Origin of the sequence: Leclercia sp. UBA2479 (genome assembly GCF_002341985.1) — a bacterium.
GTDB classification, from domain to species: domain Bacteria; phylum Pseudomonadota; class Gammaproteobacteria; order Enterobacterales; family Enterobacteriaceae; genus Enterobacter; species Enterobacter pneumoniae.
Genome location: NZ_DDPB01000010.1, coordinates 114,830 through 172,500, shown reverse-complemented (window position 1 = coordinate 172,500; position 57,671 = coordinate 114,830). Strand labels below are relative to the sequence as shown.

Here is a 57,671-nt window from a genome sequence, read left to right as displayed (position 1 = left end):
CCGCCGAAGCAGTGCACGCTCTCCACCCAGCCGCTCTCAATCGCCGGGATCAGCGTTGGGTGCGGGTTCAGAGTCCAGTGCTTACAGATTTTGCCTTTCAGGCCGAGCTGTTCGCCGTAGGTCGGCAGCAGCAGCTCAATCGCTGCGGTGTTAAAGCCGATCCCGTGGTTGAGGGACTGCACCTGATGTTCCGCGTAGATGCCCTTAATCGCCATCATCGCCATCAGGATGTGTTCCTGTTTGATCAGGCGCGGGTCGCGGGTGAACAGCGGTTCAATAAAGAACGGCTTGTCGGCCACTACCACGTAGTCGATCCAGGAGCCTGGAATATCCACGCGCGGCAGATCGCATTCGTCGTCCACCAGCTCGTTCACCTGTGCGATGACGATCCCGTCGTGGAACGCGGCGGCTTCAACCAGCGCCGGGGTATCTTCAGTGCTCGCCCCGGTATAGAGGTTACCTTTACGGTCCGCTTTAAAACCGGCAATCAGGGCCACGTTGGGCGAGAGGTCGACGTAGAGGCGGGAATAGAGTTCGATATAGGTGTGAATCGCGCCGATTTCGAGCTGGCCATCTTCCAGCAGCTGCGAAATACGCAGGCTCTGGGTACCCGAGAAAGAGAAGTCCAGCTTGCGGGCGATGCCTTTCTCGAAGATATCCAGATGCTCGCTGCGCCCGACGCTTGGCATGATCATATGCAGGTCATGCACAATCTGCGGGTTCACTTCAGCGAGTGAGCGGGAAAGAAAATCTGCCTGCTTCTGGTTGTTGCCTTCCAGAACGACTTTGTCGCCTGGTGCGATCAGTTTTTCCAGCATGGCGACAAAATCGCCAGTCGGCAGTACCTTGCCCTGAACCGGTACGGATGCCAGACGACGCGCTTTTTCCGTGCGTCTGGTGTTCCATTGCCGGGTAGGTGTTTGCCCAGATAACATTATTAACCTCCTGATTCAGCACATCATTCTGATTTGCTTAACGTTGAGTAAAGTGTGCGCGCTGGTGAGAAAGGCATCAATTAAGCGTAGAGCGCAATCATTAGCCTGAGAGTAATAATCAACGTTAGGAAATGTGATCGGGATCAGTTCATGTTTCGGAAATACGGGCTAAACGGGGTACAATTCGGAAGGTATAGTAAATTTCAGACAAGAATCATCATCATCCTTATGACTCAAATTATTCCATCAGACTTCGACATTGCGACCGAAGAGAGCGCAGAATTTGTGCCCATGCGCGGCGTGGCGAATCGCCATCTGCAAACCATGCTGCCGCGCCTTATTCGCCGCAAAGTGCGCTTCACGCCGCATTGGCAGCGTCTCGACCTGCCCGATGATGATTTTGTCGATTTAGCCTGGAGTGAAGAGCCGCTCAGTGCGCAACATAAACCCCGGCTGGTGGTGTTCCACGGCCTGGAGGGGAGCCTGCACAGCCCTTATGCTCACGGTCTGATTGAGGCGGCGAAAGCGCGCGGCTGGCTTGGCGTGGTGATGCATTTTCGTGGATGTAGCGGCGAGCCAAATCGGCAAAAGCGCATCTATCACTCCGGGGAAACGGAAGACGGTACCTGGTTCCTGCGCTGGCTGGCCGAAACGCTCGGCCCGGCCCCTACCGCTGCGGTGGGGTATTCACTCGGGGGAAACATGCTCGCCTGCCTGCTGGCGAAAGAGGGTGAAAGCGTTCCGCTGGATGCCGCCGCCATCGTCTCGGCGCCGTTTATGCTGGAGCAGTGCAGTTACCATATGGAAAAAGGCTTTTCGCGCGTTTATCAGCGCTATCTGCTGAACCTGCTGAAAGCCAATGCAGCGCGAAAGCTGAAGGCTTATCCCGACACGCTGCCGGTGAGCCTGCGCCAGTTGAAGAAAGTGCGCCGTATTCGCGAGTTCGACGATCTGATCACCGCGAAAATCCACGGATTTGCCGATGCGATCGACTATTACCGCCAGTGCAGCGCCATGCCCGTACTGAGTAAGATCACCAAGCCAACGCTGATTATTCATGCTAAAGACGATCCCTTTATGGATCATCACTCCATCCCGGCGCAGGAATTTTTGCCCGCTAACGTCCATTATCAACTGACCGAGCACGGCGGCCACGTCGGCTTTGTTGGCGGCACGTTGCGTCGTCCACAGATGTGGCTGGAAACCCGTATTCCGGACTGGCTGACAACATACCTGGAACCGAAACTATGATCATTCCCTGGCAAGATCTGGCTCCCGAAACGCTGGATAATCTGATTGAAAGCTTTGTGTTACGTGAAGGCACAGATTATGGTGAACAAGAACGCACGCTCGAACAGAAAGTGGCCGATGTTAAGCGTCAGCTGCAAAACGGCGAGGTACTGATCGTATGGTCCGAGCTACATGAAACCGTCAACGTCATGCCCCGCAATCAATTTCGCGGTTAATCGCTTCATCTTTCTACTCAGGGAGTTGCTATGTCCGCCAGACATCCGGTTATTGCCGTCACAGGATCGAGTGGTGCAGGCACCACCACTACCAGCCTCGCCTTTCGTAAAATCTTCTCTCAGCTTCATTTAAGCGCCGCAGAGGTCGAGGGTGACAGCTTTCACCGCTACACCCGTCCTGAGATGGACATGGCCATTCGTAAAGCGCGCGATCTGGGTAAGCACATCAGCTATTTCGGCCCGGAAGCGAACGATTTCGGCCTGCTGGAGCAAACCTTTCTCGAGTATGGCCTGAGCGGTAAAGGACAGTCACGCAAATACCTGCACACCTATGACGAAGCGGTGCCCTGGAATCAGGTGCCGGGCACCTTCACCCCCTGGCAGCCGCTGCCGGAGCCGACGGATGTGCTGTTTTACGAAGGGCTGCACGGCGGCGTGGTCACGCCACAGCACGACGTGGCGCGCCATGTTGACCTGCTGGTGGGCGTGGTGCCTATCGTTAACCTCGAGTGGATTCAGAAACTGACCCGTGATACCAGCGAGCGTGGACATTCGCGTGAGGCGGTGATGGACTCCGTGGTGCGCTCGATGGAAGACTATATCAATTTCCTGACGCCGCAGTTCTCGCGCACCCACATCAATTTCCAGCGCGTCCCTACGGTGGACACCTCTAACCCCTTTGCGGCTAAAGCTATCCCCTCTCTGGATGAGAGCTTTGTGGTGATCCATTTCCGCAACCTGGAGGATATCGATTATCCCTGGCTGCTGGCGATGCTGCAGGGCTCATTTATTTCGCATATGAATACGCTGGTCGTGCCGGGCGGGAAGATGGGGCTGGCGATGGAGCTGATTATGACGCCGCTGGTGCAAAGATTGATGGAAGGGAAGAAGATCGCATAAGCCTGGTCCCTCTCCCTGTGGGAGAGGGTTAGGGTGAGGGCATCAACACGCACGATGCCCGATAAATTACGCCTCGATCACCTCATACGAATGCGTAATATTCACCGCTTTCTCCAGCATCAACGCCACGGAGCAATACTTCTCTGCTGACAGATCCACGGCGCGGGAGACCGCCGCGTCTTTCAGTTCTTTACCCGTGACAATGAAGTGCAGGTTGATATGCGTGAACAGGCGCGGCGCCTCTTCACGGCGTTCCGAGGTCAGTTTCACTTCGCAGTTTGTCACCTCATGGCGGCCTTTTTGCAGGATAGAAACCACATCAATTGCGCTGCAACCGCCGGCGGCCATCAGCACCATCTCCATCGGGCTTGGCGCCTTATCTCCGGAGTTGCCGTCCATCAAAATCTGGTGCCCGGAAGCCGACTCGCCCAGGAACGTTAAGCCCTCAACCCATTTCACACGCGCTTGCATTGTAGTTAACTCCGAAGTTGCAATTTTCCTGACAGATTACGCGCCAGTAACAATTCTGGCAACGGAAGGCGACCTGTATCAAGCTGAAGCGAGACACCAGGAGACAGGCGGCTAAAGCTATGCTAAAACAGTCTGGATGCTACAGTAATACATTGACATTACGCATGTATGCAGAGGACATCACACATTACAGGCTGCTGAATATTGTGACAGCCCGATTCCCAGGAATGGGGAAGAATTCGATTGCAACCCCAGAGTGAAGGCGTCCATCCCGGCTCTGGAGACAGCTTATAACAGAGGATAACAGCGCATGGTGCTTGGCAAACCGCAAACAGACCCGACTCTCGAATGGTTCTTGTCTCATTGCCACATTCATAAGTACCCATCGAAGAGCACGCTGATTCACCAGGGTGAAAAAGCGGAAACGTTGTATTACATCGTTAAAGGCTCCGTGGCCGTGTTGATCAAAGATGAAGAAGGGAAAGAGATGATCCTTTCTTATCTGAACCAGGGCGACTTTATTGGCGAACTGGGCCTGTTTGAAGAAGGTCAGGAACGTAGCGCCTGGGTACGGGCAAAAACCGCGTGTGAAGTGGCTGAGATCTCCTACAAGAAGTTCCGCCAGCTGATCCAGGTGAACCCGGACATTCTGATGCGCCTCTCTTCGCAGATGGCACGCCGCCTGCAGGTGACTTCTGAGAAAGTGGGTAACCTCGCCTTCCTGGACGTGACCGGCCGTATCGCTCAGACGCTGCTGAATCTGGCAAAACAACCTGACGCGATGACCCACCCGGATGGTATGCAGATCAAAATCACCCGTCAGGAGATTGGTCAGATTGTGGGTTGTTCCCGCGAAACCGTTGGCCGTATTCTGAAAATGCTGGAAGATCAGAACCTGATCTCCGCCCACGGCAAAACGATCGTGGTTTACGGGACGCGTTAATTCCGAAAGAACGGCGTGCCATCGCAAGATGTCACGCCGTTTTTGTCTCTGGCATCTATGTGGCGCAGGCTGATTTATCACCCGGAAGTTAACTACGCACTCCGACAAACGCTGGTGCTGTGTCTTCCTGTGGCCGTCGGTCTGATTCTCGGCCACCTGCAACAGGGTCTGCTCTTCTCTCTCGTGCCTGCCTGCTGCAACATCGCAGGGCTGGATACTCCCCATAAACGCTTTTTCAAACGCCTGATCGTTGGCGGCTCGCTCTTTGCCGGCTGTAGCCTCGCCGTCCAGTTACTGCTGGCCCGCGACATCCCCCTGCCCCTGATCCTCACCCTGCTGGCAATGACGTTAGGGGTGACGGCAGAGATCAGCTCTTTGCATGCCAGGCTGCTACCCGCCTCGCTGATTGCCGCCATCTTTACCCTGAGCCTGGCGGGCAATATGCCGGTGTGGGAGCCGTTGCTGATCTATACGCTGGGCACGCTCTGGTATGGGCTGTTTAACTGGTTCTGGTTCTGGATGTGGCGCGAACAGCCGCTGCGGGAATCGCTGAGCTTGTTGTACCGCCAGCTTGCCGACTACTGCGAAGCGAAATATACCCTGCTCACCCAGCATACCGACCCGGAAAAATCCCTGCCGCCGCTGCTGGCCCGCCAGCAGAAGGTGGTGGATCTTATCAGCCAGTGTTATCAGCAGTTACACATGCTGGCAGCTAACAGAAATCACGAATACAAACGTCTGTTGCGAACCTTCCAGGTCGGGCTCGACTTGCAGGAGCATATCTCCGTCAGCCTGCATCACCCGGAAGAGGTGCAAAAGCTGGTGGAACGCAGCCACGCCGAAGCCGTGATCAGATGGAATGCCCAGACCGTCGCTGCACGCCTGCGTGTGCTCTCGGATAATATCCTCTATCACCGCTACCCCACCCGCTTCAGCATGGACAAGCAGCTGGGGGCGCTGGAGAAAATCGCCCGGCAGCACCCGGAAAACCCGGTTGGGCAGTTCTGTGCCTGGCACTTTAGCCGCATCGCCCGCGTGCTACGTACCCAGCGTCCGCTCTACTCGCGCGACCTGATGGCCGATAAGCAAAAACGTCTGCCGCTCTTCCCGGCGCTGAAAAGTTATCTGTCGCTCAAGTCTTCCGCGCTGCGCAATGCCGCACGCATCAGCGTCATGCTCAGCATCGCCAGCCTGATGGGGATGGCCCTCCATTTACCGAAGCCCTACTGGATCCTTATGACCGTCCTGCTGGTTACGCAAAACGGCTACGGGGCGACGCGGGTACGCATATTCCACCGGGCAGGCGGTACCCTGGCAGGGCTGATTATCGCGGGTGCCACGCTGCACTTCCACGTGCCGGAGGGCTTTACGTTACTGAGCATGCTGCTGATTACGCTGGTGAGCTACCTGATCATCCGTAAAAATTACGGCTGGGCGACGGTCGGCTTTACGGTGACCGCGGTATACACGCTGCAGCTCCTCACGCTGAACGGCGATCAGTTTATCATCGCCCGTCTCGCAGACACGCTGATAGGCTGTTTAATCGCTTTTGGCGGCATGGTGTGGCTGTGGCCGCAGTGGCAAAGCGGGTTGCTACGACAGAACGCCCACGATGCGCTGGAAGCCGACCAGGAGGCTATTCGCCTGATCCTGAGCAGTGATCCTCAGCCAACACCGCTTGCCTGGCAGCGCATGAAGGTGAACCAGGCGCACAACGCCCTGTTCAACTCGCTGAATCAGGCGATGCAGGAGCCGGGGTTCAATTCACACTACCTGGCCGACATGAAGCTGTGGGTCACGCACAGCCAGTTCATCGTAGAACATATCAATGCCATGACGACGCTGGCGCGGGAACACACCATGCTGACGCCGGATCTGGCCGAGCGCTATCTGCAGTCTTGTGAAATTGCGCTGCAGCGTTGTCAGCAGCGGCTGGATTATGACGCGCCGGGAGAGAGTGGCGACGCCAATATTCTGGAAGCGCCGGAGACGCTGACCCACGGGCCGATGAGCACCCTGGAGCAGCATCTACAACGCATATTGGGGCATTTGAGTACCATGCACACCATTTCGTCGGTGGCATGGCGTCAACGTCCGCATCACGGTGTCTGGTTAACCCGTATCTTGAAGCGGACGCCGTACTGATCAGGCCTGGACCACGCGCTTCACCGCGGCGGCAAAACGGCTCAATCCCTCGTCAATATCGTTATCTTCCACCACCAGCGAAGGGGCAAAGCGCATCACGTCCGGGCCCGCATTGAGGACCATCACCCCTTCCTGCGCCGCAGCGTGCAGGAAATCACGCGCCCGCCCTTTAAACTGCGGCTTAAGCTCAGCACCGACCAGCAGCCCCATCCCACGGATTTCGCTGAAAACGTCATACTGCTCGTCGATCTGCTGCAGCTGTTTTACAAAGCGTTCACGCTTCGCGTTCACGCCGCTAAGCACTTCGGGCGTATTAATAATATCAAAGGCCGCGCCCGCAATAGCGCAGGCAAGCGGATTACCGCCGTAAGTAGAGCCGTGAGACCCCACGTGGAATGCGGAGGCGATATCCTGCGTGGTGAGCACCGCGCTGATCGGGAAGCCGCCGCCCAGCGCTTTAGCGCTGGTGAGAATATCTGGCGTCACGCCGTAATGTTGATAGGCGAAAAGCTCGCCGGTTCGGCCCATGCCGCTCTGTACTTCGTCAAAGACCAGCAGCGCCTGATGCTGGTCGCACAGATCGCGCAGCCCCTGCAGAAACGCCGGCGTCGCCGCCGTCACGCCGCCTTCGCCCTGAATCGGCTCCACCACTACGGCGCAGGTATGATCGTCCATCACCGCCTTCACCGCATGCAGATCATTGAAGGGAACATGGATGATGTCAGCCGGTTTCGGGCCAAATCCATCGGAATACTTCGGCTGGCCGCCAACGGAAACCGTGAATAACGACCGCCCGTGAAAGGCATTATGAAAAGCGATGATTTTGGTTTTGTAGGGGCTATGGCGGGTAGAGGCATAGTAACGGGCCAGTTTAAAGGCAGTTTCGTTGGCTTCGGTCCCCGAGTTCATAAACAACACACGTTCGGCAAAGGTCGCATCAATGATCTTACGTCCCAGGCGCAGGGCGGGTTCATTGGTGAAGACGTTGCTGGTGTGCCACAGGGTCTCGCCCTGAGTTTTCAGCGCCTCTACCAGCGCCGGGTGGCAGTGGCCTAACGCGGTAACCGCAATCCCGCCGGCGAAATCAACGTACTCTTTCCCCTCCTGATCCCAGACGCGGCTCCCTTTCCCCTTAACCGGGATAAATTCAGCCGGTGCATAAACTGGCAGAATGACGTCGTCGAATGTCGCGCGTGTAATTGCAGATTGTTCAGTTGCCATGTAACCCCACCCTTTTTTAAGCAAAAACAGGAAGTGAAAATATAATCACGAAATATGCTTAAAAAATCACTTTGTGGCAACTAAAAATCAACGATGAAGGAAATTAGCCAGCAGTTGGTGCCCCTGTTCGCTAAGAATGCTCTCCGGATGGAACTGGACGCCTTCCAGATCCCACTCACGATGGCGGATACCCATGATCTCCTGCGTCTCACTCCAGGCGGTGACCTCAAAGCAGGCGGGAAGCGTAGCAGGATCAATTAACAGCGAGTGATAGCGGGTCACGGTGAGCGGGTTGTTTAGCCCCTGGAAAACGCCGGTCCCGCTATGGGTGATGGGGCTGGTTTTACCATGCATGACCCTTGCTGCACGGACAATGCTCGCGCCAAATACCTGAGCAATGGCCTGATGGCCGAGGCAGACGCCGAGCAGCGGTATGTTACCGGCATAATGGCGGATGACCTCAAGCGAGATCCCTGACTCATTAGGCGTGCAGGGGCCAGGCGAGATAACGATTTTTTGTGGATCCAGAGCAGCGATATCCGCCAGCGTTAGCGCATCGTTTCGTCGTACTTCCACCTTGGCCCCCAGCTCGCAAAAATACTGGTACAGGTTCCAGGTGAACGAATCGTAATTATCAATCAGTAAAATCATGGCGGCTCCGGGTCAACAATCGCCGCCCTATTTTACTCAGATTCTCCCGCTTCGCTCACCACTTTGCCAAAGATGGTCTGCAACGCGCTGAGATCGCCCATCGCCCCGCTCTGATTGGCCTGCGCCCAGGCCTCGGGATCAATATCGCGCCAGTTGAGCTGGTAACCCGCATGGATAGCCAGTTGTTCAAAGAAGATGCGCTGCGCAATACCATTGCCGATACGGAATGGATGCAGGACGTTAATTTCACAATAATAATGGCTGAGGCGGGCGACAAACTCCTCTGGGTTCAATCCCACCAGGTACGCTTCATCCTCCAGATCCTGCATCAGGGCATTGCCCTCTTTTTCGATATAGGCGAAGTGACAAAAGCGGGTGTCCCCCTGGTAAATATCGATTTCGCGAATCTCACCCGCCCAGTCAAACACATCCTGGTAAAGATGGCGATGAATGGCGCACAGATGTGGCAAGCCGCGCGCAGAGGGCCCCAGGGGCAAAGTTGCAGCGCGCAGAGCCGTCAGTTCATAGGCCGCCTGCGCAAGGCGTTCGGCCTGGCGAATTCCCAGCCGGTTACGCATCACATTCAAACCGGGATAGAGATAAGGGTCGCGACCGTCGCCGTATTTATCGCTCATAGTGCCTCCTGAGTTCCTCAAGGCGCACCTGCGCTTCTTCCGCATTAAGCGTAACCAGTGGACTGTCGACCCCCTCAAGGAGGCGGCTGGCCCGGAAATTGGCATTTCGTAGCTGCTCCCAGAGACGGGATTTTTGCTTATCGGTGAGCTTTTTCACTTATGTCCTCCCTGCTTGTGTCCGTGTTTGCCACAAGTATAAGCAGCAAATAGCGGTTCCGCAGGGAGGAAAACGCATCGCGGACGTAGAATGCCCGCGTGAAGGGCGATTAAGGCAGGACTTTCGCGGAGAGGATAACTATCGGTTTTGACGGAACATTTTGGTATGGGCCCACGTCGTGAGTCTGCACCTGAGAAATCTTATCCGCCACGTCCATTCCTTTCACAATTTTACCAAACACTGCATAGCCAAAATCACGCTGTCCGTGATCGAGGAAAGCATTGTCAGCCACATTGAGGAAGAACTGGCTGGTTGCGCTGTCTTTATCAGCGGTACGCGCCATAGAGATGGTACCGCGCTTGTTCAGCAGTCCGTTATCCGCTTCGTTTTTGATTGGCGGGTTAGGCTTCTTCTGCTGCATCTGCTCGGTGAAACCGCCGCCCTGGATCATAAAGCCCGGGATCACACGGTGGAAGGTGGTGTTGTTATAGAAGCCACTGTTTACGTAATCGAGGAAGTTTTTTACCGATACAGGGGCTTTCTGGCTATTCAATTCCAGCTCAATGTTGCCGGCGGAAGTGGTCAACAGAACGTGAGGGTCTCCTTTCGCTGCCAGCGCAGCAGGAGAAACGGCAGAAAGAGCAAACACAGCTGCAACAGCCGCCAGTGTTGATTTGAGCATGAGAATTCCTTAACAAAGCGCAGTATAAAAAGCGAATGGCTTGATTCTAAAGAGCAGTATGAGCCGAGACCAGCCTTTTACCTAATTTTACGAAAATGAAACAATTATTACCGCGCAAACGATTGGTTATCTCGCCGATTAATGTGATCTGGATCACATATAAAACTGCAACGATCTTCAAATTTCTCTTAAAAGATATGAATGGATCACTTTAATGTCTAAAATCTGCCCGCCCTCAGCGCCCTTTCCGGCGCTTCTCTTTTTTGAACAGGCCAGACATGACTAACAGCAATCGCATCAAGCTCACATGGATCAGCTTCTTCTCCTACGCCCTGACCGGCGCGTTGGTGATCGTCACCGGGATGGTGATGGGAAATATCGCAGACTACTTCCAGCTGCCCGTTTCCAGCATGAGTAACACCTTCACCTTCCTTAACGCGGGGATCTTGATCTCCATCTTCCTGAACGCCTGGCTGATGGAAATTGTCCCGCTGAAAACACAGCTGCGCTTTGGCTTCGTGCTGATGGTTGCCGCCGTGGCGGGCCTGATGCTCAGCCACAGCATCGCGCTCTTCTCTGCCGCCATGTTCGTACTGGGTCTGGTGAGCGGGATCACCATGTCCATCGGTACCTTCCTGATTACTCACATGTATGAAGGCCGTCAGCGCGGCGCTCGCCTGCTCTTTACCGACTCCTTCTTTAGCATGGCCGGCATGATATTCCCGATGGTGGCTGCCGTGTTGCTGGCACGTAGCATTGAGTGGTACTGGGTATACGCCTGCATCGGGCTGGTGTACGTAGCGATCTTTATTCTGACCTTCGGCTGCGACTTCCCGGTGCTGGGCAAAAAAGCGCAGACGACCTCAGAGCCGGTGGTGAAAGAGAAATGGGGCATCGGCGTACTGTTTCTCTCTATCGCCGCCCTGTGCTACATCCTGGGGCAACTGGGCTTTATCTCCTGGGTACCGGAATATGCGAAAGGTCTCGGCATGAGTCTGAATGACGCAGGTAAACTGGTGAGCGATTTCTGGATGTCTTACATGTTCGGTATGTGGGCGTTTAGCTTCATCCTGCGCTTCTTCGACCTGCAGCGCATTCTGACCGTACTGGCGGGGCTGGCAACCGTGCTGATGTATCTGTTCATCAACGGTTCACCGGAGCATATGCCATGGTTTATTCTGACCCTGGGCTTCTTCTCCAGCGCGATTTATACCTCCATCATTACGCTGGGATCGCTGCAGACCAAAGTGGCCTCGCCGAAGCTGGTGAACTTCGTTCTGACCTGCGGCACCATCGGCACCATGCTGACCTTTGTGGTTACCGGCCCGATCGTGGCGCACAGCGGCCCGCTGGCCGCCCTGCATACCGCTAACGGTCTGTACGCCGTGGTGTTTGTTATGTGTCTGGTACTGGGCTTTGTGACCCGCCACCGCCAGCACAACATGGCGGCAGCGTCGCACTAAACCTTATGCCCCTTTGCGCTCTGCGAAGGGGCTGTTTTTCGTAAAGAATACCTCCTCCCCACCGTTATCCATCTGAATCCAGGTCTGCGCCAGCTGCGTGGTGGCAATCACCCGCCCGTGACGAATTGACCAGCGTACCGGCACCTGACAGCGCACCGCTTCAAAACCGCTCTCCGCGGGCAAAATAATCAGGTTCGCCGGATTTCCCGTCTCGATGCCGTAATCACTCAGTCCGAAGGTGCGGGCGCTGTTGTGAGTGATCAGGTTCAGCCCACTGTCGATCTGCGAATAACCCATCATCTGGCACACATGTAGCCCCATATGCAGCACCTGCAGCATATTGCCGGTGCCGAGTGGGTACCAGGGATCAAAGACGTCATCATGGCCGAAGCAGACGTTAATCCCCGCCTCCTGCAGCTCTTTAACCCGGGTAATGCCCCGACGCTTAGGGTAGTCGTCAAAGCGACCCTGCAGGTGGATATTCACGAGCGGGTTAGCCACAAAGTTAATCCCCGACATCTTCAGCAGCCGGAACAGCCGCGAGGTGTAAGCGCCATTGTAGGAGTGCATAGCGGTAGTGTGGCTGGCGGTCACGCGCGGGCCAATGCCTGCCTCATAGGCCAGGGTTGCCACTGTCTCGACAAACCGTGACTGTTCGTCGTCGATTTCATCGCAGTGAATGTCCAGCGGACGGTCATATTTCTTCGCCAGCGCGAAGGCGATGTGCAGCGACTCCACGCCATATTCGCGGGTGAACTCAAAATGCGGGATTGCGCCGACCACATCCGCCCCCAGCTTTAACGCCTCTTCCAGCAGCGCCGCGCCGTTCGGGTAAGAGAGGATCCCCTCCTGCGGAAATGCCACGATTTGCAGCGTCACCCACGGCGCCACCTCCTGCTTCACCTCCAGCATGGCCTTCAGGGCGGTAAGCGTCGGGTCGGAGACATCCACGTGGGTACGTACAAACTGGATGCCGTTGGCAATTTGCCATTTCAGCGTCTTCCAGGCGCGTGCTTTCACATCGTCGTGGCTCAGCTGCGCCTTGCGCTCCGCCCAACGTTCAATGCCCTCGAACAGGGTGCCGGACTGGTTCCAGTTCGGCTCACCTGCGGTCTGGGTGGTATCGAGATGAATATGCGGCTCAATAAACGGCGGGATCGCCAGGCCGCCGCGGCCATTAAGCACTTCATAACTTTCAGCGTGGGCATCGCCCATTGGCGTAATCTCGCCAAAATGACCGTTCTCCACGGCAAGTTGCCAAAGCCCTTCACGGCCAGGTAAACGGACATTCTGGATAAGCCAAAGCGGAGCTGTACTCATGATGTTCTCCTGAAAAACGCGGCTGAAATTTAGAGGTAGCCGGATCGGCATAATAACCCTGTAATTTGTACACAAATTCAACAAAGACGAAAAGCTCGATATTTCCGCAACTTAGAAAATCCCTGACAAATCAGGCATCTACCCACTAAGGAGTAGTTGAAGGCGTATTTGATTTACATCAATAAGTGGCTTTGCTGAATCGTTAAGGTAGGCAGTAATAGAAAAGAAATCGAGGCAAAAATGAGCAAAGTCAGACTCGCTATCATCGGTAACGGCATGGTCGGCCACCGCTTTATTGAGGATCTTCTCGATAAAGCCGAGGCTGACCAGTTCGACATTACCGTGTTCTGTGAAGAACCCCGTAAGGCGTACGACCGCGTGCACCTCTCCTCCTACTTCTCTCACCACACTGCCGAAGAGCTCTCTCTGGTGCGTGACGGCTTTTACGAGAAGCATGGCGTGAAGGTGCTGGTGGGCGAGCGCGCTATCACCATTAACCGTCAGGAAAAAGTGATTCATTCCAGTGCGGGACGCACGGTTTTTTACGACAAGCTGATCATGGCGACTGGCTCCTATCCATGGATCCCGCCCATTAAAGGCTCAGAAACCCAGGATTGCTTCGTTTATCGCACCATTGAAGATCTGAACGCCATCGAGTCCTGCGCCCGCCGTAGCAAACGCGGCGCGGTCGTCGGCGGCGGTCTGCTCGGTCTGGAAGCGGCCGGTGCGCTGAAGAACTTAGGCGTTGAAACTCACGTCATCGAATTTGCCCCGATGCTGATGGCAGAACAGCTCGACCACATGGGTGGCGATCAGCTGAAACGCAAAATCGAAAGTATGGGTGTGAAGGTACACACCAGCAAGAATACCAAAGAGATCGTGCAGGAAGGCACCGAGGCGCGTAAAACGATGCGCTTCGCCGACGGCAGCGAGCTGGAAGTCGACTTTATCGTCTTCTCTACCGGTATTCGTCCTCGCGACAAACTGGCGACCCAGTGCGGCCTGGCCGTGGCCCAGCGCGGCGGGATCATGATTAACGACACCTGTCAGACCTCCGATCCGGATATCTACGCCATCGGTGAGTGTGCCAGTTGGGAGAACCACGTCTACGGTCTGGTCGCCCCTGGTTACAAAATGGCGCAGGTCGTGGCAGACCATATCCTGGGTAATGAAAATGCCTTCGCGGGCGCCGACATGAGCGCCAAGCTGAAACTGCTGGGCGTGGACGTGGGCGGCATCGGTGATGCGCATGGTCGCACCCCGAACTCTCGCAGCTACGTTTACCTCGACGAAAGCAAAGAGGTCTATAAACGCCTTATCGTTAGCCCGGATAACAAAACCCTGCTCGGCGCGGTGCTGGTGGGCGACACCAGCGACTACGGTAACCTGCTGCAACTGGTTCTGAACGGGATTGAGCTGCCGGAGAATCCGGACGCCCTGATCCTCCCGGCTCACGCCTCCAGCGGTAAGCCCTCCATTGGGGTAGATAAACTGCCGGATAGCGCGCAGATCTGCTCCTGCTTCGACGTCACCAAAGGCATGCTGGTTGCGGCCATCAACAAAGGCTGTCACACCGTTGCGGCGCTGAAAGCCGAAACCAAAGCCGGTACCGGCTGCGGGGGTTGTATCCCGCTGGTAACTCAAGTGCTGAACGCCGAGCTGGCCAAACAGGGCATCGAAGTGAATAACAACCTGTGCGAGCATTTCGCTTACTCTCGCCAGGAGCTGTATCACCTGATTCGTGTTGAAGGCATCAAATCCTTCGACGAATTACTGGAAAAACACGGCCAGGGTTATGGCTGTGAAGTGTGTAAACCGACAGTGGGCTCACTGCTGGCCTCGTGCTGGAACGACTACATCCTTAAACCGCAGCATACGCCGCTGCAGGATACCAACGACAACTTCCTGGCCAACATCCAGAAAGATGGTACCTACTCGGTGATCCCACGCTCTGCCGGTGGCGAAATCACGCCGGAAGGGCTGGTCGCGGTTGGTCGCATTGCACGCGAGTTTAACCTCTATACCAAAATCACCGGTTCTCAGCGTATCGGCCTGTTTGGTGCGCAGAAAGATGACCTGCCGGAAATCTGGCGTCAGCTGATTGAAGCCGGTTTCGAAACCGGTCACGCGTATGCTAAAGCGCTGCGTATGGCGAAAACCTGCGTAGGCAGCACCTGGTGCCGCTACGGCGTGGGCGATAGCGTGGGCTTTGGCGTAGAGCTGGAAAACCGCTACAAAGGCATCCGTACGCCACACAAAATGAAGTTTGGCGTCTCCGGCTGTACCCGTGAATGTGCGGAAGCGCAGGGTAAAGACGTGGGTATCATTGCTACCGAGAAGGGCTGGAACCTGTACGTCTGCGGTAACGGCGGGATGAAACCACGCCATGCGGATCTGCTGGCGGCGGACATTGATCGCGAAACGCTGATCAAATACCTCGACCGCTTCATGATGTTCTACATCCGCACTGCGGACAAACTGACCCGTACCGCCCCGTGGTTAGATAATCTGGAAGGCGGTATCGACTACCTGAAGTCGGTCATTATTGACGACAAACTGGGTCTGAACGCACACCTGGAAGAAGAGATGGCCCGCCTGCGCGACGCGGTGATTTGCGAGTGGACAGAAACCGTGAACACCCCGGCCGCTCAGGTTCGCTTCAAACACTTCATCAACAGCACCCAGCGCGACCCGAACGTGCAAGTGGTGCCTGAGCGCGAGCAGCACCGTCCTGCAACACCGTATGAACGCATTCCCGTCACTCTGGTGGAGGAAAACGTATGAGCCAGTGGGTAAACATCTGCAGCATTGACGCTATTCTGCCTGCAACCGGCGTATGTGCGCTTTTAGGTAACGAGCAGGTCGCCATTTTTCGTCCACGCCACGATGAACAGGTTTTTGCCATCAGCAATATCGACCCGTTCTTCGAGTCCAGCGTGCTCTCCCGCGGCCTGATTGCTGAACACCAGGGTGAACTGTGGGTTGCCAGTCCGCTGAAAAAACAGCGTTTCCGTCTGAGCGACGGGCTCTGTATGGAAGACGAAGGCCACTCCGTGAAGCACTATGACGTCCGGGTGAAGGATGGGCAGGTGCAACTGCGCGGTTAACACTTATTGGGAGGCGCAACGCCTCCCTTTTTTTAAATTTTTCTTTTTATTTTCAGGATAATCAAACCATGTTCACAGACACTATTAACAAGTGTGCGGCTAACGCTGCGCGCATCGCGCGGCTCAGCACGAATAATCCCCTCGGTTTTTGGGTCAGCTCAGCGATGGCGGGTGCCTACGTTGGTCTGGGCATCATTTTGATCTTCACCCTCGGCAATCTGCTGGAGCCCTCTGTCCGTCCGCTGGTGATGGGCGCAACCTTTGGTATCGCATTAACCCTGGTCATCATCGCCGGATCGGAGCTCTTCACGGGCCATACCATGTTCCTGACGCTGGGCGTTAAAGCGGGCACCATTACCCAGGGCCAGATGTGGGCCATCCTGCCGCAAACCTGGATGGGTAACCTGCTGGGCTCGGTCTTCGTCGCGCTGCTGTATAGCTGGGGTGGCGGAAGCCTGCTGCCTGTGGATACCAGCATCGTTCACTCCGTAGCGCTGGCGAAGACGACTCAGCCAGCTATGGCTCTGTTCTTCAAGGGCGCGCTCTGTAACTGGCTGGTATGTCTGGCAATATGGATGGCAATCCGTACCGAAGGCGCGGCCAGGTTTATCGCTATCTGGTGGTGCCTGCTGGCGTTCATCGCCTCCGGCTACGAGCACTCCGTGGCAAACATGACCCTCTTCGCCCTCTCCTGGTTTGGACACCATAGCGAAGCTTTCACCCTTTCGGGTATCGGCCATAACCTGTTGTGGGTAACCCTGGGCAATACCCTTTCGGGTGCAGTATTTATGGGCTTAGGTTACTGGTATGCTACCCCTAAAGCGGAGCGTCCGACTCCGGCCAACATCGCAACAGCACCGGCGAAAGCCCATTCTTAAGAGGTAATGTCGTGGATCACCTGCCAATATTTTGTCAATTACGCAACCGCGACTGCCTGCTGGTGGGCGGTGGTGATGTCGCCGAACGCAAAGCACGTCTGCTGTTAGAGGCAGGTGCACGACTAACCGTCAACGCTCTCGCGTTCGCGCCACAGTTTGAGGTCTGGGCGAAGGAAGGGATGCTCACCCTTGCGCCTGGCGAGTTTGACGAATCCCTGCTTGATACCTGCTGGCTGACCATCGCAGCCACGGACAATGATGACGTGAACCAGCGCGTCAGCGATGCCTGCGAAGTTCGCCGCATCTTCTGCAACGTGGTGGATGCGCCGAAAGAGGCGAGCTTTATCATGCCCTCCATCATCGACCGTTCGCCGCTGATGATTGCGGTGTCATCCGGGGGACGTTCGCCCGTTCTGGCTCGCCTGTTACGGGAAAAGCTGGAGGCCCTGCTGCCCCAGCACCTCGGGCAGATTGCACATTACGCCGGGCAACTTCGCTCCCGCGTGAAGCAAACCTTCCAGACCGTTGGGGAGCGCCGCCGCTTCTGGGAAAAATTCTTTGTTAACGACAGGCTGGCGCAGTCGCTGGCGAATCAGGATCAGAAGGCCATTGAAGAGACGACAGCGCAACTGCTGAGCGAGCCGCTGGATCATCGCGGTGAAGTGGTGCTGGTTGGCGCAGGCCCGGGTGATGCAGGCTTGCTGACATTGAAGGCGCTGCAGCAGATCCAGCAGGCAGATATCGTGGTTTACGATCGCCTCGTATCGGACGACATCATGAATCTGGTGCGACGCGATGCGGATCGCGTGTTCGTGGGCAAACGCGCGGGTTACCACTGCGTACCGCAGGAGGAGATTAATCAGATCCTGCTGCGCGAGGCGCAGAAAGGCAAACGCGTGGTGCGTCTCAAGGGGGGCGATCCCTTTATCTTTGGCCGCGGTGGCGAAGAGCTGGAAACCCTCTGCGAAGCGGGCATTCCCTTCTCCGTGGTGCCCGGTATTACGGCAGCTTCTGGCTGTTCGGCTTACTCCGGTATTCCGCTGACCCACCGTGATTACGCCCAGAGCGTACGTCTGGTAACGGGGCACCTGAAAACCGGCAGCGAACTGGACTGGCACAACCTGGCTGCTGAAAAACAGACGCTGGTGTTCTATATGGGGCTGAACCAGGCCGCCACGATTCAGGCGAAACTGCTGGAGCAGGGTATGGATGCAGAGATGCCCGTCGCGCTGGTGGAAAACGGCACCGCCGTTACGCAGCGGGTAGTGAACGGCGTTCTGACGCAGCTGGGTGAACTGGCACAACAGGTTGAAAGCCCGGCGTTGATTGTGGTTGGCCGGGTGGTGGAACTTCGCAACAAGCTCAACTGGTTCTCAAATCACTAACGGACAAGCATAAAAAAACCGGGGCCATCCCCGGTTTTTTTCACTGAGACTTCGCTGTATTTACGGTTTTGCCACAAAGCCAATCGCTTCGTAGACCGCTTTCAGGGTTTCAGACGCACGGGCACTGGCTTTTTCCGCCCCGTCTTTCATCACCTTCTGCAGGAAAGCTTCGTCGTTACGGAAACGGTGATAACGCTCCTGCAGGTCAATCAGCATACCGGACACTGCATCAGCAACTTCGCCTTTCAGGTGGCCATACATCTTACCTTCGAAGTGCTGCTCCAGCTCCGGAATGCTCTGGCCGGTCACGCCGGAGAGGATATCCAGCAGGTTAGAGACACCCGCTTTGTTCTGCACGTCGTAACGTACCACTGGCGGCTCATCAGAGTCGGTCACGGCGCGTTTCAGTTTTTTCACCACCGCTTTCGGATCTTCGAGCAGGCCGATAACGTTGTTGCGGTTATCGTCCGACTTGGACATCTTTTTGGTCGGCTCCAGCAGAGACATTACGCGCGCGCCGGATTTCGGAATGAACGGCTCCGGAACTTTGAAGATCTCGCCGTAGATGGCGTTAAAGCGCTGGGCGATATCGCGGCTCAGCTCCAGGTGCTGTTTCTGGTCTTCGCCAACCGGAACCTGATTGGTCTGATACAGCAGAATATCTGCAGCCATCAGCACCGGGTAATCGAACAGACCGGCGTTAATGTTTTCGGCATAGCGGGAAGATTTATCTTTGAACTGAGTCATACGGCTCAGCTCACCGAAATAGGTGTAGCAGTTCAACGCCCAACCCAACTGCGCATGCTCCGGCACGTGAGACTGAACGAAAATGGTGCTTTTCTCAGGATCGATACCGCAGGCCAGATAGAGGGCAAGCGTATCCAGCGTGGCTTTACGCAGCTGCTGTGGATCCTGACGCACGGTGATCGCGTGCTGGTCAACGATGCAGTAAATGCAGTGATAGTCATCCTGCATGTTTACCCACTGACGCAGCGCACCCATGTAGTTGCCAATGGTCAGTTCACCTGAGGGCTGTGCGCCACTAAAAACGATGGGCTTAGTCATTTTTCAATTCCTGATTTTCACTGTGCGGGAGCCCGAGTGCGGGCAGTAAATCTTTAAAGTGGTCGAAGACGTAATCCGGCTCACTGAGAGTAATGGCTTCACCGTAGTTGTAGCCATAGGTCAGGCCAACGGAGGGGCTCCCCGCGGCTTTCGCAGCCAGAATATCATTGCGGGAATCGCCCACAAAGAGCAGCGCTTCCGGCGATAAGGATAATTTTCCCGCCACCAACAACAGCGGCTCCGGGTGTGGTTTTTTGTTCTGTACGTCGTCGCCGCCAACAATCACTGAGAAATAGTGGGCGATATTCAGCGCTTCCAGCAGTGGGGCAACAAAGGGGGTCGGCTTATTGGTCACCAGCCCCAGCGGCAAGCCTTTGGCATGCAGCGCACTCAGCGTGGCCTCAACGTCCGGGAACAGGAAGCTGCCCTCTTCAACCGTCTCTTCATAGAAACGGTCAAACAGTTTGCGCAGGATACGTACCTGCTCTTCCTGAGGGATATCCGCATGGTCAACGCCCGGTTTGCCCTGTGCGGCGCGCTGAATGGCGCGCTCCTGGCGCGCCCAGCTTAATGCGCGCTCCATTAGCACATCGGCACCGTTGCCGATCCAGGTAATGACCCGCTCTTCGCCCGCAACGGGCAGCTCCAGTGCGTATAACGCCTGGTCGACTGCGCTGGTTAAACCCGGTGCGCTGTCCACCAGCGTACCGTCGAGGTCAAAGGCTACACCCCGAATTGCCTGCAATTTATTCATGACTTACCTTTGCCAGTTCGCTGCGCATTTCATCAATCACTTTGCGGTAGTCCGGCTGATCGAAGATGGCAGAACCGGCGACAAACATATCCGCACCTGCCGCTGCGATTTCACCAATATTATTGACCTTCACTCCCCCGTCCACTTCAAGACGAATGTCGTAGCCGGATTCGTCGATACGGCGGCGGACTTCACGCAGCTTATCCAGCGTTTGAGGAATAAAGGATTGACCACCAAAGCCCGGGTTGACGGACATCAGCAGAATGACATCCAGCTTATCCATCACGTAATCCAGGTAGCTCAGCGGCGTGGCCGGGTTGAACACCAGTCCGGCTTTACAACCGTGCTCTTTAATCAGTTGCAAGGTGCGGTCTACGTGCTCGGAGGCTTCCGGATGGAAAGTAATGATGCTGGCACCTGCGGCGGCAAAATCCGGCACGATGCGATCAACCGGCTTGACCATCAGATGTACGTCAATCGGCGCGGTGATACCGTAACTGCGCAGCGCCTTCAGCACCATCGGGCCGATGGTAAGATTCGGCACATAGTGGTTATCCATCACGTCGAAATGAACCACATCCGCGCCGGCAGCCAGCGCCTTCGCGGTATCTTCACCCAGGCGGGCGAAATCGGCCGACAGAATTGAGGGAGCAATCAAATACTGTTTCATCCGCATCTCCTTGAAAAGTTTATAGCGGCGGGCGAAACGGCTCAGGGTCGATAGAGAGCCAGCAGTTCGTCCACCTTTTTACGTGTGCCGCCGTTGCTGCTGATGCTACGGCGCACCTTCACCTGATAATGCTTCGCGGCTTTGTACCATTCGCGCGTATCAGGCGTGTCATGATTCGAAATTAACACCGGTATTCTTTTGCTGACCAGCTTTTCCGCCATCTCCGCCAGACGCGCCTGCTCGGCAGGGCTGAAGCTGTTGGTGTGATAGGCGGTAAAATTCGCTGTGGCAGACAGGGGGGCGTAAGGGGGGTCACAGTAGACCACCGAGTTTGCATCAGCACGATCCATACACTCCTCATACGAGAGGCAGTGGAACTCTGCATTCTGCGCTTTTTCGGCGAAGTGATACAACTCGGCCTGCGGGAAATAGGGGCGCTTATAACGGCCAAATGGCACGTTAAATTCGCCGCGCAGGTTATAGCGGCACAGGCCGTTGTAGCCATGGCGGTTGAGATAGAGGAACAACAGCGCACGGCGGAACGGCTCCTGGCTCTGATTAAATTCAGTGCGGAACTGGTAGTAAACGTCCGGATGATTATGCTCAGGCGTAAACAGCTTACGGGCCTCATCAACGAACTCGTCTGTCCGCTCTTTAACGATGTTATAGAGGCTGATCAGGTCGCTGTTGATATCCGCCAGGATGTAACGAGAAAAATCGGTATTGAGAAATACCGACCCGGCCCCGACAAAGGGCTCGATAAGGCACTCGCCTTTCGGCAGGTGTTTTTTAATATCATCAAGCAGGGGGTATTTCCCCCCTGCCCATTTCAGAAAAGCGCGATTTTTTTTCATGCTGACTAACTGATTACACCTTCTCCGGCTGTGGAGAAAGCTCCGACAGCATCCTGCGCTTCACAGATTATTTCAAATCGGACTGAACCTGACGGATAGGTTTAGCCCATGGGTTTTTCGCCTGAACGTCCGCTGGCAGCGAGGAAACAGCGCGTTTCGCCTCATCTTTAGAAGCATAAACACCGCTTACCAGCACGTACCATGGCTGACCGTTACGCGTGGTTTGATAGACCACATAGTTTTTCAGGTTCGACTTTTTAGCCCAACCGTTCAGGTTGTCATAGTTCGATGAGCTGCTCAGCTGCAACGTATAGTTGCTGGAGGGTGCAGATTTCAGCGAACTGACATTGCCAGTGGTTTTACCCGCGCTGCTGGTTGCAGTGGCTGTCGCTGCAGGAGCGGCAGGTGCCGTTGCGGTCGCCTTCGGCGCAGACGGCGCTGCTGTGGTCGGCGCTTTTACCGGTGCGCTGGTCACGGTTTCGCTGTGCTTAGGCTGCGCGGCTGGTTTTGGCTCTGCGGCTTTGGCTACGGGCTGTGGTTTGGTTTCACGTTTCGGCTCGATAACCGCCTGCTTGCGTTCCTGACGCGGTGCAGTCTGGGTCTGGCGAGGCGTTGATTCGGTCGCGGCGGTTTGCTGGCCATTCGCACCACGAATTGGCGCAACGGTAGCCGGTTCCGTCGGCAGCGTAGAGCTGACAACGTTGTTAACCTGCGTCTGGCCCTGCGGCTGAGTCAGCGCATTATTCAGATCGCCCTGAACTTCTACACGCTGCTGGCCCTCAGGCGCGGCAGCTGCCTCACCCTGAGTCGGTGTGGAAGAGACTGGCGGCAGAGAGATCTCTTGCTGAGTATTGCCAGCAGTCTGCTCTGCAGAGGTCGTGCCCGGGGCTGGCTGAGTGCCATTAGCCTGATCGGCGGCGTTACCGGAAAGATCGATACTCTTTTCCGTATTTGCGCTTTGGTTAGCCGACGGGGTAGAAGGTGCTTTGAGTGCGGAACCGACGCCAATAATCAACAGCAGCAGAACCAGCACACCCAGCCCCATCATCACATACTGGCGGGAGGCGGGCTTAGCGGCGGCTTTTTTACGTTTACGCGGGCGACGCTCTACGGGCGCTTCGTCCATTGAATCATCTTCGGACTCATACTCTTCTTCACGCTCATCGCGTGCGGTGCGGGCTCGCGACGGACGGCGGTCGTCACCATCAAGATCAACGTCATCAAAATTAATCTGCGGCTCGTTATCACGTTCTGAAGATTGACGAGTACGACCAGTACGACGATCGCTGGGATCGGGTTTCAGATCGTCTTCTGGTTTGAATTCATCCATTTAACACCCCACTCAACGGCTCATGCTTACAACGCTGCATATCACCTGAAGCAAAATGGCTACGTTTTACGGTAGCCGGACCTTTCTAGTTGTTACGCTTGCTGGCAATCAGCAATAGCGCCAAGAACGACATCGTGCGGCACTCCGCCGCGTACTTCACTCTTTCCTATTGCCAGCGGAAGCACCAGACGCATCTCGCCAGCCAATACTTTTTTGTCGCGCATCATATGAGGCAGGTAAGCCTGCGCCGACATCTCCTGCGGGCCGCTTACTGGCAAGCCAGCGCGCTTGAGCAGGGTAATGATGCGTTGCGTCTCGTCGGGGGTAAACTGTCCCAGGCGTTCAGAAGTGCGGGCCGCCATAACCATGCCCGCAGCAACCGCCTCGCCGTGCAGCCAGTTGCCGTAGCCCATTTCGGCCTCAATAGCGTGACCGTAAGTGTGCCCCAGATTCAGTAAAGCACGTAAGCCGGATTCGCGCTCGTCTGCGGCAACGACTTCTGCTTTCAGCTCACAGCACCGACGAATGCAGTACGCCATCGCCTGACCATCCAGACGCAACAGCGCATCCATATTCTCTTCCAGCCAGCTAAAGAACTCACCGTCAAGAATAATGCCGTATTTGATCACTTCCGCCAGGCCAGAGGATAACTCACGCGCAGGCAAGGTTTGCAGACAGTCGAGATCCACCACCACCGAAGCGGGCTGGTAGAACGCGCCAATCATGTTTTTGCCAAGCGGGTGGTTAACGGCCGTTTTGCCGCCCACGGAGGAGTCCACCTGCGAAAGCAGTGTGGTAGGAACCTGAATAAAGCGCACACCGCGCTGATAGCTTGCCGCAGCGAAACCGGTTAGATCGCCAACAACGCCGCCCCCAAGGGCAACCAGCGTCGTATCGCGACCGTGCGGTTTTTGCAGCAGCGCGGTGAAGACGGTATCAAGAACCGCCAGGCTTTTAAATTGTTCGCCATCCGGCAGGATGACGCTGTCGACTTTCACACCCGCCTTTTCAAGAAGAAGGCGGATTTTTTCGAGATAAAGCGGCGCCAGCGTCTCATTGGTGACCAGCATCACCTGATCGCCCGCTTTCAGTGGCAAAAAGGAAGCTGGATCGTTAAACAAGCCAGCCGCGATGGTGATGGGGTAACTACGTTCCCCGAGAGTGACGGTAATCCTCTCCATGACGCGACATCCACCTTAAATGCTTATACCCGCAGGCGAGTGTGTATTAAGCCAGAATCAGTTGCTTTCCAGCATATGAATAATCTGGTTTGCGACCACTTTAGCGCTCTGATCGTCCGTGCGAATGGTGACGTCAGCAATCTCTTCGTACAGCGGATTGCGTTCACCTGCAAGGGCTTCCAGAACTTCGCGCGGAGGCGTTTCAACCTGCAGTAATGGGCGCTTTTTATCGCGCTGCGTACGTGCCAGCTGTTTTTCGATGGTCGTCTCGAGATAAACCACGACACCACGGGCGGAGAGACGGTTACGGGTCTCGCGTGATTTTACAGAGCCGCCGCCAGTTGCCAGCACGATGCCCTGTTTTTCCGTAAGTTCATTAATAACTTTTTCTTCACGGTCACGGAAACCTTCTTCGCCTTCTACATCGAAGACCCAGCCCACATCAGCTCCGGTTCGTTTCTCAATCTCTTGATCAGAATCGTAAAATTCCATATTGAGTTGTTGAGCTAACTGGCGCCCAATAGTGCTTTTGCCGGCACCCATAGGCCCAACCAGAAAGATATTGCGTTTCTCTGCCATTTTTTCGGTACTACTAAGACTATTCGTTAATGGTAAACCCGCTTCGCCGACACCTGGCGTAACAGGGCATGAACTGAAACCTCATATGCGATAGAGCGAGAGTCAGACTAAAAATTATCTCAGTACTCCCGGTTGTTTGGCAACAGAATAAATCACCGGACCAGAAGCTTAAGGCGTAAAGGCGCATGACCAGACAAGCTGACACTCAAATCGGTACTCCTTGTATGCTAATTCATGCCCCACGTCAAACATCTGCAACAAACTGAATGCAAAATCACTACGGGGATCGTTACCTGTTAGCGCGTCGTCACCAGGCGAGGCGTAATAAAAACCACCAGCTCCCGGCGCTCTCTCTCTTTTCCGTCATGGCGAAATAGCTGCCCTAACAACGGAAGTCCTCCCAGCCCCGGAACCCGTTGACTGCCGGTTTTATGCTTCTGCGAAAAAATGCCGCCTAACGCCAGCGTTTCACCGCTTTTAACTTCGACCTGGGTTTCAATCTCTTGCTTATCGATCGCCAGCGTTTCCCCCTCCGCCTGCTGCAATACCTGGCCTGGAGTATTTTCGCTGATCCGCAGCTTTAAGCGCACGCGTCCGTTGGCCAGTACCACGGGCGTCACCTCCATCCCCAGCACCGCCTCTTTAAATTCTACCGAGGTGGCACCGCTCTCTCCGCTGGAGACCTGATACGGGATCTCACTGCCCTGTTTGATGCTGGCAGGCTGCATATGCGAGGCCAATAGCCGCGGGCTGGCAATGATCTCCAGCTGCTGTTTCTGCTCCAGCGCAGAGAGCTCAATATCCAGCAGCCGACCGTTAATCCGCCCGATATTGAACCCCAGCCGCCCGGTAGCATTAGCGACCGCCAGCTCGCTGTTCAGCGTGGTGAGCTGGCCGGGTTTACCCGCCTGCTGCGCTTCCGCCAGGTTCCACTTTACCCCCAGCTCACGCAGGCTCTTTTCGCTGATGGTGACAATATGCGCGGCCAGTTCAACCTGTGCCACGGGCAGATCCATCTGCTCAACCCAGCGCGATATTGACTCCAGGACTGCCCGGCTATCACGAACCAGCAGCCGGTTGGTGCGTTTGTCCACCGCCAGTGTCCCCCTGGCACTGAGCAGTTTCTCCGCCGCAGCCTGCAGATCGCTGGCATCCGCATAGGAGAGGGGGATGCTACGCGATTCCAGCGGAGCGTTCTGGGCCCTTTTATTGCGCTCAGCCTCCTTGCCCGCCTGCTGTTGTTGTTGCCATACAGCGGTATGAACGAAATAAATGCCGTTCTCTTCCCGCAGTACCAGCCCGGCGCTGTTCACCACCGTCTGGATTGCCTGGCGCCACGGCACGTCCGTCAGCCGTAGGGATACCTTGCCCGCCACCTCGGGAGAGATGATCAGATTGCGGTTTTCCTGCTCGGCCAGCGCTTGCAGCACCTGCGCGACGGGTACCTCGTCCACCACCAGGCTGATGGTTGTGGGCTTAGCCATCAGCGGCGGCGTGCAGATCAGTAATAGCGCGACGATCCCTGTTCTCATTTTTTGTTGTTCCTTCTCGTGGCCATCGCCAGTGCTGCGGTTCACACGCAGCTAAGGTATCGATGACGAATTCCTTCTCATTAAATGCCAGCACTCGCCAGCCGGTGGACAGCGTTTCACCGTCCCGCACGCGAAGCCAGCGGCCATTCGCATCCCGTATAATGCCGAGCGGCCTCTTTCCACTCACTACCCCCGAAAAGCGCCATTCGCCCGTTTTGCCGTTGGGGCAGTTCGACGGCGGCGGCTGAAACGGGTCGCGCATGCCCAGCAACAGGGGCAGGCTGATAAGCAGCCACCTTATCCTCCTACCCCGCATTCTGGCGCTCCAGTTGCAAAACCACCTGTAAACTTTGCTGCTCTGGCGCAACGCTAAAGCTCGTCACCGCCACATCACGCTGGGCCAGCAAGCTGAAAAGTGCGGGGATCGCTGCCCAGGCGGCATCCAGGACCAGTTCCCCACCTGCCGCAGCCGGTTGCCAGCGCACCAGACGCAGGCCATTGGCGTTGAACGCCAGCGGCGTAAAAGGCTGAGCGGGAGAGGTTATTGCCTCAGCCGGGGGCGGAAAGAGTTTTCTCGCCGCAGACCACATAGCACGGTGAGAAGCCGCTTCACGTTGTCGCTGCGCCTCCAGCGAAATGAGCTGTTGTTGGGCTGGGCGGTAAAACGAGAGCCACCAACCCAATAGCAACAACAGGGAACTGGCCAGCCAGACGACGCATCGCCAGCGCGGCGTAAGCGCGTACCAGCGCTCAAAGGGGACCGGCATCATTCGCCTCCCGCTTACTCAGGGCGTAGCTAAACTGCCAGCGTCCCTGCGCATCCTGACGCATCTCGCCTGCGGGCTTGAGCAGGAAACCGGGAAATGCCTCAAGCGCGCGCTCCAGCCGATTCAGGGCGCCTGGCGTGGAGGTGAAACCGGTCAGGTAGAGCGTGGATTGCTGAAAGCGCAGACGGGTAAGCCATGCCTGCGCGGGCAGAGTGTCTGAAAGGGTGATGAGCACCGGCTGCCAGTCGCGAGTGGCGGCTTTTTGCTGCTCCCAGCGTTGCCGTTGTTGGCGCTGATTCTGCATCGCCAGCCACTGTTTTTTGCGCTGTTCGAGCGCCTGCTTTAGCGTCAGGTTGCTGTCGCGCCACTGCTGGGATGCTGGCAAAAAAGCGAAATGGCTGGCTCGTCCGCTCAGGTACAGCGACAGGACCAGAAACAGTGAGCCGGTAAACAGCAGTCCCCAGAAGCGCACACAGTGGCGCTGCCGGCTCTGACGCCAGGGCAGTAAATTGGCGGTTCTCACCGGGCGCCCTCCCCCATAGCCAGCGCCAGCGCTACGCTAAATTCTCCACCATTTTCCGGTAGCGGAGGCTGGCAATAAGAGAGCGTTGCCCAGGGGTCGAAGCTATCGCTACCACAGCAGACGATCTCCTCTGGCTGCAGCGCCAGCAGGGCCGCCAGCTGATCTGGCGTCTCCGCCTCGGCCAGCGTTCGCCGCCCCCACTGGTGGCGCATCGCCCATAGCCATTGATCCTTGTCGCGCCAGGCGATGCACTGGGCCGGCAAGCTGAGCCAGGGAAGAAAATGCGCCAGCGCACCCGCATCGGGGGTAATGGTTGTCAGCCGCAGCCGTAACGCCACTGCCAGATCCAGTAGCGTCGCAATCTCTCTGTTTTGCGCCGCAGTGACGTGAAAAGCGTGGCTGAAGGTGTCTTCGGTGTAGTCGAAGCGTAGCGCATCAGGAGCCATCTCCAGCTCACGACTGATGGCTGTGTGAATCCAGACCACCTGCTCGTTTTCACGCAGGGTCATATCCGGGCGCGGCAGGGTGCGCTGCAGGGTACGGGAAGCAGGGAACGCGAGGAAAATCTGATGCTGCTGTGGCAGCAGCCTACGCCACTCCCCCAGCGCGGTTACCAGCTGTTGGGGTTGCAAAATTTGCCCGTCGCGGATGATGCCAGGCACCAGCGGGATCTGCCACCAGCGGCGTAAACCCCAGCCCGCCTTCTCCTTGACCAGTGCGACGGCAAGCACCTTATCCTGTTGAATATGCAGGCCTGTTCGCCATGTTTTGAACGCCATGTTTCACGATCTCCTTATCACCGCCGGGGATGACGGCTATATCAATGATCCAGGCTTGCCTTTATACTACCGCGCGATTGTTTAGAAACTGCCCAGGTCCAACTAAATGGGAAATCTCCGGTGAAGTTCGTAAAGTATTTATTGATCCTTGCAGTCTGTTGCATTCTGCTTGGAGCAGGCTCGATTATTGGTTTGTACAAATATGTAGAGCCCCAGCTACCTGATGTTGCCACGCTGCGCGATGTGCGACTCCAAATCCCCATGCAGGTCTATAGCGCTGATGGCGAGCTCATTGCTCAATACGGTGAGAAGCGCCGTATCCCGCTGACCTTAGATCAGATTCCGCCGGTGATGGTGAAAGCGTTCATCGCAACGGAAGACAGCCGTTTTTATGAGCACCATGGCGTTGACCCGGTGGGAATTTTCCGTGCCGCCAGCGTCGCGATGTTCTCAGGCCATGCGTCTCAGGGTGCAAGTACCATTACCCAGCAGCTTGCGCGTAACTTCTTCCTCAGCCCTGAAAAGACGCTGATACGAAAGATCAAAGAAGTGTTCCTGGCGATCCGCATTGAGCAACTGCTGAACAAGGACGAGATCCTTGAGCTTTACCTCAACAAGATCTATCTCGGCTATCGCGCCTATGGCGTGGGGGCTGCGGCGCAGGTCTATTTTGGTAAGTCGATCGATCAATTGACGTTAAGCGAAATGGCGACCATTGCCGGCCTGCCGAAGGCGCCGTCAACCTTTAACCCGCTCTACTCGCTGGAGCGCGCAACTGCCCGTCGTAACGTGGTGCTGTCGCGTATGTTGAGCGAAGGCTATATCAGCCAGACGCAGTACGAGCAGGCGCGTAACGAGGTGATTAACGCCAACTATCACGCCCCGGAAATCGCCTTCTCGGCCCCTTATCTCACCGAGATGGTGCGTCAGGAGATGGTTTCCCGCTACGGCGAGCAGGCGTACGAAGATGGCTATCGTATTTACACCACCATCACCCGCAAAGTGCAGCAGGGTGCGCAGCAGGCCGTGCGTAATAACGTCATGGATTACGATATGCGCCACGGTTACCGTGGCCCGTCGAACGTCCTGTGGAAGGTGGGTGAAGCGGCCTGGGATAGCAAAAAAATCACGGATTCCCTGAAAACGCTGCCGACGTATGGCCCGCTTATCGCCGCAGTCGTGACCAGCGCCAACCCGCAAGAGGCCACGGCGATGATGGCCGACGGCACCTCAGTGTCACTGCGTATGGAAGGGATCCGCTGGGCGCGTCCGTACCGCTCTGATACCGCACAGGGCCCAACGCCACGCAAAGTGACCGATGCCGTCCAGGCGGGCCAGCAGATCTGGATCCGCCAGGTCGGAGACAGCTGGTGGCTGGCACAGGTTCCGGACGTCAACTCTGCGCTGGTCTCAATCGATCCCCACAACGGTGCCGTGCTGGCGCTGGTAGGTGGCTTCGATTTCAACCAGAGCAAATTCAACCGTGCAACCCAGGCGCTGCGCCAGGTCGGCTCGAATATCAAGCCATTCCTCTATACCGCGGCGATGGATAAAGGGTTGACGCTCGCCAGTATTCTGAACGACGTGCCGATTTCTCGCTGGGATGCCGGGGCCGGTTCCGACTGGCGTCCGAAAAACTCCCCGGCGGAGTATTCCGGGCCTATTCGCCTGCGTCAGGGGCTGGGTCAGTCGAAGAACGTGGTGATGGTGCGAGCGATGCGTGCCATGGGCGTGGATTATGCCGCTGAGTACCTTCAGCGTTTCGGTTTCCCGGCACAGAACATTGTCCATACCGAATCGCTGGCGCTGGGCTCCGCCTCCTTTACGCCGCTGCAGGTGGCGCGCGGTTATGCGGTGATGGCGAACGGCGGTTTCCTTGTCGATCCGTACTTCATCAGCAAAATCGAGAACGATCAGGGCGGCGTCATTTTTGAAGCGAAGCCTAAAATTGCCTGCCCGGAGTGTGATATTCCGGTGATTTATGGCAACACGCCGAAGTCTGACGTGCTGGAAGGCAAAGATATGGAAGATGTTGCCGTGTCGCAAGAGCAGCAAAACGCCACCGTGCCAATGCCGAAGCTCGAGCAGGCTAACCAGGCGCTGGTGTCGCAGGTGGGTGCGCAGGAGTACGCTCCGCACGTCATCAACACCCCGCTCTCCTTCCTGATTAAAAGCGCGCTCAACACCAATATCTTTGGTGAACCGGGCTGGCAGGGTACAGGCTGGCGTGCAGGACGTGATTTACAGCGTCGAGATATCGGCGGAAAAACCGGTACCACCAACAGTTCGAAAGATGCGTGGTTCTCCGGCTACGGCCCGGGGGTGGTGACCTCCGTCTGGATCGGCTTTGACGATCACCGCCGTGATTTGGGCCGTACCACTGCCTCTGGCGCCATTAAGGATCAGATCTCGGGCTACGAAGGCGGAGCGAAGAGTGCTCAGCCAGCATGGGATGCCTATATGAAGGTGGCCCTGGACGGCGTACCGGAACAACCTCTGACCCCGCCGCCAGGCGTGATCACGGTGAATATCGACCGCAGCACCGGTCAGTTAGCGAATGGCGGCAACAGTCGTGAAGAGTTCTTTATCGAGGGCACCCAGCCAACGCAGCAGGCTGTGCACGAGGTAGGTACAACGCTAATTGATAACGGCGAAACGCACGAGCTGTTCTGACAGCCATAAAAATAGCCCGGCTCGCCGGGCTATTTTTTTATAAGCAATTACAACCGCCCCTGTCCTTTTAGCCATTCCCTCACCAGGAACAACGCACTGACGTTGCGCGCTTCATTGAAATCAGGTTCTTCCAGCAGATCCATCAGATGCGCCAGCGGCCAGCGTACCTGCGGCAGCGGCTCGGGCTCGTCGCCCTCCAGCCACTCCGGGTAGAGATCTTCTGCCAGAACAATATTCATTTTGCTTGAGAAGTAGGACGGCGCCATGCTCAGTTTTTTCAGGAACGTGAGATCCTTCGCACCAAAACCCACCTCTTCTTTCAACTCACGGTTTGCTGCCTCAAAGACAGATTCACCCGGGTCGATAAGCCCTTTCGAGAACCCCAGCTCATAGGACTCTGTACCTACCGCATATTCGCGGATCAGAATCAGATGATCGTCAATAATCGGAACAATCATTACCGCTTCGCGCGTGGACGGACGCATACGTTCATAGACGCGACGCACGCCGTTGCTGAATTCCAGATCCACGCTTTCGACATTAAACAGACGCGACCTGGCGACAGTTTCAACATTCAGAATCGTGGGCTTTTGTAATGGTTTGCTCATATTGAGGGGTCTTTGCTGAGTGGACTCACGTCATTGTGCGATATGCCGCACGGGTTCGGCAACGTTCATCGCTCTGTATTTACATTTATGCAACTTATAGGGATTCATCCCTTATTTCAAACTGAAAGTCAAGAGGTTGAAATATGTCCAGGAATTTGCTGATATCCGCCATAGATTGCCTTTGCTATCATGACGGATCACTGGGACGCGTTTCAAATTGCTCAAGTTTGACTCCACACATGCCGATAGCCGAACACAGATTCTCATTCATTGTAAAAGGTGCAACTGATTACACCTGTAAAATAAGTAAGATGGGGAAAGCATGAGCACCATTTTGTTTTTTATCGCTGCTATGCTGGCCTGCGCAATGATTGCAGGGTGGGTGTACAGGCGTCGGGCAAAACGTCAGTATCGACTGCCCTTTTTAAATGCGTTTGCTGGCGCAGGCACGCGTAAACTCACTGCCGAAGAGCGCAGTGCCGTTGAGCAATATCTCGACGCCTTTAACCGCATTCAGCTAACGCCAGGTCCTACAGGCGCCAGCGCGGCACCGGTTTCCCTTACTCTGAATGCGCAGAGCAATACCGTGCTTTGCGTAACACGCTCTATTACCCGCTACGGCATTACCACTGACGATCCCAACAAGTGGCGTTATTACCTGGACTCTGCCGAAGTCCACCTGCCGCCGTTCTGGGAGCAGTACATCAATGATGAAAACAGCGTTGAACTGATTCAGACCGACTCCATTCCACTGGTGATTGCCCTTAACGGCCACACCATTGGTGAGTATGTGCAGGAAGCGCCTCGCTTTGCGCTGGAACATGTCAGCGCTACCCAGGCCTCTATCCGCGGTGAAGAGACCGAGCAAATCGAATTGCTTAATATCCGACAGGAGACGCACGAAGAGTATGCCTTAAGCCGCCCGGACGGGATCCGCGAAGCGGTACTGATTGTGGCCTCTTTCCTGCTGTTCTTTTTCTGCCTGGTAACGCCTGACGTGTTTGCTCCCTGGCTGGCTGGCGGCGGTGTTCTGCTGCTGGCTGCCGGTTTATGGGGGCTTTTTGCCCCGCCAGCGAAAAATACCCTGCGTGAAATTCACTGCCTGCGCGGTACGCCAAAACGCTGGGGTCTGTTTGGCGAGACCGATCAGGACCATATCAATATTTCGCTCGGTATTATCGACCTGATTTATCCCCGTCACTGGCAGCAGTGGATTGCCCAGGACATCGGACAAAAAACCGATATTGATATCTATCTCGACAGGCACGTCGTGCGCCAGGGGCGCTATTTATCCCTGCACGATGAAGTAAAAAACTTCCCCCTCCAGCACTGGCTGCGTAGTACCGTCATTGCGGGCGGCGCAGCCATTGTGCTGGCGATGCTGTTCTTCCTGGTGCCGCTGGATATGCCGCTCAAATTCACCCTGTCATGGATTAAAGGGGCGCAAACCGTTGAGGCCACCAGCGTCAAACAGCTTGAAGAAGCAGGTATTCGCGTGGGTGACACCCTGCGTCTGAAAGGAACAGGAATGTGTAACATCCACGCGCCTGGCACCTGGACGACCCGACAGAACTCGCCGTTCACGCCGTTTGACTGCTCACAACTTATCTGGAATGACGCCCCGCCGCTGCCGCTGCCGGAGTCCGACACCGTTAACAAAGCCGTTGCGTTAACCGAGGCGCTGAGTAACCAGCTCCACCCGAAACCAGACACGAACTCTCGCGTTAGCCCGGCGCTCCGCTCGGCCATTCAGAAGTCAGGCATGGTGCTGCTGGATGACTTCGGCGACATCGTAATGAAAACGCAGGATCTCTGTTCAGCGCAGGATGAGTGCGTGAGGCTGAAAAATGCGCTGGTGAATCTGGGTAACAGTAAAGACTGGGAGACGCTGGTCAAACGTGCCAGCGCCGGCCGACTGGATGGCGTGAACGTACTATTGCGCCCGGTTAGTGCGGAGTCTCTCGATAATCTGGTAGCGACCTCCACCGCGCCGTTCGTGATACGTGAAACCTCCCGTGCAGCGCAGGCGCTGAACAGCCCGGCTCCCGGTGGCTTTATCATTATCAGCGATGAAGGCACCGATCTGGTCGATCAACCCTATCCACCCGTGGCGTTGTATGACTATCCGCCTCAGGAACAGTGGGGCGAGTTCCAGCGCCTGGCGCAGATGCTGATGCAAACGCCGTTCAGCGCGGAGGGGATTGTCACCGGTATCTTTACCGATGCCAACGGCACCCGCCATGTTGATCTGCATCGTATGCCGGATAGCGCAGGGCTCTGGCGCTATATCTCCACCACCCTGCTGATGTTGGCGTTGGCTGTCTGTATTATCTGGAATGGTTTTCTGGCGCTGCGCCGCTATCAGCGCTCGCGCACTCGTCTGGATGAAATCCAGCAGTACTATGATAATTGCCTTAATCCGAAGCTCATCCCCTCTCCTGAAAGCCTGATCGGATAACGCTGCTGCGCGACAAGATGTGCTACCCTGTCGCGCATCTTTCTTCTGGCTGGAGAGTCCCCCCTCATGCACCTTGATATCACCTGGCAGGACGTTGATACCGTCCTGCTGGATATGGACGGCACGCTGCTCGACCTCGCGTTTGATAACTATTTCTGGCAAAAGCTGGTGCCGGAAACTTACGGCGCGCAGCAGGGCATCACTCCGGCAGAAGCCCAGGATTATATTCGTCAGCAGTATCATGCCGTGCAGCATACGCTAAACTGGTACTGCCTGGATTACTGGAGCGAGCGCCTCGGTCTGGATATCTGCGCGATGACCACCGCCCAGGGGGCACGCGCGGTACTGCGTGAAGACACGGTTCCTTTCCTGGAGGCGTTGAAAGCGTGCGGCAAGCGACGCATCTTGCTGACGAATGCGCATCCGCATAACCTGGCCGTGAAGCTGGAACATACCGGACTGGCCTCGCACCTTGATTTATTACTTTCCACCCACACATTTGGTTATCCGAAAGAGGATCAGCGTTTGTGGCAGGCGGTGGCTGAGCAAACCGGATTGCAGCCTGAAAGAACGCTGTTCATTGACGACAGTGAGCCGATTCTGGATGCCGCCGCGCAATTTGGTATCCGTTATTGTCTGGGTGTGACCAATCCTGATTCTGGTCTGGCAGAAAAAAGCTACCTGCGCCATCCGGGACTGAACGATTATCGCCGGATGATCCCCTCACTCAGCGTGAAGGAGACGCCATGAAAGAAAAACCCTCTGATGGGGTAAGACTGGATAAATGGCTGTGGGCTGCCCGTTTTTATAAAACGCGCGCCCTGGCCCGCGAGATGGTTGACGGCGGCAAAGTGCACTACAACGGGCAGCGCGCTAAGCCCAGCAAGATTGTTGAACTGAATGCCACCCTGACGCTGCGTCAGGGAAATGACGAGCGAACGGTGGTGATCAAAGCCATCACTGAACAACGTCGACCCGCGACCGAAGCCGTGTTGCTCTATGAAGAGACCGCAGAAAGCATCGAGAAACGCGAAAAAACGGCGCAGGCGCGCAAGCTGAATGCCCTGACCATGCCGCATCCCGACAGGCGACCGGACAAGAAAGAGCGCCGCAACCTGATAAAATTTAAATACGGCGAAAATGAGTAATCGTCGTTAAACGAGAGAAAACTATGGCCCAACACGACCAATTACACCGCTATCTGTTTGAGCAATTTGCTGTTCGCGGCGAGCTGGTGACTGTATCTGAAACCTGGCAGCAGATTCTGGAAAACCACAACTATCCGCTGCCGGTGAAAACCCTTCTTGGCGAGCTGCTGGTTGCCACCAGCCTGCTCACCGCCACGCTGAAGTTCGCGGGCGACATTACCGTGCAGTTGCAGGGTGACGGGCCAATGAACCTGGCCGTGATCAACGGCAATAACCAGCAGCAGATGCGCGGCGTTGCGCGCGTGCAGGGTGACATCCCGGAAGGCGCAGACCTGAAAACGCTGGTCGGCAACGGCTTCCTGGTGATCACCATCACCCCGGAAGAGGGCGAACGCTATCAGGGCGTGGTAGGTCTGGAAGGCGATACCCTGGCCGCCTGCCTGGAAGATTACTTTATGCGCTCCGAGCAGTTACCTACTCGTCTGTTTATCCGTACCGGCGAAGTAGAAGGTAAACCCGCCGCGGGCGGTATGCTGCTGCAGGTACTGCCAGCGCAGAATGCGCAGGGTGATGATTTCGAACACCTGGCCACGCTTACCGAAACCATCAAAGCGGAAGAACTACTGACGCTACCTGCGAATGATGTACTGTGGCGTTTGTATCACGAAGAAGAGGTCACGCTTTACGATCCACAGGATGTAGAGTTCAAGTGCACCTGTTCCCGTGAACGCTGTGCAGGCGCACTGAAAACGCTGCCGGATGAAGAGATCGACAGCATTCTGGCGGAAGACGGTGAGATCGATATGAACTGCGATTACTGCGGTTCACACTATGTCTTTAACGCCATGGATATAGCAGAAATTCGTAATAACGCCTCTCCGGCGGATCCGCAGGTTCACTAATCCTGTTATGAACTGCCCTCTCTGCAGGGCAGTTCATCTTCTTCTCGCTCCCTTTTTCTCGCGCTCCCCAGCCTGACTCATCTTTTTCTCTTCGTTTACGTTATGCGAATCACTTTCCATTCTGTAAGTATTACGTAATTTACTTTCATGTATGCGATTACATTCACATTCTTTTGGATTAAATCACCACCTCTTAACCTTTTAGGAACATTTTCTCCAACCAAAAAATGAATCCTGCCATAATCTGTGCCGCGGAGTGACAGGAGTTACAGCGTTTTCCGTTAAAAGGGTTTTGTCCGGATACGTAAATCTATGAGCCCCGTCGCGGTCAACAAACTCAGAAAAACCCTACAATTTTAGGCAGTACATATTGGCTAAGGAGCAGTGACATGCGCGTTAAAAGTTTAACCCCGCAAGATCTCAAGGCTTATGGTATTCACGACGTCCAGGAAATCGTTTATAACCCCGATTACGATACGCTGTATCAGGAAGAGCTTAATCCGGCACTGGAAGGCTACGAACGCGGGATATTAACGAATACCGGCGCTATCGCCGTTGATACCGGTATCTTTACCGGCCGTTCGCCAAAAGATAAGTATATTGTCCGTGACGACACTACCCGTGACACCCTGTGGTGGGCAGATAATGGTAAAGGGAAAAACGACAACAAACCGCTTTCCCCTGAAACCTGGCAGCATCTGAAATCGCTGGTCACCCATCAACTTTCTGGCAAGCGTCTGTTTATTATCGACGCTTTCTGTGGTGCCAATGCCGATACCCGTCTCTCGGTGCGCTTTATCACTGAGGTGGCCTGGCAGGCACATTTCGTCAAAAACATGTTTATCCGCCCGACCGATGAAGAATTACAGGATTTCGAACCTGACTTTATCGTGATGAACGGCGCGAAGTGCACCAACCCGCAGTGGAAAGAACAGGGGCTGAATTCCGAGAACTTTGTGGCATTCAACCTCACGGAGCGTATTCAGTTGATTGGCGGAACATGGTACGGCGGCGAAATGAAAAAAGGGATGTTCTCGGTCATGAACTACCTGCTGCCGCTGAAAGGCATTGCCTCTATGCACTGCTCGGCTAACGTGGGCGAGAAGGGTGACGTAGCGGTCTTCTTCGGCCTTTCCGGCACTGGAAAGACGACTCTCTCCACCGATCCGAAGCGCCGTCTGATTGGCGATGATGAACACGGCTGGGATGATGACGGCGTGTTTAACTTCGAAGGCGGGTGCTATGCCAAGACCATTCGTCTCTCACCCGAAGCGGAGCCGGATATCTATCAGGCCATCCGTCGCGACGCGCTGCTGGAGAACGTCACCGTCCGTGCCGACGGTAGCGTCGATTTTGACGATGCGTCAAAAACCGAAAACACCCGCGTGAGTTACCCGATTTACCATATCGACAATATTGTGAAGCCGGTATCGAAAGCGGGTCATGCCACGAAGGTCATCTTCCTTACCGCCGATGCCTTTGGCGTACTGCCGCCGGTATCTCGTCTGACCGCGAGCCAGACTCAGTATCACTTCCTTTCGGGCTTTACCGCCAAGCTGGCAGGTACCGAACGTGGCGTCACCGAGCCGACCCCGACCTTCTCGGCCTGTTTTGGCGCAGCGTTTCTCTCCCTGCACCCAACGCAGTATGCCGAAGTGCTGGTGAAGCGCATGCAGGCATCCGGTGCGCAGGCCTACCTGGTAAATACCGGCTGGAACGGCACCGGCAAGCGTATCTCGATAAAAGATACCCGCGCCATTATCGACGCCATTCTGAATGGTTCGCTGGATGACGCTGAAACCTTTACGTTGCCGATGTTTGATCTGGCCATCCCAACGGCGCTGCCGGGCGTAGAGACGCGCATTCTCGATCCGCGTAATACCTATGGCTCACCGGAGCAGTGGCAAGAAAAAGCGCAATCGCTGGCGAAGCTGTTTATTGAGAACTTCGAGAAGTATACCGATACCCCGGCGGGCGCTGCGCTGGTGAGTGCGGGACCAAGGTAAAAATAAAAGTAAAAAGGCAACGAACGTTGCCTTTTTTAATGCCTTCTCCCTCTCCCTGTGGGAGAGGGCCGCGGTGAGGGCATCAGACCGCACCTTCACGCTCTAACTCTCTTTCACCTGCCCTCGCGTAACCGGCACCGGTAACCAGGCACGAATGCTCAACCCGCCCCGCTCACTGGTACCAATCTCCAGCAGGCCGTTATGGTTGTCAACAATACGCTGCACAATCGCCAGGCCAAGACCGGTCCCGCTCGTGCTACGGGCACTGTCGCCACGCACAAACGGCTGAAACAGGTGCTTACGCTGCTCAGGTTTAATGCCCGGGCCGTCATCCTCCACCTGGAACCAGGCGCGGTTCAGTTCAGAACCGCTGCTCACTCTAATCCAGCCATTACCATAGCGGGCAGCGTTCACCACCATATTGGCGATAGCGCGTTTGATGGAGAGCGGGTGCATACGCACCTGAATTTCGCCTGGCTGCATCGCGGTTTCGATTTCGCGTTCATAACCACTCTCTGCTGCCACCACTTCACCCAGCACCGCGTTCAGATCGGCCATCTCCATGGGCATCTCCTGCCCGGTACGCAGGTAGTCAATGAACTGCTCGATAATGGCATTGCACTCTTCGATGTCTTTATTAATCGACTCGGCGAGATACCCGTCCTCTTCGCCCATCATCTCTGTCGCCAGACGGATGCGCGTAAGCGGCGTTCGCAGATCATGGCTGACGCCCGCCATCAATAGCGTTCGGTCATCCGCCAGTTGCTTCACCCCTGCCGCCATATGGTTAAAGGCACGGGTTACCGACCGCACTTCCGATGCGCCATATTCACGCAGCGGCGGTGGAATAATCCCTTTACCGACCTGCAGCGCAGCATGCTCCAGGTCGACCAGGGGTCGGTTTTGTATACGGATGAATAGCCATGCGCCGCCTATCGCCAGCAGCATAATGGCCAGGGTGTAACGGAACAGCGGCGAGAAGTCGCCCTGGTGGATTTCGGTGAGCGGTACGCGCACCCAGATATTGGGTGACAACCAGGTTTTCAGCCAGACGACCGGCGAGCTTTTGTTAACCTCGACGCGCACTTCCGTCGGGCCACCCAACTGCTGCGCCATCTGCTGGCTGAGAAATTCATAGTGCTGGGCCCAGCGCAGGCCTGCGTCTTCCGCCGCTTCGTTTGAATAGAGCGATATCCCCAGCTCCCGGTAAATTTCACGGCGGAACGCCGGCGGAACCACCAGCTGGGTGCCGTCTTCCAGCTGCAGTTTATCGGTCATCAGCATACGGACTTCGTACGCCAGAACCTTATTAAACTGTTGAAGACTAGGCAGAATCGCAAAGTTCAGCACCACCAGATAGGTCGTCACCAGGCTGACGAACAGCAAGGTGACGATCAATAACAGGGTGCGGGCAAACGAGCTTCGCGGCGAGAAACGCATTCGCCTCATGCTTTAGAGCCGTCCGGCACAAATACGTAGCCCAGGCCCCAGACGGTCTGGATATAGCGCGGATGCGCGGGATCTTCTTCCACCATGCGACGCAGGCGAGAGATCTGCACGTCGATGGAGCGCTCCATGGCGGAATATTCGCGGCCACGCGCCAGGTTCATCAGCTTATCGCGCGAGAGCGGCTCACGCGGGTGGCTGACCAGCGCTTTCAGAACCGCGAACTCACCGCTGGTGAGCGGCATTGGCTCATCTTCGCGGAACATCTCGCGGGTGCCGAGGTTAAGCTTGAACTTACCGAAAGCGATAACCGCCTCTTCCTGAGAAGGCGCACCCGGCAGTTCGTTCGCCTGGCGGCGCAGCACCGCGCGGATACGCGCCAGCAGTTCGCGCGGGTTAAACGGTTTTGGAATGTAGTCGTCGGCGCCGATCTCCAGCCCTACGATACGGTCAACTTCCTCCCCTTTCGCCGTCACCATAATGATTGGCATCGGGTTGCTTTGACTGCGCAGACGGCGGCAAATAGACAGGCCATCTTCGCCCGGTAACATCAGATCCAGTACCATCAGGTGGAAGGATTCACGGGTCAGCAGGCGGTCCATCTGTTCGGCGTTGGCTACGCTACGAACCTGGAAGCCCTGCTCGGTCAGATAACGCTCAAGCAGCGCGCGCAGGCGCATGTCGTCATCTACCACCAGAATCTTATAATTCTCTTGCATTGTGTGTACTCCCAAAGGTTCGGATACTCTTGAAGAACGTATTCTAAAAAAGTGCGCGTCTACGACCAGCTAATTCTGGTATAAATTCTAGTCGAAATTGTTACAAAGCATATTTAACAGCAGCTTATCTGCATAATCCATCACATAAATCATTATTAATCCTGTCTGTTACGCTCAGTGATACCTAATGTGCGTAAATGAGACAGGCCAGGTAGTAAGGCAAGATGATGAAAACGCCCCTGATCACCCGCGAAGGGTATGAGAACCTCAAGAAAGAGCTGGATACCCTGTGGCGCGAAGAGCGTCCGGAAGTGACAAAAAAAGTGACCTGGGCGGCTAGCCTGGGCGATCGCAGTGAAAACGCGGACTACCAGTACAACAAAAAGCGGTTACGCGAAATCGACCGCCGGGTGCGTTACCTGACCAAATGCCTGGAGAACCTGAAAATCGTCGATTACTCCCCCCAGCAGGAGGGCAAAGTCTTCTTTGGCGCCTGGGTTGAAATTGAAAACGACGACGGCGATCTCAAGCGTTTTCGCATTGTCGGCTACGATGAAATTTTTGGTCGTAAGGATTACATCTCTATCGACTCTCCCATGGCCCGCGCGCTGTTGAAAAAAGAGGTAGGGGATATCGCCATCGTCCATACCCCTGCGGGTGAAGCGAGCTGGTACGTGAATGAGATCCAGTACGTTAAATAGTCCGAGAGCACCCTCCCCGGCTGGCATTTTGCGGTGCCAGCCCGTATAACTATCCCCCTGATTTTTGATCCACAAGATGAACCAATCATGATGAAAGAGTCGCTCTGCCGCATTATTGCGGGTGATATTCAGGCCAGAGCCGAACAGGTAGAAGCTGCCGTTCGCCTGCTTGACGAAGGGAACACCGTGCCGTTTATTGCACGTTATCGTAAGGAAGTCACCGGCGGCCTGGATGATACCCAGTTGCGTAACCTGGAGACCCGTCTGGGCTACCTTCGCGAACTGGAAGACCGACGTCAGGCGATCCTGAAATCCATCGGCGAACAGGGCAAGCTGACCAGCGATCTGGAAAAAGCCATCAATGGCACCCTGAGCAAAACGGAATTAGAAGATCTCTATCTGCCCTACAAACCGAAGCGCCGCACGCGCGGGCAGATTGCGATTGAAGCAGGCCTGGAGCCGCTGGCCGATCTGCTGTGGAATGACCCCTCGCATGACCCGGAAACAGAAGCCGCCAAATTTATCGACGCCGACAAAGGGGTAGCGGATACCAAGGCCGCGCTCGACGGAGCACGCTACATTCTGATGGAGCGTTTTGCCGAAGATGCCGCCCTGCTCGCCAGGGTGCGTGATTATCTCTGGAAGAATGCCCACATTGTGGCCACCGTGGTGGCAGGTAAAGAAGAAGAAGGCGCGAAATTCCGCGACTACTTCGATCACCATGAGCCGATTGCTACCGCCCCTTCTCACCGTGCGCTGGCGATGTTCCGCGGCCGCAACGAAGGTGTGCTGCAGCTCTCCCTGAATGCTGACCCGCAGTTTGACGAGCCGCCAAAAGAGAGCCATTGCGAGCAGATCATTGCCGACCACCTCAATCTTCGCCTGAACAACGCCCCGGCGGACAGCTGGCGCAAAAACGTGGTGAGCTGGACCTGGCGCATTAAAATCTTAATGCACCTCGAAACCGAACTGATGGGCACCGTGCGCGAACGCGCGGAAGACGAGGCGATCAACGTCTTCGCCCGTAACCTGCACGACCTGCTGATGGCTGCGCCTGCTGGCCTGCGCGCGACCATGGGTCTCGATCCGGGTCTGCGTACCGGCGTAAAAGTGGCCGTGGTTGACGGCACCGGCAAGCTGGTTGCCACCGATACCATCTATCCACATACCGGCCAGGCCGCAAAAGCCGCCGTTGCGGTGGCCGCCCTGTGCGAGAAATATAACGTTGAGCTGGTGGCGATTGGCAACGGCACGGCGTCGCGTGAAACCGAGCGTTTCTACCTTGACGTGCAGAAGCAGTTCCCGAAAGTGACGGCGCAGAAAGTGATCGTCAGCGAGGCGGGCGCCTCCGTCTATTCCGCATCTGAACTGGCGGCCCAGGAGTTCCCGGATCTGGACGTTTCTCTGCGCGGTGCGGTCTCTATCGCCCGTCGTCTGCAGGATCCGCTGGCGGAGCTGGTGAAGATTGACCCGAAATCCATCGGCGTGGGCCAGTATCAACACGACGTCAGCCAGACGCAGCTGGCGCGTAAGCTGGATGCGGTGGTGGAAGACTGCGTAAACGCCGTTGGCGTAGACCTGAACACCGCCTCGGTTCCTCTTCTGACCCGCGTGGCAGGCTTAACCCGCATGATGGCGCAAAACATCGTCGCCTGGCGTGACGAGAACGGCCAGTTCCAGAACCGCCAGCAGCTACTGAAGGTCAGCCGCCTGGGGCCGAAAGCCTTTGAGCAGTGCGCGGGCTTCCTGCGTATTAACCACGGCGACAACCCGCTCGATGCCTCCACCGTTCACCCGGAAGCCTACCCGGTTGTGGAGCGTATTCTGGCCGCCACCCAGCAGGCGCTGAAAGATCTGATGGGCGACAACAGCGCGCTGCGTAACCTGAAGGCCGTCGATTTCACCGACGAGCAGTTCGGCGTGCCGACGGTCACCGACATCATCAAAGAGCTGGAAAAACCGGGCCGCGACCCGCGTCCTGAATTTAAAACCGCCACCTTTGCCGACGGCGTCGAGACCATGAACGACCTGCTGCCAGGCATGGTGGTGGAAGGCGCGGTAACCAACGTCACCAACTTTGGCGCGTTTGTTGATATTGGCGTCCATCAGGATGGCCTGGTTCACATCTCTTCGCTGGCCGATAAGTTCGTGGAAGACCCGCACACCGTGGTCAAAGCGGGCGACATCGTGAAAGTGAAGGTGCTGGAAGTGGATCTGCAGCGCAAGCGTATCGCCCTGACCATGCGTCTGGATGAGCAGCCGGGCGAGACCAACGCGCGCCGTGGCAACGGCGGCGGCGCTCGCGATCAGCAGCGTCCGGCAGCCAAAGCGGCGAAACCGCGCGGGCGTGATGCACAGCCGGCGGGTAATAGCGCGATGATGGATGCCCTGGCGGCAGCCATGGGTAAAAAACGCTAAACCTCTTTACCCTCTCCAGCCGGAGAGGGTATTTAATCCTGTAATAGTATCGTTTTATTCCTCACCCTTTATTTCATTCTGAAACCGATTGCACATCCATTATTAAACTGTAATTTATCACTCCATTAACAAATAAGTCATTTTTCCCACGAATCGAATATTCATTAAATATTGAGCAAGGTCAAACAGCCCGTAAATTAATAGCGCTATGCACATTTCGTCACAGTTTGAATATTGCTGGCAGTAACCATTCTCATTATCATTGCATCTGTTTATTATTTCACCTCAGTGTAAGTAGGCACTATGCAATTCACTCCAGACAGTGCATGGAAGATCACCGGATTCACGCGTGAAATCAGCCCGGCTTATCGACAGAAACTCCTGTCATTGGGCATGTTGCCGGGGTCCTCGTTCCAGGTCGTGCGGGTAGCACCTCTGGGCGATCCCATACATATCGAGACGCGCCGGGTGAACCTGGTGCTGCGCAAAAAAGATCTCGCATTCATTGAAGTCGAAGCCATGCCTCAATAATCCGCCAGCCGTCACCACGAGTTTTGAAAAATGAATAAATTAACCATTGGCTTAATTGGTAATCCAAATTCCGGCAAGACCACATTATTTAATCAATTAACTGGCGCACGTCAGCGCGTGGGAAACTGGGCGGGCGTTACGGTTGAACGAAAAGAGGGACAATTTTCGACTACGGATAATAATGTCACGCTGGTTGACCTGCCGGGTACCTATTCTCTTACCACTATCTCGTCGCAAACCTCGCTCGATGAACAAATAGCTTGTCACTATATTTTGAGCGGCGATGCAGATTTACTGATTAACGTGGTGGATGCCTCTAACCTCGAGCGCAATCTCTATCTGACATTACAGCTGCTGGAGCTTGGGATCCCCTGCGTGGTGGCGCTGAACATGCTCGATATTGCGGAGAAACAGAAAGTCCGCATCGATATCGACGCGCTGGCCGCGCGCCTGGGCTGCCCGGTGGTGCCGCTTATCTCTACCCGTGGTCGTGGTATCGATGCCCTGAAGCTGGCCATTGACCGTCACCAGAAGAATAGTGACCTTGAGCTGGTGCACTACCCACGCCCGCTGCTGCGCGAAGCCGATCGGCTGGCGCAATTCATGGACCCGACGATGCCGCAAAAACAGCGCCGCTGGCTTGGTCTGCAGATGCTGGAAGGAGATATCTACAGCCGCGCTTTTGCCGGCAATGCCGCCCAAAAACTGGACGCGTCGCTGGCCCATCTCAGCGAAGAGCTGGATGACCCGGCCCTGCATATCGCCGATGCCCGCTATCAGAGTATCGCCGCCGTCTGCGAAGTGGTTAGCAATACCCTGACCGCTGAGCCCAGCCGCTTCACCGCTGCGGTAGATCGCATTATCCTCAACCGCTTCCTCGGTCTGCCCGTCTTCCTGCTGGTGATGTATTTGATGTTCTTGCTGGCAATCAACATTGGCGGGGCGCTGCAACCGCTGTTTGATGTCGGCTCGGTGGCAATCTTCATTCACGGTTTGCAATGGCTCGGCTACACCCTGCACTTCCCCGAATGGCTGACCATTTTCCTCGCCCAGGGGATTGGCGGCGGGATCAACACCGTTCTGCCGCTGGTTCCCCAGATTGGCATGATGTATCTGTTCCTCTCCTTCCTGGAGGACTCTGGCTACATGGCCCGCGCGGCTTTTGTGATGGACCGTCTGATGCAGGCGCTGGGTCTGCCGGGCAAATCTTTCGTGCCGCTGATTGTCGGCTTCGGCTGTAACGTCCCGTCGGTGATGGGGGCGCGAACCCTTGATGCGCCACGTGAACGACTGATGACCATCATGATGGCACCCTTTATGTCCTGCGGCGCGCGTCTGGCGATTTTCGCCGTCTTTGCGGCGGCGTTCTTCGGCCAGCAGGGAGCGCTGGTGGTCTTCTCGCTGTACGTCCTCGGGATTGTGATGGCTATTCTTACCGGCCTGATGCTGAAGCACACCATTATGCGTGGCGAAGCGTCGCCCTTCGTAATGGAGTTGCCGGTCTACCACGTCCCGCACCTGAAAAGCCTGCTGATTCAAACCTGGCAGCGTCTTAAAGGCTTCGTGGTGCGCGCCGGTAAAGTGATCGTGGTGGTCAGTATTTTCCTTAGCGCCCTGAATAGCTTCACCCTCAGCGGGAAAGCGGCCGATAACATCAACGACTCCGCGCTGGCCTCCGTCAGCCGCGTCATCACGCCGCTGTTCAAACCCATCGGCGTGCATGAGGATAACTGGCAGGCCACCGTTGGGCTGTTTACCGGTGCGATGGCTAAAGAGGTGGTCGTCGGAACACTGAACACGCTCTACACCGCCGAAAACATTCAGGAAGAGGCCTTTAACCCGGCGGAATTTCACCTCGGTGACGAGCTGTACAGCGCCGTGGATGAAACCTGGCAGAGCCTGAAAGAGACCTTCAGCCTGAGCGTGCTGGCCAACCCCATCGAAGCCAGCAAAGGCGACGGTGAAATGGCGACCGGCGCCATGGGCGTGATGAGCGAGAAATTCGGCAGCGCCTCAGCCGCCTACAGCTATCTGATATTCGTTCTGCTCTATATTCCGTGCATCTCGGTTATGGGGGCGATTGCCCGCGAGTCCAGCCGCGGCTGGATGGGCTTCTCCGTACTGTGGGGGCTAAACATCGCTTATTCGCTCTCTACGCTCTTCTATCAGACGGTCAATTTCAGCCAGCATCCGCAGTTCAGCCTGGTCTCTATTCTGGCGGTGGTGTTGTTCAACGTGGTACTGCTTGGCATGCTGCGCCGGGCGCGCAGTCGCGTGGATATTAACCTGCTGGCGACACGTAAAACGCCGGCTCACTGCTGCGACAGCCCGGCAGAAAGTTGCCACTAAGGAGCGCAATATGGCATCGATGATTGACGTTCGGGATTTACTGGCGCTCCAGGGAAGAATGGAGGCGAAACAGATCGGTCTTCGTCTGCATACCCCGCAGGCGCTGGTGGATGCCATGCTGCACCGTCTTGAGGCGATGGGTAAAGCAATACGTATTCAGGAGGAGCGCGACAATTGCCTCTCCGGCAGTTGTAAAAGTTGCCCCGAAGGGAAAGCCTGCCTCAGGGAGTGGTGGGCGCTGCGTTAATCAGGAAGCCGGGCATCACTGCCCGGCTCGCCTTGCTTACTTAAAGACTTCTGCGGTTGCGCGTACGTTTTTCGTATCTTTATTGGCGCTGGTAACCACAAAATATTTTCCGCCCATTTCGTCCGCTTTCTGCGAAAGCTCTTTTTTAGCGTCCATTGGCGCCGTGGTGTCAGACGTTGAAATCTCACCGACTTTGGTCAAATTCATCTCTTTCGCTTTGTCTTTTTCCAGCTCCTGTGCCGCAAAGACGCCAAAAGAAAGTGACCCGATAACCAGAGATGTAACAATACCTGTAACAAGTTTCATAGTCATAACTCCCAAAGAAATTGTTGTTTTGATAGTCGTAGGCAGAACAACCGCAACGACTTCTTGAGTATTGTTGCGGCACGTGACTTTTGCCAGGCGGATTAAAAAACAATCATTCGATGCGTTGACGTAGCGCAATCAGCGCGGCGCAAAATTCGGCGGGATGAGAGACAAACGGCGCATGTGCCGCTTTAGGGATTACCAGCGATTCGCTATCAGGCCATAGCGCATCCAGCAAGGGGACGATCTTGCGCGGTACCAGCCCATCCAGGTAGCCGTAGATCCGCAGATGCGGCATCGCCAGCGCAGCCAGCGGCGCGCGCAGATCGACCGTTTTTAACATCTCCAGACCACCGTTCAGCACGCTGACGTCGGGCATTGGCAAAGACAGCACGGTGCTTTTGAGCAGGCGCGCATCCTGGCGAGCAGTGTCGGTGCCCATGGTTTGTAGCGCCAGAAAACGCTCTACCGTGCGCTGAAAATCGTCACTCAGCTGTTGCTGGAACCCGGCTAACACCTCGGGTTTGATACCCGGCCACCCCTCACGCGCGCTAAAGCAAGGCGAAGATGCCACCGTCACCAGCGCCTGAACGCGCCTCGGGTGCGTCAGTGCGATCTGGCTCGCCACCAGCCCGCCCAGACTCCAGCCGAGCCAGATCGCGTTTTGCGGCGCACGTTCCAGAACCTCTTCGGCCATCGCCTCCAGCGTCAAAGCCTGATAGCCGCGGCTGCGGCCGAAACCGGGCAGATCCACCAGGTGCAGGGTAAAGTGCGAGGCGAGTTCCTCGCGAATTGTGTTCCACACTTCGGCATTCAGCCCCCATCCGTGCAGCAGCACAAGATGACAATTTCCTGTGCCTACGGTCTGCCACCAAAGACTCTTCATCGCTTACTGTTCTCTTTTATCTACAAGGAGGAGAGCTATGCTAACAGTGCCTGGCTTGTGCTGGCTATGTCGGATGCCCTTAATGCTGAGCCATTGGGGCATCTGCTCAGTCTGTGAGAAAGCCATTACGCCACAGCGTGGATGCTGTCCGCAGTGTGGCTTATCGGCATCCAGCCTTTTTCTGCCGTGCGGACGCTGTCTGCGCAGGCCACCGCCCTGGCAGGCACTGGTGGCAGTCTGTCCCTATATCCCCCCGGTCAGCAGGCTGGTACATCAGTTTAAATTTTCTCGTCGCAGCCAGCTGGCGCAACCGCTGGCAAGGCTGTTGCTGTTAGCAATATTGCGGGCCAGACGCACCCGGGCACTGCCCCCGGTGGAGATGATTGTCAGCGTGCCGCTCTGGTCTCGGCGTCACTGGCGGCGCGGGTTTAACCAGAGCGACCTGCTCTGCCGTCCGCTGGCGCGCTGGCTCAAGTGTGACTACAACCCCGCCGCCCTTCGACGCACCCGGCCCACCGCTACCCAGCACCAGCTTAACGCCAGATTGCGAAAGCAGAACCTGAAGCAGGCGTTTCAGCTTGAATTCCCGGTGGCGGGTCGCCATATCGCTATTGTGGATGATGTCGTGACAACAGGTACGACCGTGGCTGAACTATCCCGCCTGCTTTTGCGAAGCGGCGCGGCCTCGGTTCAGGTATGGTGTCTGTGTCGAACCTTGTAGCGCCCCCAGGTTGGGCGTATTATAACCAGGTATTTTAGTCAACTATTAGGCCAATGCTATGATCCGTATTTCCGATGCTGCACAAGCGCACTTTGCCAAACTGCTGGCAAATCAGGAAGAAGGGACCCAGATTCGCGTTTTTGTCATCAATCCGGGTACCCCGAACGCAGAATGCGGCGTCTCTTATTGCCCACCGGACGCTGTGGAAGCAACTGACACCGCCCTGAAATTTGAGCAACTGACTGCCTATGTCGATGAGCTGAGCTCACCGTATCTGGAAGATGCGGAGATTGATTTTGTGACCGACCAGTTGGGTTCGCAGTTAACGCTGAAAGCGCCAAATGCCAAAATGCGCAAAGTGAGCGATGACGCTCCGCTGATGGAACGCGTTGAGTACCTGCTGCAGTCGCAAATTAACCCGCAGCTGGCCGGGCACGGCGGTCGCGTCTCCCTGATGGAGATCACCGAAGATGGCCTGGCGATTCTGCAGTTCGGCGGTGGCTGTAACGGCTGTTCCATGGTCGACGTCACCCTGAAAGAAGGGATTGAAAAGCAGCTGCTGAATGAGTTCCCGGAGCTGAAAGGCGTGCGCGATCTCACCGAGCACCAGCGCGGCGAGCACTCTTACTACTAAGTTCCCGTCTGTTTTGCCCGGTGGCGGCGTCGCTAACCGGGCCATAGAACCCGACTCCAGGCCGGGCCATGCGTTTACGCTGGCCCGGCTTTTCTTTTGCCCTCTCCTGCACCATAAGTTGACCTGCGTCTCATAATTCAAATTTTGACCGGCCGGGTGATTCTCAAATCACCAATGTTACCCGTATCATTCGCGTGGGCACTAACCCCCCCAATAACAGCCGACTAAACTAGGTAGTCTGGACGGTATCAGTGTTAGTGCCATTACAACTCTGTTCCCAGTTGGGGCAATTGGACAATAGTCGTTGAAACAACGACGTTACCCATAACAATTCAAAGGCCAGGTCAATCATGCCATTAGTCATCGTAGCTATCGGTGTTGTGTTATTACTGCTCTTGATGATCCGTTTCAAAGTGAACGGCTTCATCGCTCTGGTTCTGGTGGCGCTTGCAGTCGGTTTGATGCAGGGTATGCCGCTGGTAAAAGTTATCAGCTCTATTAAAGCCGGTGTCGGCGGTACGCTGGGTAGCCTGGCGCTGATCATGGGCTTCGGTGCCATGCTCGGTAAAATGCTGGCGGACTGCGGTGGCGCACAGCGCATTGCAACCACGTTGATTGCCAAATTTGGTAAGCAGCATATCCAGTGGGCGGTGGTGTTAACCGGCTTTACCGTGGGTTTCGCCCTCTTCTATGAAGTCGGTTTCGTACTGATGCTGCCGCTGGTGTTCACCATTGCCGCCGCGGCGAATATTCCTCTGCTGTTTGTTGGCGTTCCGATGGCGGCGGCGCTCTCCGTCACGCACGGCTTCCTGCCACCGCACCCGGGCCCGACCGCAATCGCGACCATCTTCCATGCCGATATGGGTAAAACCCTGCTGTTCGGTACCATTCTGGCTATCCCGACCGTTATCCTCGCAGGCCCGGTGTTTGCACGCTGCCTGAAAGGGATCGACAAGCCTATTCCGGAAGGTCTGTACAACGCTAAAACCTTCACGGAAGAAGAGATGCCAAGCTTTGGCGTCAGCGTCTGGACCTCTCTGGTACCGGTTGTGCTGATGGCGATGCGCGCCGTGGCGGAGATGGTTCTGCCAAAAGGTCATGCTTTCCTGGGCGTGGCTGAATTCCTCGGCGACCCGGTTATGGCTACCCTGATTGCGGTGCTGATTGCCCTCTTCACCTTCGGCCTGAACCGTGGCCGTAGCATGGATCAGATTAACGATACCCTGAGCTCTTCGATCAAAATCATCGCCATGATGCTGCTGATCATCGGCGGCGGCGGTGCGTTTAAACAGGTTCTGGTTGATAGCGGCGTGGATAAATACATCGCCTCTATGATGCACGAAACCAATATCTCGCCGATCCTGATGGCCTGGTCTATCGCCGCAGTACTGCGTATCGCCCTCGGTTCTGCAACCGTGGCAGCCATTACTGCCGGGGGGATTGTTGCCCCGCTGATCGCCACTACCGGCGTCAGCCCGGAGCTGATGGTGATTGCCGTCGGTTCGGGTAGCGTGATTTTCTCGCACGTGAACGATCCGGGCTTCTGGCTGTTCAAAGAGTACTTCAACCTGACTATCGGCGAGACCATTAAGTCCTGGTCAATGCTGGAAACCATTATTTCAGTCTGCGGCCTGGTGGGCTGTCTGCTGCTGGCAACGGTGGTATAAAAAAACGAAACCCGCCATCCGGCGGGTTTTTGTTATTTCTGGCGTTTTGACAGCGCTTTTCGCCGCTTATCCAGATCCTTAATTAGCTTGTTCACCCCGTCATCGGTAAACATCGCCTCCAGCGAGGTGGATAACTTCCGGCGCCAGTTCTTGTACTGATAACTGGTGCCAGGAATGTTCACCGGCCCGGCCATATCGAGCCAGTCTTCTGGCTGCAACCCTAACAGCGCACTGTTGCTATCGGCAATGTAACGCTGCATACCGCGATTCAGGGTTGGGGTCATCGCCATCAGCGACGCTTTGTGACCGGTACGTTTCGGCAGACAGCCATGTTTATGTAACGCATCCAGCAGCCCCTGCTTCGACAGCTCTCTGTCCTGATACAGCCCGCGCAGCACCACCTCATCGGGATATAGCCCTAAGGTTTTACCGAGCGTGAGATCGCCACTCTCCCAGTAGCCTCTGAGCGTAGGAAGGTCATGCGTCGTCGCGACTGCCATTGACTGCTGAGGATACGCTTGCGGCGCACGGAAATTCTTCTCATGGTCGTTTTCAAAATAGAGCACCTTGTAGGAGTAAACGCCGCTGTCGCGCAGTTTACTGACGATCTCGACCGGCACGGTGCCAAGGTCTTCGCCAATCACCATGCAGTTGTGGCGCTTGCTTTCCAGCGCCAGGATCGCGAGCAGATCGTCTACCGGGTAGTGAACGTAAGCGCCGTGATCCGCGGTTTCACCGTAGGGTATCCACCACAGACGCAGCACCGACATCACATGATCGATACGCAGCGCGCCGCAGTTCTGCATGTTGGCACGCAGCAGTTCGATGAAGGGCTCGTAGGCACGAGACACGATAACGTGCGGATCCATCGGCGGCAGTCCCCAGTTCTGGCCCAGGGGGCCGAGAATGTCCGGCGGTGCGCCTACCGAGGCTTTCAGACAGTAGAGTTCACGGTCGCACCAGGTCTCCGCTCCCCCTTCTGCCACCCCCACCGCCAGGTCGCGATAAAGACCAATCGGCATGTTGTAACCCTGGCTTACCTGCCAGCAGGCGGCGAACTGGGTATACGCCAGCCACTGCAGCCAGAGGTAGAACTCCACTTCGTCAGCATGCTGTTCGCAAAAGGCGCGGACCTGGGGGGAGTCAACGGACTGATAGGCCTCCGGCCAGACCGGCCACCCCCAGCGCATTTCGTCCTCTTTAACCTGCTGCGCATGCAGCGCATCGAACGCCGCCTGCCAGTACAGGCTTTCGCCTTCGGCGGCGATAAACTGCCGGAAGGCCAGCATATCGGCATCGTCACGCTGAGAAAAACCTTTCCACGCCATACGCAGGGCGGCCATTTTCAGCGCCGTCACGGTGGCGTAATCCACCCATTCAGCCTCACGCGCCTGCTTCAGCGCCTGTTGCGTGGTATCTAACGCCCACCATGCCTGCGCCTCAGCACTGTTTTTAAAGTCATCTAAGGCGTTAACATCGATATAAATCACGTTCAGCCAGCGACGAGACGACGGGCTGTACGGGCTGGCGCTCTCCGGGTTCGCCGGGTAAAGCGCATGAATCGGGTTCAGGCCAATAAAGGCGCCGCCGCGCTCACCCACTTCGGCGAGCATCGATTTGAGATCGCCAAAATCACCGATCCCCCAGTTGGCTTCTGAACGCAGGGTGTAGAGCTGTACGCAAGCCCCCCACAACTTTTTCCCTTCCAGCAAAGCCTGGGGTTCATAGCAGCGTTTGGGCGCCACAATCACGCGGCAGTGCCAGCGATGGTCGTCACGGGTTAGCGTCAGGGTGTGGTAGCCCTCCGGCAACTTTGCCGGAAGGTTCAGGTTTTTGCCGCCAGTGGCATGGCCTTTATGCTGTTGCCCCGTTTCAGTGGTCAGCAGCCAGGCAAACTCACCGTGGCCTTCGATCGGCAGCAGCATTTTTTTACCGGCAGTGAATACTTTCACATTCGGTACAGGGGTGACCGTTGCTTTTGCGCCGGGTGTGGCTTTGTGCATAGCATCCAGCAAACGCCTTTTGGTCTCAGCACCAATAGACTGCGGTTTACCATGAGCATTGATGTAGCTGGGGCTGATCCCCGCCGCCAGGGCGGCATTATCGAGACGTTTGCTTTCCATCGCGCTTCCTTAGCGTTTTGCCTGCCAGATACGAGCCTGGTAGTCACGGATTGAGCGGTCAGAGCTGAACATGCCGCAGCGCGCGGTATTCAGAATACAGGCGCGGGTCCAGGCATCCTGGTCACGGTACAGCACGTCCACCTGTTTTTGCGCATCCACATACGCCGTAAAGTCGGCCATCAGCAGATAAGGATCGCCGCCCTGTTTACCTATGCTGTGCAGCATCTGGTCGAAGGCGTGCTTATCCCCGTCGCTGTATTTACCGCTTTCCAGCTCTTTCAGTACGGCATCCAGCACTTTATCTTTCTTACGCCATTTCACCGGGTCGTAGCCTTTGGCTTTCAGGGCCTTCACCTCTTCCACGGTATGACCAAAGATAAAGATGTTTTCGTCGCCCACCTGCTCGGCAATTTCCACGTTCGCGCCGTCCAGAGTACCCACGGTCAACGCGCCGTTGAGTGCCAGCTTCATATTGCCGGTGCCCGAGGCCTCTTTACCGGCCGTGGAGATCTGCTCTGAGACATCCGCCGCCGGGATCAGCAGCTCTGCCGCTGAAACGCAGTAATCCGGCAGGAAGACCACTTTCAGCTTATCGCCCACTTTCGGGTCGTTATTAACCGCTTCTGCCACCTTATTGATAGCAAAGATAATGTTTTTCGCCAGGTAGTAACCGGGTGCCGCCTTGGCACCGAACAGGAATACGCGCGGTACGCGGTCGGCCTGCTGGTTCTCGCGGATCTCTTTGTACAGCGCCAGAATATGCAGCAAATTCAGGTGCTGACGTTTGTATTCGTGCAGGCGTTTAATCTGGATATCGAACAGCGCGTGCGGGTTGATCTCAATGCCGGTGCGCGCTTTGACAAACTCTGCCAGACGCACTTTGTTCTCCTGCTTGATGGCCCGATACTGCTCGCGGAATTTCGCGTCATCGGCATACTTTTCCAGGTTGATGAGCTGATCAAGATCGTTAGTCCACTCTTTCTGCAAAGTACTGTCGAGCAGTGCAGAGAGCGCCGGGTTGCACTGTTTGATCCAGCGACGCGGCGTAATGCCGTTGGTCACGTTGTGGAATTTGTTTGGCCACAGCTGGTGATATTCCGGGAACAGGTCTTTCACCACCAGATCGGAGTGCAACGCAGCCACGCCGTTCACCGCAAAGCCACTCACCACGCAAAGATTCGCCATCCGCACCTGTTTGTCATAGACGACCGCCAGCTTCGCCCAGATTGCTTTGTCGCCTGGCCAGGTTTGGTCGACCTGTTTTTTGAAGCGGTTGTTGATCTCGTTAATCAGCTGCATATGGCGTGGCAGCAGGGTTTTAATCAGCTTCTCATCCCAGCACTCCAGCGCTTCTGGCATCAGGGTGTGGTTGGTGTAAGCAAAGGTCTTACTGGTGATGGCCCAGGCATCGTCCCAGCTCATCTGGTGCTCATCGATCAGCACGCGCAGCAGTTCCGGGATAGCGATCGTCGGGTGAGTGTCGTTCAACTGGATAACTTCGAAATCAGCCAGATCGGCCACGTTACGGCCCGCCAGATGGTGGCGACGCAGAATATCGGCCACTGAACAGGCGCACTGGAAATATTGCTGCATCAGACGCAGTTTTTTACCCGCCAGATGGTTGTCGTTCGGGTAGAGCACTTTTGTCAGTTTGTCGGCGTCGATACCCTGCTGCTCTGCGCGCAGGAAATCACCGTCGTTGAATTTGGTCAGGTTGAACGGGTGAGCGTGTGTCGCTTGCCACAGACGCAGCGGCTGAGCCACGCCGTTACGGTAGCCCAGCACCGGCAGATCCCAGGCCTGGCCGGTGATGGTAAAGCCTGGCTCCCAATGCCCCGCTTTTGTCACTTTACCGCCGATGCCCACCTGCACATCCAGCGCCTCGTTGTGGCGGAACCAGGGATAGCTGCCGCGATGCCAGTCGTCCGGCGCCTCCTTCTGCTGACCATCCGCAAAGGATTGACGGAACAGGCCGTACTGGTAATTCAGACCATAGCCGGTGGCCGACTGGCCAACCGTCGCCATTGAGTCCAGGAAACAGGCCGCCAGACGCCCCAGCCCACCATTACCCAACGCCGGATCAATCTCCTCTTCGAGCAGATCGGTAAGGTGAATATTGTGGCCTTTAAGCACATCGCTCACCTCCTGGTACCAGCCCAGGTTCAGCAGGTTGTTACCGGTAAGGCGGCCAATCAAAAACTCCATGGAGATATAGTTGACGTGACGCTGCCCTTTAACCGGCTTTGCCGCAGGCTGGGCGTTCAGTAACTCGGCGAGCGCACCGCTAACGGCTTGCCACCACTGGCGAGACGTCATCTCCTCTGCGGCGACTAAACCAAAACGTTGCCACTGACGCGTCAGTGCGGCCTGAAATTGCGCTTTGTTGAAGGTAGGCTGTGACATAGGGAAACGGCATCCTGTAGAAAAAAATAAACACGTTGGTGCTAGTGTGCCTGGCTCATAAACGCTCTTCCTCCTCCTGCCAGGGATTAGCCAGGGAGGAGTACCGGGGATGAGCATCAAAGTGTGATCGTGGCCACTTTATCCACCCGGTTTCGCCCTTCAGCGCTCAAGAAAACAGTCCGAATCGCCGCCTGTCTCAGAAGAGGATGAACGAAATGTCATCAACACAATAAGGTCATCCTTGTGACAATATGTTTTTTAAGGTCGTCAGAAATAGCGCAGGCAAGAAATAATTACTCACGTGAAATAATATTTTTCGACATTAACGTTAAACCAACGTTTTATTTTATAGGGATGACAGTCGCGAAACTTTATTAACTCAGGTGATTGTTAACCTTCGTTTACGGTTTGGCTTGTTAAAGCAGCAGCTTCGGTGCAACCCAGTATCCATGCGCTCTCAAGGCCAATATAAAAGTTCCCTGCCATGCGGTAATATTTTTGTGACAGAGTGCAAATTCAGGCGCATTAAAAACGGTCATAACTTGCAATAAAAGTGTTTCTGGCCGAACTTATAAGCATTAATTACGAAGCGCAAAAAAAATCAAAATTCTCGTTTTCCACACAGTGAAGTGAATACCATGTTGATTCCGTCCAAATTAAGTCGCCCCGTTCGCCTTGACCATACCGTGGTTCGCGAACGGTTACTGGCGAAACTTTCCGGCGCGAACAATTTCCGACTGGCGCTGGTAACGAGCCCTGCGGGCTATGGCAAAACAACGCTCATTTCACAGTGGGCGTCAGGTAAAAGCGATCTTGGCTGGTTCTCCCTTGATGAGGGCGATAACCAGCAGGAGCGCTTTGCCAGCTATTTGATCGCCGCCATTCAGCAAGCCACAAACGGCCACTGCGTCACCAGCGAAGTCATGGTGCAAAAGCGCCAGTATGCCAGCCTCTCTTCACTCTTCTCGCAGCTGTTTATTGAGCTGGCCGAGTGGCACCGTCCGCTATTCCTGGTCATTGACGATTATCATCTGATCACCAATCCGGTGATCCATGAATCGATGCGCTTCTTCCTGCGCCATCAGCCAGAAAACCTTACCCTGGTGGTGCTGTCGCGTAACCTTCCGCAGTTGGGTATTGCCAACCTGCGCGTTCGCGATCAACTGCTTGAGCTGGGCAGCCAGCAGCTCTCCTTTACCCATCAGGAGGCGAAACAGTTCTTCGACTGCCGCCTGACGTCCCCGATTGAAGCCGCCGAGAGCAGCCGTCTGTGTGACGATGTTGCCGGCTGGGCCACCGCTTTACAGCTTATCGCCCTCTCCGCGCGGCAGAACAATAGCCCCACACATCAATCCGCACGGCGTCTGGCAGGCATTAACGCCAGCCACTTGTCAGATTATCTGGTCGACGAAGTGCTCGACAGCGTTGACACCTCCACGCGGCAGTTCCTGCTGAAAAGCTCGCTGCTGCGTTCGATGAACGATGCGCTGATTGTTCGCGTCACCGGTGAAGACAATGGCCAGATGCGGCTGGAGGAGATTGAACGCCAGGGGCTGTTCCTGCAACGCATGGACGACTCAGGCGAATGGTTTAGTTACCACCCGCTGTTTGGCAGCTTCCTGCGCCAGCGTTGTCAGTGGGAGCTGGCCACCGAGCTGCCGGAGATCCACCGCGCCGCAGCGGAAAGCTGGATGGCGCAAGGCTTCCCGAGCGAGGCCATCCACCATGCGCTGGCGGCGGGTGATGCCCATATGCTGCGCGATATCCTGCTCAATCACGCCTGGAGCCTGTTCAACCATAGCGAACTGACGCTGCTGGAAGAGTCGTTGCGTGCCCTGCCGTGGGAGAGCCTGCTGGAGAACCCGCGTCTGGTGCTGCTGCAGGCATGGCTGATGCAGAGCCAGCACCGCTACAGCGAAGTGAACACCCTGCTTGCCCGCGCCGAGCAAGAGATGAAAGGCGATATGGATAGCTCGCTGCACGGTGAGTTTAACGCCCTGCGCGCCCAGGTCGCCATTAACGATGGCGATCAGGAAGAGGCTCAACGCCTGGCGATGGTTGCTCTCGATGAGCTGCCGCTGGCAAACTTCTATAGCCGTATCGTTGCCACCTCGGTGCATGGCGAAGTGCTGCACTGTAAAGGCGATCTCGCCCGCTCGCTGGCGCTGATGCAGCAGACCGAACAGATGGCACGTCGGCACGATGTCTGGCACTACGCGCTGTGGAGCCTGATTCAACAAAGCGAGATTCTGTTTGCCCAGGGCTTTTTACAGGCCGCCTGGGAGTCGCAGGAGAAGGCATTCCAGTTGATCCGCGAGCAGCATCTTGAACA

The 57,671-nt window shown here is 56.0% G+C and carries 52 protein-coding genes (2 of these 52 running past the window's edge); 25 read left to right on the top strand and 27 right to left on the bottom strand.

Going from position 1 to position 57,671, the window contains the following annotated elements; genetic code table 11:
* On the bottom strand, window positions 1–935 hold the 5' portion of the coding sequence (gene mdcA, locus B3B59_RS16740) for a malonate decarboxylase subunit alpha (protein ID WP_046886745.1). 721 nt of this gene lie to the left of the window's left edge; only the first 935 of its 1,656 coding nucleotides appear in the window; the start codon lies at window positions 933–935; the stop codon falls past the left edge of the window.
* Window positions 936–1,163: 228 nt separating this feature from the next.
* Between mdcA and B3B59_RS16735 the strand changes: the two genes are divergently transcribed.
* Genes B3B59_RS16735 through B3B59_RS16725 form a run of 3 tightly spaced genes read left to right on the top strand, consistent with a single transcriptional unit; the run spans window position 1,164 to window position 3,301 of the window.
* Entirely contained in the window at window positions 1,164–2,186 is a 1,023-nt protein-coding gene (locus B3B59_RS16735; protein ID WP_046886746.1) for a hydrolase, read from the top strand.
* On the top strand, window positions 2,183–2,401 hold the full coding sequence (locus B3B59_RS16730) for a YheU family protein (RefSeq protein WP_040078324.1): 219 nt from the start codon (window positions 2,183–2,185) through the stop codon (window positions 2,399–2,401). The genes B3B59_RS16735 and B3B59_RS16730 overlap by 4 nt, the downstream gene beginning before the upstream one ends.
* A 30-nt stretch (window positions 2,402–2,431) precedes the next feature.
* Window positions 2,432–3,301 carry a phosphoribulokinase gene (locus B3B59_RS16725; protein ID WP_040078322.1) on the top strand — a complete coding sequence of 290 codons (870 nt, stop codon included), beginning with the start codon at window positions 2,432–2,434 and terminating at the stop codon, window positions 3,299–3,301.
* A gap of 66 nt (window positions 3,302–3,367) precedes the next feature.
* Here B3B59_RS16725 and B3B59_RS16720 read toward each other — a convergent pair whose 3' ends face one another.
* Window positions 3,368–3,772 (bottom strand): OsmC family protein, encoded by a 405-nt coding sequence (locus B3B59_RS16720; RefSeq protein ID WP_040078321.1) that lies wholly within the window; start codon window positions 3,770–3,772, stop codon window positions 3,368–3,370.
* Between the two features lie 310 nt (window positions 3,773–4,082).
* On the opposite strand from B3B59_RS16720, the gene crp reads away from it, so the two are divergent.
* The gene (crp, locus tag B3B59_RS16715) at window positions 4,083–4,715 is read left to right on the top strand and encodes a cAMP-activated global transcriptional regulator CRP (protein WP_000242758.1); all 633 of its coding nucleotides are present in this window, start codon (window positions 4,083–4,085) and stop codon (window positions 4,713–4,715) included.
* Window positions 4,716–4,772: 57 nt separating this feature from the next.
* Window positions 4,773–6,860: a YccS/YhfK family putative transporter gene (locus B3B59_RS16710; protein ID WP_046886748.1), complete on the top strand. Its 2,088-nt coding sequence runs from the start codon at window positions 4,773–4,775 to the stop codon at window positions 6,858–6,860.
* On the opposite strand, the gene argD is transcribed toward B3B59_RS16710, so the two are convergent.
* The 5 genes from argD to ppiA all read right to left on the bottom strand — a co-directional run bounded on the left by argD (window position 6,861) and on the right by ppiA (window position 10,206).
* Entirely contained in the window at window positions 6,861–8,081 is a 1,221-nt protein-coding gene (gene argD, locus B3B59_RS16705) for a bifunctional acetylornithine/succinyldiaminopimelate transaminase (RefSeq protein WP_286809577.1), read from the bottom strand. It lies immediately after the preceding gene.
* An 87-nt stretch (window positions 8,082–8,168) separates the two neighbouring features.
* Window positions 8,169–8,732, bottom strand: coding sequence for an aminodeoxychorismate synthase component 2 (gene pabA, locus B3B59_RS16700; protein WP_286809576.1), 564 nt, complete (start codon window positions 8,730–8,732; stop codon window positions 8,169–8,171).
* Between the two features lie 32 nt (window positions 8,733–8,764).
* Window positions 8,765–9,367: a putative adenosine monophosphate-protein transferase Fic gene (locus tag B3B59_RS16695; protein WP_046886751.1), complete on the bottom strand. Its 603-nt coding sequence runs from the start codon at window positions 9,365–9,367 to the stop codon at window positions 8,765–8,767.
* A complete protein-coding gene (locus B3B59_RS16690; RefSeq protein WP_072056378.1) occupies window positions 9,357–9,524 on the bottom strand; it encodes a YhfG family protein in 168 nt (55 codons plus the stop codon). Before B3B59_RS16690 ends, B3B59_RS16695 begins: the two co-directional genes overlap by 11 nt.
* Before the next feature lie 109 nt (window positions 9,525–9,633).
* Window positions 9,634–10,206 (bottom strand): peptidylprolyl isomerase A, encoded by a 573-nt coding sequence (ppiA, locus tag B3B59_RS16685; RefSeq protein WP_286809574.1) that lies wholly within the window; start codon window positions 10,204–10,206, stop codon window positions 9,634–9,636.
* A gap of 278 nt (window positions 10,207–10,484) precedes the next feature.
* On the opposite strand from ppiA, the gene tsgA reads away from it, so the two are divergent.
* A complete protein-coding gene (gene tsgA, locus B3B59_RS16680; RefSeq protein ID WP_040078313.1) occupies window positions 10,485–11,669 on the top strand; it encodes an MFS transporter TsgA in 1,185 nt (394 codons plus the stop codon).
* 3 nt (window positions 11,670–11,672) lie between these two features.
* Here tsgA and B3B59_RS16675 read toward each other — a convergent pair whose 3' ends face one another.
* Window positions 11,673–12,989, bottom strand: coding sequence for a cytosine deaminase (locus B3B59_RS16675; protein WP_212478422.1), 1,317 nt, complete (start codon window positions 12,987–12,989; stop codon window positions 11,673–11,675).
* Window positions 12,990–13,229: 240 nt separating this feature from the next.
* Between B3B59_RS16675 and nirB the strand changes: the two genes are divergently transcribed.
* From nirB to cysG, 4 genes are all read left to right on the top strand, one after another.
* Window positions 13,230–15,773, top strand: a complete 2,544-nt coding sequence (gene nirB, locus B3B59_RS16670; protein ID WP_040078311.1) for a nitrite reductase large subunit NirB — start codon at window positions 13,230–13,232, stop codon at window positions 15,771–15,773.
* Window positions 15,770–16,096 (top strand): nitrite reductase small subunit NirD, encoded by a 327-nt coding sequence (nirD, locus tag B3B59_RS16665; protein WP_040078310.1) that lies wholly within the window; start codon window positions 15,770–15,772, stop codon window positions 16,094–16,096. Before nirB ends, nirD begins: the two co-directional genes overlap by 4 nt.
* A 68-nt stretch (window positions 16,097–16,164) precedes the next feature.
* Window positions 16,165–16,974: a nitrite transporter NirC gene (gene nirC / locus B3B59_RS16660; RefSeq protein ID WP_040078309.1), complete on the top strand. Its 810-nt coding sequence runs from the start codon at window positions 16,165–16,167 to the stop codon at window positions 16,972–16,974.
* An 11-nt stretch (window positions 16,975–16,985) separates the two neighbouring features.
* Window positions 16,986–18,359, top strand: coding sequence for a siroheme synthase CysG (cysG, locus tag B3B59_RS16655; protein ID WP_286809573.1), 1,374 nt, complete (start codon window positions 16,986–16,988; stop codon window positions 18,357–18,359).
* 60 nt (window positions 18,360–18,419) lie between these two features.
* On the opposite strand, the gene trpS is transcribed toward cysG, so the two are convergent.
* From trpS to B3B59_RS16595, 12 genes are all read right to left on the bottom strand, one after another.
* Window positions 18,420–19,424, bottom strand: coding sequence for a tryptophan--tRNA ligase (gene trpS, locus B3B59_RS16650; protein WP_040078306.1), 1,005 nt, complete (start codon window positions 19,422–19,424; stop codon window positions 18,420–18,422).
* The gene (gene gph / locus B3B59_RS16645) at window positions 19,417–20,178 is read right to left on the bottom strand and encodes a phosphoglycolate phosphatase (protein WP_040078305.1); all 762 of its coding nucleotides are present in this window, start codon (window positions 20,176–20,178) and stop codon (window positions 19,417–19,419) included. Before gph ends, trpS begins: the two co-directional genes overlap by 8 nt.
* A complete protein-coding gene (gene rpe / locus B3B59_RS16640) occupies window positions 20,171–20,848 on the bottom strand; it encodes a ribulose-phosphate 3-epimerase (RefSeq protein ID WP_040078304.1) in 678 nt (225 codons plus the stop codon). Before rpe ends, gph begins: the two co-directional genes overlap by 8 nt.
* Before the next feature lie 41 nt (window positions 20,849–20,889).
* Window positions 20,890–21,702, bottom strand: coding sequence for an adenine-specific DNA-methyltransferase (gene dam / locus B3B59_RS16635; RefSeq protein WP_040078303.1), 813 nt, complete (start codon window positions 21,700–21,702; stop codon window positions 20,890–20,892).
* A gap of 67 nt (window positions 21,703–21,769) precedes the next feature.
* Entirely contained in the window at window positions 21,770–23,032 is a 1,263-nt protein-coding gene (gene damX / locus B3B59_RS16630) for a cell division protein DamX (protein ID WP_263617138.1), read from the bottom strand.
* Window positions 23,033–23,124: 92 nt separating this feature from the next.
* On the bottom strand, window positions 23,125–24,213 hold the full coding sequence (aroB, locus tag B3B59_RS16625; protein ID WP_046886755.1) for a 3-dehydroquinate synthase: 1,089 nt from the start codon (window positions 24,211–24,213) through the stop codon (window positions 23,125–23,127).
* Between the two features lie 57 nt (window positions 24,214–24,270).
* On the bottom strand, window positions 24,271–24,792 hold the full coding sequence (aroK, locus tag B3B59_RS16620; RefSeq protein ID WP_010436374.1) for a shikimate kinase AroK: 522 nt from the start codon (window positions 24,790–24,792) through the stop codon (window positions 24,271–24,273).
* A 296-nt stretch (window positions 24,793–25,088) separates the two neighbouring features.
* The gene (gene hofQ / locus B3B59_RS16615) at window positions 25,089–26,324 is read right to left on the bottom strand and encodes a DNA uptake porin HofQ (protein ID WP_046886756.1); all 1,236 of its coding nucleotides are present in this window, start codon (window positions 26,322–26,324) and stop codon (window positions 25,089–25,091) included.
* Entirely contained in the window at window positions 26,269–26,586 is a 318-nt protein-coding gene (locus B3B59_RS16610) for a HofP DNA utilization family protein (RefSeq protein WP_286809571.1), read from the bottom strand. The genes hofQ and B3B59_RS16610 overlap by 56 nt, the downstream gene beginning before the upstream one ends.
* Before the next feature lie 43 nt (window positions 26,587–26,629).
* Window positions 26,630–27,094 (bottom strand): hypothetical protein, encoded by a 465-nt coding sequence (locus B3B59_RS16605; protein WP_154298946.1) that lies wholly within the window; start codon window positions 27,092–27,094, stop codon window positions 26,630–26,632.
* Window positions 27,075–27,614: a PilN domain-containing protein gene (locus B3B59_RS16600; RefSeq protein ID WP_286809570.1), complete on the bottom strand. Its 540-nt coding sequence runs from the start codon at window positions 27,612–27,614 to the stop codon at window positions 27,075–27,077. Before B3B59_RS16600 ends, B3B59_RS16605 begins: the two co-directional genes overlap by 20 nt.
* A complete protein-coding gene (locus tag B3B59_RS16595; protein WP_046886759.1) occupies window positions 27,611–28,393 on the bottom strand; it encodes a hypothetical protein in 783 nt (260 codons plus the stop codon). Before B3B59_RS16595 ends, B3B59_RS16600 begins: the two co-directional genes overlap by 4 nt.
* Before the next feature lie 120 nt (window positions 28,394–28,513).
* Here B3B59_RS16595 and mrcA point away from each other — a divergent pair, with 120 nt between their 5' ends.
* Complete coding sequence (gene mrcA, locus B3B59_RS16590) at window positions 28,514–31,066, top strand: peptidoglycan glycosyltransferase/peptidoglycan DD-transpeptidase MrcA (protein ID WP_046886760.1); 2,553 nt, start codon at window positions 28,514–28,516, stop codon at window positions 31,064–31,066.
* 47 nt (window positions 31,067–31,113) lie between these two features.
* Here mrcA and nudE read toward each other — a convergent pair whose 3' ends face one another.
* Window positions 31,114–31,674, bottom strand: a complete 561-nt coding sequence (nudE, locus tag B3B59_RS16585) for an ADP compounds hydrolase NudE (RefSeq protein ID WP_046886761.1) — start codon at window positions 31,672–31,674, stop codon at window positions 31,114–31,116.
* A gap of 322 nt (window positions 31,675–31,996) precedes the next feature.
* Between nudE and B3B59_RS16580 the strand changes: the two genes are divergently transcribed.
* The 5 genes from B3B59_RS16580 to pckA all read left to right on the top strand — a co-directional run bounded on the left by B3B59_RS16580 (window position 31,997) and on the right by pckA (window position 38,188).
* On the top strand, window positions 31,997–34,132 hold the full coding sequence (locus tag B3B59_RS16580) for an intracellular growth attenuator family protein (protein WP_046886762.1): 2,136 nt from the start codon (window positions 31,997–31,999) through the stop codon (window positions 34,130–34,132).
* Between the two features lie 66 nt (window positions 34,133–34,198).
* Complete coding sequence (yrfG, locus tag B3B59_RS16575) at window positions 34,199–34,882, top strand: GMP/IMP nucleotidase (RefSeq protein ID WP_207292523.1); 684 nt, start codon at window positions 34,199–34,201, stop codon at window positions 34,880–34,882.
* Window positions 34,879–35,280 (top strand): ribosome-associated heat shock protein Hsp15, encoded by a 402-nt coding sequence (gene hslR, locus B3B59_RS16570; protein WP_040078288.1) that lies wholly within the window; start codon window positions 34,879–34,881, stop codon window positions 35,278–35,280. Before yrfG ends, hslR begins: the two co-directional genes overlap by 4 nt.
* A gap of 23 nt (window positions 35,281–35,303) precedes the next feature.
* Entirely contained in the window at window positions 35,304–36,182 is an 879-nt protein-coding gene (hslO, locus tag B3B59_RS16565) for an Hsp33 family molecular chaperone HslO (protein WP_040078654.1), read from the top strand.
* 389 nt (window positions 36,183–36,571) lie between these two features.
* A complete protein-coding gene (gene pckA / locus B3B59_RS16560) occupies window positions 36,572–38,188 on the top strand; it encodes a phosphoenolpyruvate carboxykinase (ATP) (protein ID WP_286809569.1) in 1,617 nt (538 codons plus the stop codon).
* A gap of 102 nt (window positions 38,189–38,290) precedes the next feature.
* Here the strand turns inward: pckA and envZ are convergent, their stop codons facing one another.
* Window positions 38,291–39,637, bottom strand: a complete 1,347-nt coding sequence (gene envZ / locus B3B59_RS16555; protein WP_286765038.1) for a two-component system sensor histidine kinase EnvZ — start codon at window positions 39,635–39,637, stop codon at window positions 38,291–38,293.
* Window positions 39,634–40,353: a two-component system response regulator OmpR gene (gene ompR / locus B3B59_RS16550; RefSeq protein ID WP_001157751.1), complete on the bottom strand. Its 720-nt coding sequence runs from the start codon at window positions 40,351–40,353 to the stop codon at window positions 39,634–39,636. Before ompR ends, envZ begins: the two co-directional genes overlap by 4 nt.
* Before the next feature lie 227 nt (window positions 40,354–40,580).
* Between ompR and greB the strand changes: the two genes are divergently transcribed.
* The 5 genes from greB (at window position 40,581) to feoC (ending at window position 46,599) form a co-directional block, all read left to right on the top strand.
* A complete protein-coding gene (gene greB / locus B3B59_RS16545) occupies window positions 40,581–41,054 on the top strand; it encodes a transcription elongation factor GreB (protein WP_040078285.1) in 474 nt (157 codons plus the stop codon).
* A gap of 87 nt (window positions 41,055–41,141) precedes the next feature.
* A complete protein-coding gene (locus B3B59_RS16540) occupies window positions 41,142–43,472 on the top strand; it encodes a Tex family protein (RefSeq protein ID WP_286809568.1) in 2,331 nt (776 codons plus the stop codon).
* 303 nt (window positions 43,473–43,775) lie between these two features.
* Window positions 43,776–44,003: a ferrous iron transporter A gene (gene feoA, locus B3B59_RS16535; protein ID WP_040078283.1), complete on the top strand. Its 228-nt coding sequence runs from the start codon at window positions 43,776–43,778 to the stop codon at window positions 44,001–44,003.
* A gap of 30 nt (window positions 44,004–44,033) precedes the next feature.
* Window positions 44,034–46,352 (top strand): Fe(2+) transporter permease subunit FeoB, encoded by a 2,319-nt coding sequence (gene feoB / locus B3B59_RS16530; protein WP_286809567.1) that lies wholly within the window; start codon window positions 44,034–44,036, stop codon window positions 46,350–46,352.
* A 10-nt stretch (window positions 46,353–46,362) separates the two neighbouring features.
* Window positions 46,363–46,599: a [Fe-S]-dependent transcriptional repressor FeoC gene (gene feoC / locus B3B59_RS16525; protein ID WP_286809566.1), complete on the top strand. Its 237-nt coding sequence runs from the start codon at window positions 46,363–46,365 to the stop codon at window positions 46,597–46,599.
* A gap of 36 nt (window positions 46,600–46,635) precedes the next feature.
* Here the strand turns inward: feoC and B3B59_RS16520 are convergent, their stop codons facing one another.
* Together B3B59_RS16520 and bioH are read right to left on the bottom strand one after the other, a co-directional pair.
* On the bottom strand, window positions 46,636–46,905 hold the full coding sequence (locus tag B3B59_RS16520) for a YdgH/BhsA/McbA-like domain containing protein (protein WP_040078280.1): 270 nt from the start codon (window positions 46,903–46,905) through the stop codon (window positions 46,636–46,638).
* Window positions 46,906–47,017: 112 nt separating this feature from the next.
* A complete protein-coding gene (gene bioH / locus B3B59_RS16515; protein WP_286809565.1) occupies window positions 47,018–47,791 on the bottom strand; it encodes a pimeloyl-ACP methyl ester esterase BioH in 774 nt (257 codons plus the stop codon).
* Between the two features lie 37 nt (window positions 47,792–47,828).
* Here bioH and gntX point away from each other — a divergent pair, with 37 nt between their 5' ends.
* The 3 genes from gntX to gntT all read left to right on the top strand — a co-directional run bounded on the left by gntX (window position 47,829) and on the right by gntT (window position 50,813).
* Complete coding sequence (gene gntX / locus B3B59_RS16510) at window positions 47,829–48,512, top strand: DNA utilization protein GntX (protein ID WP_286758440.1); 684 nt, start codon at window positions 47,829–47,831, stop codon at window positions 48,510–48,512.
* A 58-nt stretch (window positions 48,513–48,570) separates the two neighbouring features.
* Window positions 48,571–49,146 carry a Fe-S biogenesis protein NfuA gene (gene nfuA / locus B3B59_RS16505; RefSeq protein WP_040078277.1) on the top strand — a complete coding sequence of 192 codons (576 nt, stop codon included), beginning with the start codon at window positions 48,571–48,573 and terminating at the stop codon, window positions 49,144–49,146.
* Window positions 49,147–49,496: 350 nt separating this feature from the next.
* The gene (gene gntT, locus B3B59_RS16500; protein WP_046886770.1) at window positions 49,497–50,813 is read left to right on the top strand and encodes a gluconate transporter; all 1,317 of its coding nucleotides are present in this window, start codon (window positions 49,497–49,499) and stop codon (window positions 50,811–50,813) included.
* A 32-nt stretch (window positions 50,814–50,845) separates the two neighbouring features.
* On the opposite strand, the gene malQ is transcribed toward gntT, so the two are convergent.
* Together malQ and malP are read right to left on the bottom strand one after the other, a co-directional pair.
* Entirely contained in the window at window positions 50,846–52,936 is a 2,091-nt protein-coding gene (gene malQ / locus B3B59_RS16495; protein ID WP_286809564.1) for a 4-alpha-glucanotransferase, read from the bottom strand.
* 9 nt (window positions 52,937–52,945) lie between these two features.
* Window positions 52,946–55,339, bottom strand: a complete 2,394-nt coding sequence (gene malP / locus B3B59_RS16490; protein ID WP_286809562.1) for a maltodextrin phosphorylase — start codon at window positions 55,337–55,339, stop codon at window positions 52,946–52,948.
* Window positions 55,340–55,977: 638 nt separating this feature from the next.
* Here malP and malT point away from each other — a divergent pair.
* Window positions 55,978–57,671, top strand: the 5' portion of a protein-coding gene (gene malT / locus B3B59_RS16485) for an HTH-type transcriptional regulator MalT (RefSeq protein ID WP_046886773.1). The gene runs 1,012 nt beyond the window's last position; 1,694 of the gene's 2,706 nt are visible here — the first part of the coding sequence; the start codon lies at window positions 55,978–55,980; the stop codon falls past the right edge of the window.

What these genes read in the sequence shown, in the direction of transcription:
- B3B59_RS16735 (WP_046886746.1), top strand. Translation starts at nt 1,164, where the DNA reads ATGACTCAAATTATTCCATCAGACTTCGACATTGCGACCGAAGAGAGC.
- B3B59_RS16730 (WP_040078324.1), top strand. Translation starts at nt 2,183, where the DNA reads ATGATCATTCCCTGGCAAGATCTGGCTCCCGAAACGCTGGATAATCTG.
- B3B59_RS16725 (WP_040078322.1), top strand. Translation starts at nt 2,432, where the DNA reads ATGTCCGCCAGACATCCGGTTATTGCCGTCACAGGATCGAGTGGTGCA.
- B3B59_RS16720 (WP_040078321.1), bottom strand. Translation starts at nt 3,772, where the DNA reads ATGCAAGCGCGTGTGAAATGGGTTGAGGGCTTAACGTTCCTGGGCGAG.
- crp (WP_000242758.1), top strand. Translation starts at nt 4,083, where the DNA reads ATGGTGCTTGGCAAACCGCAAACAGACCCGACTCTCGAATGGTTCTTG.
- B3B59_RS16710 (WP_046886748.1), top strand. Translation starts at nt 4,773, where the DNA reads ATGTGGCGCAGGCTGATTTATCACCCGGAAGTTAACTACGCACTCCGA.
- argD (WP_286809577.1), bottom strand. Translation starts at nt 8,081, where the DNA reads ATGGCAACTGAACAATCTGCAATTACACGCGCGACATTCGACGACGTC.
- pabA (WP_286809576.1), bottom strand. Translation starts at nt 8,732, where the DNA reads ATGATTTTACTGATTGATAATTACGATTCGTTCACCTGGAACCTGTAC.
- B3B59_RS16695 (WP_046886751.1), bottom strand. Translation starts at nt 9,367, where the DNA reads ATGAGCGATAAATACGGCGACGGTCGCGACCCTTATCTCTATCCCGGT.
- ppiA (WP_286809574.1), bottom strand. Translation starts at nt 10,206, where the DNA reads ATGCTCAAATCAACACTGGCGGCTGTTGCAGCTGTGTTTGCTCTTTCT.
- tsgA (WP_040078313.1), top strand. Translation starts at nt 10,485, where the DNA reads ATGACTAACAGCAATCGCATCAAGCTCACATGGATCAGCTTCTTCTCC.
- B3B59_RS16675 (WP_212478422.1), bottom strand. Translation starts at nt 12,989, where the DNA reads ATGAGTACAGCTCCGCTTTGGCTTATCCAGAATGTCCGTTTACCTGGC.
- nirB (WP_040078311.1), top strand. Translation starts at nt 13,230, where the DNA reads ATGAGCAAAGTCAGACTCGCTATCATCGGTAACGGCATGGTCGGCCAC.
- nirD (WP_040078310.1), top strand. Translation starts at nt 15,770, where the DNA reads ATGAGCCAGTGGGTAAACATCTGCAGCATTGACGCTATTCTGCCTGCA.
- nirC (WP_040078309.1), top strand. Translation starts at nt 16,165, where the DNA reads ATGTTCACAGACACTATTAACAAGTGTGCGGCTAACGCTGCGCGCATC.
- trpS (WP_040078306.1), bottom strand. Translation starts at nt 19,424, where the DNA reads ATGACTAAGCCCATCGTTTTTAGTGGCGCACAGCCCTCAGGTGAACTG.
- gph (WP_040078305.1), bottom strand. Translation starts at nt 20,178, where the DNA reads ATGAATAAATTGCAGGCAATTCGGGGTGTAGCCTTTGACCTCGACGGT.
- rpe (WP_040078304.1), bottom strand. Translation starts at nt 20,848, where the DNA reads ATGAAACAGTATTTGATTGCTCCCTCAATTCTGTCGGCCGATTTCGCC.
- dam (WP_040078303.1), bottom strand. Translation starts at nt 21,702, where the DNA reads ATGAAAAAAAATCGCGCTTTTCTGAAATGGGCAGGGGGGAAATACCCC.
- damX (WP_263617138.1), bottom strand. Translation starts at nt 23,032, where the DNA reads ATGGATGAATTCAAACCAGAAGACGATCTGAAACCCGATCCCAGCGAT.
- aroB (WP_046886755.1), bottom strand. Translation starts at nt 24,213, where the DNA reads ATGGAGAGGATTACCGTCACTCTCGGGGAACGTAGTTACCCCATCACC.
- aroK (WP_010436374.1), bottom strand. Translation starts at nt 24,792, where the DNA reads ATGGCAGAGAAACGCAATATCTTTCTGGTTGGGCCTATGGGTGCCGGC.
- hofQ (WP_046886756.1), bottom strand. Translation starts at nt 26,324, where the DNA reads ATGAGAACAGGGATCGTCGCGCTATTACTGATCTGCACGCCGCCGCTG.
- B3B59_RS16610 (WP_286809571.1), bottom strand. Translation starts at nt 26,586, where the DNA reads ATGCGCGACCCGTTTCAGCCGCCGCCGTCGAACTGCCCCAACGGCAAA.
- B3B59_RS16605 (WP_154298946.1), bottom strand. Translation starts at nt 27,094, where the DNA reads ATGATGCCGGTCCCCTTTGAGCGCTGGTACGCGCTTACGCCGCGCTGG.
- B3B59_RS16595 (WP_046886759.1), bottom strand. Translation starts at nt 28,393, where the DNA reads ATGGCGTTCAAAACATGGCGAACAGGCCTGCATATTCAACAGGATAAG.
- nudE (WP_046886761.1), bottom strand. Translation starts at nt 31,674, where the DNA reads ATGAGCAAACCATTACAAAAGCCCACGATTCTGAATGTTGAAACTGTC.
- B3B59_RS16580 (WP_046886762.1), top strand. Translation starts at nt 31,997, where the DNA reads ATGAGCACCATTTTGTTTTTTATCGCTGCTATGCTGGCCTGCGCAATG.
- yrfG (WP_207292523.1), top strand. Translation starts at nt 34,199, where the DNA reads ATGCACCTTGATATCACCTGGCAGGACGTTGATACCGTCCTGCTGGAT.
- hslR (WP_040078288.1), top strand. Translation starts at nt 34,879, where the DNA reads ATGAAAGAAAAACCCTCTGATGGGGTAAGACTGGATAAATGGCTGTGG.
- hslO (WP_040078654.1), top strand. Translation starts at nt 35,304, where the DNA reads ATGGCCCAACACGACCAATTACACCGCTATCTGTTTGAGCAATTTGCT.
- pckA (WP_286809569.1), top strand. Translation starts at nt 36,572, where the DNA reads ATGCGCGTTAAAAGTTTAACCCCGCAAGATCTCAAGGCTTATGGTATT.
- envZ (WP_286765038.1), bottom strand. Translation starts at nt 39,637, where the DNA reads ATGAGGCGAATGCGTTTCTCGCCGCGAAGCTCGTTTGCCCGCACCCTG.
- ompR (WP_001157751.1), bottom strand. Translation starts at nt 40,353, where the DNA reads ATGCAAGAGAATTATAAGATTCTGGTGGTAGATGACGACATGCGCCTG.
- greB (WP_040078285.1), top strand. Translation starts at nt 40,581, where the DNA reads ATGAAAACGCCCCTGATCACCCGCGAAGGGTATGAGAACCTCAAGAAA.
- B3B59_RS16540 (WP_286809568.1), top strand. Translation starts at nt 41,142, where the DNA reads ATGATGAAAGAGTCGCTCTGCCGCATTATTGCGGGTGATATTCAGGCC.
- feoA (WP_040078283.1), top strand. Translation starts at nt 43,776, where the DNA reads ATGCAATTCACTCCAGACAGTGCATGGAAGATCACCGGATTCACGCGT.
- feoB (WP_286809567.1), top strand. Translation starts at nt 44,034, where the DNA reads ATGAATAAATTAACCATTGGCTTAATTGGTAATCCAAATTCCGGCAAG.
- feoC (WP_286809566.1), top strand. Translation starts at nt 46,363, where the DNA reads ATGGCATCGATGATTGACGTTCGGGATTTACTGGCGCTCCAGGGAAGA.
- B3B59_RS16520 (WP_040078280.1), bottom strand. Translation starts at nt 46,905, where the DNA reads ATGAAACTTGTTACAGGTATTGTTACATCTCTGGTTATCGGGTCACTT.
- bioH (WP_286809565.1), bottom strand. Translation starts at nt 47,791, where the DNA reads ATGAAGAGTCTTTGGTGGCAGACCGTAGGCACAGGAAATTGTCATCTT.
- gntX (WP_286758440.1), top strand. Translation starts at nt 47,829, where the DNA reads ATGCTAACAGTGCCTGGCTTGTGCTGGCTATGTCGGATGCCCTTAATG.
- nfuA (WP_040078277.1), top strand. Translation starts at nt 48,571, where the DNA reads ATGATCCGTATTTCCGATGCTGCACAAGCGCACTTTGCCAAACTGCTG.
- gntT (WP_046886770.1), top strand. Translation starts at nt 49,497, where the DNA reads ATGCCATTAGTCATCGTAGCTATCGGTGTTGTGTTATTACTGCTCTTG.
- malQ (WP_286809564.1), bottom strand. Translation starts at nt 52,936, where the DNA reads ATGGAAAGCAAACGTCTCGATAATGCCGCCCTGGCGGCGGGGATCAGC.
- malP (WP_286809562.1), bottom strand. Translation starts at nt 55,339, where the DNA reads ATGTCACAGCCTACCTTCAACAAAGCGCAATTTCAGGCCGCACTGACG.